At 43.9% G+C, this 55,479-nt stretch carries 67 protein-coding genes, 4 tRNA genes and 1 pseudogene (1 of these 72 only partly in view); 18 read left to right on the forward strand and 54 right to left on the reverse strand.

Annotated elements, in window-relative coordinates:
- Positions 1-132: 132 nt before the first annotated feature.
- From VXQ92_RS06215 to VXQ92_RS06225, 3 genes are read right to left on the reverse strand one after another with little or no spacing between them, the layout of a single operon-like run.
- The gene (locus tag VXQ92_RS06215; protein WP_064094481.1) at positions 133-1,212 is read right to left on the reverse strand and encodes a DUF6670 family protein; all 1,080 of its coding nucleotides are present in this window, start codon (positions 1,210-1,212) and stop codon (positions 133-135) included.
- A gap of 23 nt (positions 1,213-1,235) precedes the next feature.
- Positions 1,236-2,057: a CDP-diacylglycerol--serine O-phosphatidyltransferase gene (pssA, locus tag VXQ92_RS06220; RefSeq protein ID WP_064094482.1), complete on the reverse strand. Its 822-nt coding sequence runs from the start codon at positions 2,055-2,057 to the stop codon at positions 1,236-1,238.
- A gap of 37 nt (positions 2,058-2,094) precedes the next feature.
- Positions 2,095-2,952, reverse strand: coding sequence for a 23S rRNA (adenine(2030)-N(6))-methyltransferase RlmJ (locus VXQ92_RS06225; protein ID WP_416680863.1), 858 nt, complete (start codon positions 2,950-2,952; stop codon positions 2,095-2,097).
- A gap of 116 nt (positions 2,953-3,068) precedes the next feature.
- Here VXQ92_RS06225 and VXQ92_RS06230 point away from each other — a divergent pair, with 116 nt between their 5' ends.
- Together VXQ92_RS06230 and VXQ92_RS06235 are read left to right on the forward strand one after the other, a co-directional pair.
- Positions 3,069-3,671, forward strand: a complete 603-nt coding sequence (locus tag VXQ92_RS06230) for a 2OG-Fe(II) oxygenase (RefSeq protein ID WP_416680864.1) — start codon at positions 3,069-3,071, stop codon at positions 3,669-3,671.
- 70 nt (positions 3,672-3,741) lie between these two features.
- The gene (locus VXQ92_RS06235) at positions 3,742-4,269 is read left to right on the forward strand and encodes a hypothetical protein (RefSeq protein WP_416680866.1); all 528 of its coding nucleotides are present in this window, start codon (positions 3,742-3,744) and stop codon (positions 4,267-4,269) included.
- Between the two features lie 91 nt (positions 4,270-4,360).
- Here the strand turns inward: VXQ92_RS06235 and VXQ92_RS06240 are convergent, their stop codons facing one another.
- The 6 genes from VXQ92_RS06240 to VXQ92_RS06265 form a co-directional block, all read right to left on the reverse strand.
- Positions 4,361-4,618 carry a DUF2789 family protein gene (locus VXQ92_RS06240; RefSeq protein WP_416680868.1) on the reverse strand — a complete coding sequence of 86 codons (258 nt, stop codon included), beginning with the start codon at positions 4,616-4,618 and terminating at the stop codon, positions 4,361-4,363.
- Between the two features lie 115 nt (positions 4,619-4,733).
- A complete protein-coding gene (locus tag VXQ92_RS06245; RefSeq protein WP_064094487.1) occupies positions 4,734-4,988 on the reverse strand; it encodes a DUF2789 family protein in 255 nt (84 codons plus the stop codon).
- A 48-nt stretch (positions 4,989-5,036) separates the two neighbouring features.
- Positions 5,037-5,315, reverse strand: a complete 279-nt coding sequence (locus VXQ92_RS06250; protein WP_416680869.1) for a DUF2789 family protein — start codon at positions 5,313-5,315, stop codon at positions 5,037-5,039.
- Positions 5,316-5,487: 172 nt separating this feature from the next.
- The gene (locus VXQ92_RS06255; RefSeq protein ID WP_064094489.1) at positions 5,488-6,474 is read right to left on the reverse strand and encodes a malate dehydrogenase; all 987 of its coding nucleotides are present in this window, start codon (positions 6,472-6,474) and stop codon (positions 5,488-5,490) included.
- A gap of 173 nt (positions 6,475-6,647) precedes the next feature.
- Positions 6,648-7,286, reverse strand: coding sequence for a ribonuclease I (locus VXQ92_RS06260; protein ID WP_416680870.1), 639 nt, complete (start codon positions 7,284-7,286; stop codon positions 6,648-6,650).
- 32 nt (positions 7,287-7,318) lie between these two features.
- The gene (locus VXQ92_RS06265; protein ID WP_171255299.1) at positions 7,319-9,253 is read right to left on the reverse strand and encodes a lytic transglycosylase domain-containing protein; all 1,935 of its coding nucleotides are present in this window, start codon (positions 9,251-9,253) and stop codon (positions 7,319-7,321) included.
- A gap of 338 nt (positions 9,254-9,591) precedes the next feature.
- On the opposite strand from VXQ92_RS06265, the gene miaB reads away from it, so the two are divergent.
- From miaB to VXQ92_RS06285, 4 genes are all read left to right on the forward strand, one after another.
- Positions 9,592-11,049 (forward strand): tRNA (N6-isopentenyl adenosine(37)-C2)-methylthiotransferase MiaB, encoded by a 1,458-nt coding sequence (miaB, locus tag VXQ92_RS06270; RefSeq protein ID WP_416680871.1) that lies wholly within the window; start codon positions 9,592-9,594, stop codon positions 11,047-11,049.
- A 37-nt stretch (positions 11,050-11,086) separates the two neighbouring features.
- Positions 11,087-12,163, forward strand: a complete 1,077-nt coding sequence (locus tag VXQ92_RS06275) for a PhoH family protein (RefSeq protein WP_064094493.1) — start codon at positions 11,087-11,089, stop codon at positions 12,161-12,163.
- A 22-nt stretch (positions 12,164-12,185) separates the two neighbouring features.
- Positions 12,186-12,668: an rRNA maturation RNase YbeY gene (gene ybeY / locus VXQ92_RS06280; RefSeq protein ID WP_416680873.1), complete on the forward strand. Its 483-nt coding sequence runs from the start codon at positions 12,186-12,188 to the stop codon at positions 12,666-12,668.
- A 144-nt stretch (positions 12,669-12,812) separates the two neighbouring features.
- Entirely contained in the window at positions 12,813-13,430 is a 618-nt protein-coding gene (locus tag VXQ92_RS06285; RefSeq protein ID WP_416680875.1) for a DUF3841 domain-containing protein, read from the forward strand.
- 4 nt (positions 13,431-13,434) lie between these two features.
- Here the strand turns inward: VXQ92_RS06285 and VXQ92_RS06290 are convergent, their stop codons facing one another.
- A complete protein-coding gene (locus VXQ92_RS06290; protein ID WP_416680877.1) occupies positions 13,435-14,292 on the reverse strand; it encodes an energy transducer TonB in 858 nt (285 codons plus the stop codon).
- Positions 14,293-14,556: 264 nt separating this feature from the next.
- Between VXQ92_RS06290 and VXQ92_RS06295 the strand changes: the two genes are divergently transcribed.
- From VXQ92_RS06295 to VXQ92_RS06305, 3 genes are all read left to right on the forward strand, one after another.
- Positions 14,557-15,243, forward strand: coding sequence for a hypothetical protein (locus VXQ92_RS06295; RefSeq protein WP_416680878.1), 687 nt, complete (start codon positions 14,557-14,559; stop codon positions 15,241-15,243).
- A gap of 158 nt (positions 15,244-15,401) precedes the next feature.
- The gene (locus tag VXQ92_RS06300) at positions 15,402-16,115 is read left to right on the forward strand and encodes a DUF3108 domain-containing protein (protein WP_064094496.1); all 714 of its coding nucleotides are present in this window, start codon (positions 15,402-15,404) and stop codon (positions 16,113-16,115) included.
- A 90-nt stretch (positions 16,116-16,205) separates the two neighbouring features.
- Positions 16,206-16,781, forward strand: coding sequence for a xanthine phosphoribosyltransferase (locus VXQ92_RS06305; protein ID WP_064094497.1), 576 nt, complete (start codon positions 16,206-16,208; stop codon positions 16,779-16,781).
- Positions 16,782-17,093: 312 nt separating this feature from the next.
- Here the strand turns inward: VXQ92_RS06305 and VXQ92_RS06310 are convergent, their stop codons facing one another.
- The 3 genes from VXQ92_RS06310 to VXQ92_RS06320 all read right to left on the reverse strand — a co-directional run bounded on the left by VXQ92_RS06310 (position 17,094) and on the right by VXQ92_RS06320 (position 19,440).
- Positions 17,094-17,762 carry a hypothetical protein gene (locus tag VXQ92_RS06310; RefSeq protein WP_416680879.1) on the reverse strand — a complete coding sequence of 223 codons (669 nt, stop codon included), beginning with the start codon at positions 17,760-17,762 and terminating at the stop codon, positions 17,094-17,096.
- Between the two features lie 86 nt (positions 17,763-17,848).
- Positions 17,849-19,027, reverse strand: coding sequence for a CsgG/HfaB family protein (locus VXQ92_RS06315; protein WP_416680950.1), 1,179 nt, complete (start codon positions 19,025-19,027; stop codon positions 17,849-17,851).
- Between the two features lie 20 nt (positions 19,028-19,047).
- Entirely contained in the window at positions 19,048-19,440 is a 393-nt protein-coding gene (locus VXQ92_RS06320; protein WP_416680951.1) for a hypothetical protein, read from the reverse strand.
- Between the two features lie 866 nt (positions 19,441-20,306).
- Here VXQ92_RS06320 and VXQ92_RS06325 point away from each other — a divergent pair.
- Positions 20,307-20,756: a hypothetical protein gene (locus VXQ92_RS06325; RefSeq protein ID WP_416680880.1), complete on the forward strand. Its 450-nt coding sequence runs from the start codon at positions 20,307-20,309 to the stop codon at positions 20,754-20,756.
- A 48-nt stretch (positions 20,757-20,804) separates the two neighbouring features.
- Here VXQ92_RS06325 and wrbA read toward each other — a convergent pair whose 3' ends face one another.
- Positions 20,805-21,404 carry an NAD(P)H:quinone oxidoreductase gene (wrbA, locus tag VXQ92_RS06330; protein ID WP_416680881.1) on the reverse strand — a complete coding sequence of 200 codons (600 nt, stop codon included), beginning with the start codon at positions 21,402-21,404 and terminating at the stop codon, positions 20,805-20,807.
- Between the two features lie 110 nt (positions 21,405-21,514).
- Here wrbA and VXQ92_RS06335 point away from each other — a divergent pair, with 110 nt between their 5' ends.
- Entirely contained in the window at positions 21,515-22,762 is a 1,248-nt protein-coding gene (locus VXQ92_RS06335) for a YihY family inner membrane protein (RefSeq protein WP_064095160.1), read from the forward strand.
- A gap of 160 nt (positions 22,763-22,922) precedes the next feature.
- On the opposite strand, the gene VXQ92_RS06340 is transcribed toward VXQ92_RS06335, so the two are convergent.
- The gene (locus tag VXQ92_RS06340; protein ID WP_064094501.1) at positions 22,923-23,564 is read right to left on the reverse strand and encodes a fumarylacetoacetate hydrolase family protein; all 642 of its coding nucleotides are present in this window, start codon (positions 23,562-23,564) and stop codon (positions 22,923-22,925) included.
- A gap of 31 nt (positions 23,565-23,595) precedes the next feature.
- On the reverse strand, positions 23,596-24,093 hold the full coding sequence (locus VXQ92_RS06345; protein ID WP_064094502.1) for a YcxB family protein: 498 nt from the start codon (positions 24,091-24,093) through the stop codon (positions 23,596-23,598).
- Between the two features lie 159 nt (positions 24,094-24,252).
- Here VXQ92_RS06345 and VXQ92_RS06350 point away from each other — a divergent pair, with 159 nt between their 5' ends.
- Positions 24,253-25,551 (forward strand): SRPBCC family protein, encoded by a 1,299-nt coding sequence (locus VXQ92_RS06350; protein ID WP_416680882.1) that lies wholly within the window; start codon positions 24,253-24,255, stop codon positions 25,549-25,551.
- Positions 25,552-25,655: 104 nt separating this feature from the next.
- On the opposite strand, the gene VXQ92_RS06355 is transcribed toward VXQ92_RS06350, so the two are convergent.
- The 5 genes from VXQ92_RS06355 to VXQ92_RS06375 form a co-directional block, all read right to left on the reverse strand.
- A tRNA-Arg gene (locus tag VXQ92_RS06355) sits at positions 25,656-25,732 on the reverse strand.
- Positions 25,733-26,018: 286 nt separating this feature from the next.
- Positions 26,019-26,624: a dihydrofolate reductase family protein gene (locus VXQ92_RS06360; protein WP_416680883.1), complete on the reverse strand. Its 606-nt coding sequence runs from the start codon at positions 26,622-26,624 to the stop codon at positions 26,019-26,021.
- Positions 26,625-26,742: 118 nt separating this feature from the next.
- Positions 26,743-26,819: transfer RNA gene (locus tag VXQ92_RS06365), tRNA-Arg, on the reverse strand.
- Between the two features lie 48 nt (positions 26,820-26,867).
- Positions 26,868-26,944: transfer RNA gene (locus tag VXQ92_RS06370), tRNA-Arg, on the reverse strand.
- A 16-nt stretch (positions 26,945-26,960) separates the two neighbouring features.
- Positions 26,961-27,050, reverse strand: a tRNA-Ser gene (locus VXQ92_RS06375).
- A gap of 263 nt (positions 27,051-27,313) precedes the next feature.
- Between VXQ92_RS06375 and rnr the strand changes: the two genes are divergently transcribed.
- The 5 genes from rnr to VXQ92_RS06400 all read left to right on the forward strand — a co-directional run bounded on the left by rnr (position 27,314) and on the right by VXQ92_RS06400 (position 33,853).
- Positions 27,314-29,761, forward strand: coding sequence for a ribonuclease R (gene rnr, locus VXQ92_RS06380; protein WP_064094505.1), 2,448 nt, complete (start codon positions 27,314-27,316; stop codon positions 29,759-29,761).
- Between the two features lie 410 nt (positions 29,762-30,171).
- Entirely contained in the window at positions 30,172-32,211 is a 2,040-nt protein-coding gene (locus VXQ92_RS06385; RefSeq protein WP_416680884.1) for a M3 family metallopeptidase, read from the forward strand.
- 31 nt (positions 32,212-32,242) lie between these two features.
- A complete protein-coding gene (locus VXQ92_RS06390) occupies positions 32,243-32,464 on the forward strand; it encodes a YheV family putative zinc ribbon protein (protein WP_064094507.1) in 222 nt (73 codons plus the stop codon).
- Between the two features lie 14 nt (positions 32,465-32,478).
- Positions 32,479-32,910, forward strand: coding sequence for a hypothetical protein (locus VXQ92_RS06395; RefSeq protein ID WP_064102411.1), 432 nt, complete (start codon positions 32,479-32,481; stop codon positions 32,908-32,910).
- A 61-nt stretch (positions 32,911-32,971) separates the two neighbouring features.
- Complete coding sequence (locus VXQ92_RS06400) at positions 32,972-33,853, forward strand: DMT family transporter (protein ID WP_144723656.1); 882 nt, start codon at positions 32,972-32,974, stop codon at positions 33,851-33,853.
- Positions 33,854-33,915: 62 nt separating this feature from the next.
- On the opposite strand, the gene VXQ92_RS06405 is transcribed toward VXQ92_RS06400, so the two are convergent.
- The 5 genes from VXQ92_RS06405 to VXQ92_RS06425 all read right to left on the reverse strand — a co-directional run bounded on the left by VXQ92_RS06405 (position 33,916) and on the right by VXQ92_RS06425 (position 39,245).
- A complete protein-coding gene (locus VXQ92_RS06405; protein WP_416680886.1) occupies positions 33,916-36,198 on the reverse strand; it encodes a TRAP transporter large permease subunit in 2,283 nt (760 codons plus the stop codon).
- Positions 36,199-36,395: 197 nt separating this feature from the next.
- A complete protein-coding gene (rrtA, locus tag VXQ92_RS06410; protein ID WP_064094511.1) occupies positions 36,396-36,968 on the reverse strand; it encodes a rhombosortase in 573 nt (190 codons plus the stop codon).
- A 63-nt stretch (positions 36,969-37,031) separates the two neighbouring features.
- Positions 37,032-38,072 (reverse strand): hypothetical protein, encoded by a 1,041-nt coding sequence (locus VXQ92_RS06415; protein ID WP_416680887.1) that lies wholly within the window; start codon positions 38,070-38,072, stop codon positions 37,032-37,034.
- A gap of 536 nt (positions 38,073-38,608) precedes the next feature.
- On the reverse strand, positions 38,609-38,995 hold the full coding sequence (locus tag VXQ92_RS06420) for a hypothetical protein (protein WP_416680888.1): 387 nt from the start codon (positions 38,993-38,995) through the stop codon (positions 38,609-38,611).
- Entirely contained in the window at positions 38,988-39,245 is a 258-nt protein-coding gene (locus tag VXQ92_RS06425) for a succinate dehydrogenase assembly factor 2 (protein ID WP_004645065.1), read from the reverse strand. Before VXQ92_RS06425 ends, VXQ92_RS06420 begins: the two co-directional genes overlap by 8 nt.
- A gap of 183 nt (positions 39,246-39,428) precedes the next feature.
- Here VXQ92_RS06425 and VXQ92_RS06430 point away from each other — a divergent pair, with 183 nt between their 5' ends.
- Entirely contained in the window at positions 39,429-40,601 is a 1,173-nt protein-coding gene (locus VXQ92_RS06430; protein ID WP_416680889.1) for an acyl-CoA dehydrogenase family protein, read from the forward strand.
- Between the two features lie 61 nt (positions 40,602-40,662).
- Here VXQ92_RS06430 and VXQ92_RS06435 read toward each other — a convergent pair whose 3' ends face one another.
- The 28 genes and pseudogenes from VXQ92_RS06435 to rplC all read right to left on the reverse strand — a co-directional run.
- Positions 40,663-42,153, reverse strand: a complete 1,491-nt coding sequence (locus tag VXQ92_RS06435; protein ID WP_416680890.1) for a flavin-containing monooxygenase — start codon at positions 42,151-42,153, stop codon at positions 40,663-40,665.
- Between the two features lie 235 nt (positions 42,154-42,388).
- Complete coding sequence (rplQ, locus tag VXQ92_RS06440; RefSeq protein WP_004281488.1) at positions 42,389-42,754, reverse strand: 50S ribosomal protein L17; 366 nt, start codon at positions 42,752-42,754, stop codon at positions 42,389-42,391.
- A gap of 18 nt (positions 42,755-42,772) precedes the next feature.
- Positions 42,773-43,780 (reverse strand): DNA-directed RNA polymerase subunit alpha, encoded by a 1,008-nt coding sequence (locus VXQ92_RS06445; RefSeq protein WP_004281489.1) that lies wholly within the window; start codon positions 43,778-43,780, stop codon positions 42,773-42,775.
- A 16-nt stretch (positions 43,781-43,796) separates the two neighbouring features.
- Positions 43,797-44,423, reverse strand: a complete 627-nt coding sequence (rpsD, locus tag VXQ92_RS06450) for a 30S ribosomal protein S4 (protein WP_064094516.1) — start codon at positions 44,421-44,423, stop codon at positions 43,797-43,799.
- A 12-nt stretch (positions 44,424-44,435) separates the two neighbouring features.
- Positions 44,436-44,822, reverse strand: coding sequence for a 30S ribosomal protein S11 (rpsK, locus tag VXQ92_RS06455; protein WP_004281491.1), 387 nt, complete (start codon positions 44,820-44,822; stop codon positions 44,436-44,438).
- 19 nt (positions 44,823-44,841) lie between these two features.
- On the reverse strand, positions 44,842-45,198 hold the full coding sequence (gene rpsM / locus VXQ92_RS06460) for a 30S ribosomal protein S13 (protein WP_004281492.1): 357 nt from the start codon (positions 45,196-45,198) through the stop codon (positions 44,842-44,844).
- A gap of 105 nt (positions 45,199-45,303) precedes the next feature.
- Positions 45,304-45,420, reverse strand: coding sequence for a 50S ribosomal protein L36 (rpmJ, locus tag VXQ92_RS06465; protein WP_000867907.1), 117 nt, complete (start codon positions 45,418-45,420; stop codon positions 45,304-45,306).
- Between the two features lie 19 nt (positions 45,421-45,439).
- Positions 45,440-46,759, reverse strand: a complete 1,320-nt coding sequence (gene secY / locus VXQ92_RS06470) for a preprotein translocase subunit SecY (RefSeq protein ID WP_416680952.1) — start codon at positions 46,757-46,759, stop codon at positions 45,440-45,442.
- Between the two features lie 45 nt (positions 46,760-46,804).
- Positions 46,805-47,245: a 50S ribosomal protein L15 gene (gene rplO / locus VXQ92_RS06475; protein WP_064094518.1), complete on the reverse strand. Its 441-nt coding sequence runs from the start codon at positions 47,243-47,245 to the stop codon at positions 46,805-46,807.
- A gap of 3 nt (positions 47,246-47,248) precedes the next feature.
- A complete protein-coding gene (rpmD, locus tag VXQ92_RS06480) occupies positions 47,249-47,425 on the reverse strand; it encodes a 50S ribosomal protein L30 (RefSeq protein ID WP_004281495.1) in 177 nt (58 codons plus the stop codon).
- A 6-nt stretch (positions 47,426-47,431) separates the two neighbouring features.
- A complete protein-coding gene (gene rpsE, locus VXQ92_RS06485) occupies positions 47,432-47,929 on the reverse strand; it encodes a 30S ribosomal protein S5 (protein WP_004281496.1) in 498 nt (165 codons plus the stop codon).
- A gap of 2 nt (positions 47,930-47,931) precedes the next feature.
- The gene (gene rplR, locus VXQ92_RS06490; RefSeq protein ID WP_004281497.1) at positions 47,932-48,282 is read right to left on the reverse strand and encodes a 50S ribosomal protein L18; all 351 of its coding nucleotides are present in this window, start codon (positions 48,280-48,282) and stop codon (positions 47,932-47,934) included.
- A 14-nt stretch (positions 48,283-48,296) separates the two neighbouring features.
- On the reverse strand, positions 48,297-48,830 hold the full coding sequence (rplF, locus tag VXQ92_RS06495) for a 50S ribosomal protein L6 (protein WP_064094519.1): 534 nt from the start codon (positions 48,828-48,830) through the stop codon (positions 48,297-48,299).
- 13 nt (positions 48,831-48,843) lie between these two features.
- On the reverse strand, positions 48,844-49,239 hold the full coding sequence (rpsH, locus tag VXQ92_RS06500; RefSeq protein WP_064094520.1) for a 30S ribosomal protein S8: 396 nt from the start codon (positions 49,237-49,239) through the stop codon (positions 48,844-48,846).
- A gap of 12 nt (positions 49,240-49,251) precedes the next feature.
- The gene (rpsN, locus tag VXQ92_RS06505) at positions 49,252-49,557 is read right to left on the reverse strand and encodes a 30S ribosomal protein S14 (protein ID WP_004732275.1); all 306 of its coding nucleotides are present in this window, start codon (positions 49,555-49,557) and stop codon (positions 49,252-49,254) included.
- Positions 49,558-49,566: 9 nt separating this feature from the next.
- Positions 49,567-50,103: a 50S ribosomal protein L5 gene (gene rplE, locus VXQ92_RS06510; RefSeq protein ID WP_004645057.1), complete on the reverse strand. Its 537-nt coding sequence runs from the start codon at positions 50,101-50,103 to the stop codon at positions 49,567-49,569.
- A gap of 16 nt (positions 50,104-50,119) precedes the next feature.
- Positions 50,120-50,437, reverse strand: coding sequence for a 50S ribosomal protein L24 (gene rplX, locus VXQ92_RS06515; RefSeq protein ID WP_004281502.1), 318 nt, complete (start codon positions 50,435-50,437; stop codon positions 50,120-50,122).
- A gap of 9 nt (positions 50,438-50,446) precedes the next feature.
- Entirely contained in the window at positions 50,447-50,815 is a 369-nt protein-coding gene (gene rplN, locus VXQ92_RS06520; protein ID WP_004281503.1) for a 50S ribosomal protein L14, read from the reverse strand.
- Between the two features lie 91 nt (positions 50,816-50,906).
- The gene (gene rpsQ / locus VXQ92_RS06525) at positions 50,907-51,164 is read right to left on the reverse strand and encodes a 30S ribosomal protein S17 (protein WP_004281504.1); all 258 of its coding nucleotides are present in this window, start codon (positions 51,162-51,164) and stop codon (positions 50,907-50,909) included.
- Positions 51,161-51,358: a 50S ribosomal protein L29 gene (gene rpmC / locus VXQ92_RS06530; protein WP_004281505.1), complete on the reverse strand. Its 198-nt coding sequence runs from the start codon at positions 51,356-51,358 to the stop codon at positions 51,161-51,163. The genes rpsQ and rpmC overlap by 4 nt, the downstream gene beginning before the upstream one ends.
- Complete coding sequence (gene rplP / locus VXQ92_RS06535) at positions 51,358-51,771, reverse strand: 50S ribosomal protein L16 (protein ID WP_004281506.1); 414 nt, start codon at positions 51,769-51,771, stop codon at positions 51,358-51,360. Before rplP ends, rpmC begins: the two co-directional genes overlap by 1 nt.
- Positions 51,711-52,527, reverse strand: a pseudogene (gene rpsC, locus VXQ92_RS06540) (30S ribosomal protein S3). The gene rplP and the pseudogene rpsC overlap by 61 nt, the downstream one beginning before the upstream one ends.
- Position 52,528: 1 nt before the next feature.
- Positions 52,529-52,858 carry a 50S ribosomal protein L22 gene (rplV, locus tag VXQ92_RS06545; protein ID WP_001982638.1) on the reverse strand — a complete coding sequence of 110 codons (330 nt, stop codon included), beginning with the start codon at positions 52,856-52,858 and terminating at the stop codon, positions 52,529-52,531.
- A gap of 11 nt (positions 52,859-52,869) precedes the next feature.
- Positions 52,870-53,145, reverse strand: a complete 276-nt coding sequence (rpsS, locus tag VXQ92_RS06550; protein ID WP_004673001.1) for a 30S ribosomal protein S19 — start codon at positions 53,143-53,145, stop codon at positions 52,870-52,872.
- A gap of 19 nt (positions 53,146-53,164) precedes the next feature.
- Positions 53,165-53,989 (reverse strand): 50S ribosomal protein L2, encoded by an 825-nt coding sequence (gene rplB, locus VXQ92_RS06555; protein ID WP_064094522.1) that lies wholly within the window; start codon positions 53,987-53,989, stop codon positions 53,165-53,167.
- 11 nt (positions 53,990-54,000) lie between these two features.
- Entirely contained in the window at positions 54,001-54,321 is a 321-nt protein-coding gene (rplW, locus tag VXQ92_RS06560) for a 50S ribosomal protein L23 (protein WP_004281510.1), read from the reverse strand.
- Positions 54,318-54,920 carry a 50S ribosomal protein L4 gene (rplD, locus tag VXQ92_RS06565; protein ID WP_035265093.1) on the reverse strand — a complete coding sequence of 201 codons (603 nt, stop codon included), beginning with the start codon at positions 54,918-54,920 and terminating at the stop codon, positions 54,318-54,320. The genes rplW and rplD overlap by 4 nt, the downstream gene beginning before the upstream one ends.
- 11 nt (positions 54,921-54,931) lie before the next feature.
- Positions 54,932-55,479 carry the 3' portion of a 50S ribosomal protein L3 gene (gene rplC, locus VXQ92_RS06570; RefSeq protein WP_416680891.1) on the reverse strand. Its footprint extends 91 nt past the window's final position, so only the last 548 of its 639 coding nucleotides appear in the window; its start codon lies off the right edge, out of view; its stop codon occupies positions 54,932-54,934.

The raw sequence follows: 55,479 nt of genomic DNA on the forward strand, positions 1-55,479 counted from the left end.
GAAGTTTTAATCTTCATCACCGCCGATGGATGTGCATTCTACAGCATTTCACATCCCTTGCAACCCCATTTTTTAAATAATTCAATAAAAACCTAACGACTGTTTATTATTTCCGCAAAAACCACGCTTTTTTCATTTTTTTAGCATTATGGGGACAGAATTGGACAAATTACCTAGCAGTTTTTCAGTTTTATTCTGTTCTTGAAAACGTAAAGACCGGCAATCTATATATTCACAGTAGCCCCCTTCCCCATGCTCAGTTTCTCCATTAATGCTGACTTGGTAATTAAAGCTTCCTACATAACCAGCAGCGAGACCAAACTTGAAGTCTCCCCGACTTTGTCCTTGTAGCCAAATTTTCATGCCCTTGTCATCTTCATAACACCATTCAAATTCACGTGGCAGATACATTTTTTGCCCATTTGGTGTCATGACACTTGGATAAACCCGATGCACCTTAAAGTAGACTTTCTGGTCGAGCATCTGGTTGGTCATTTTTTTCAGGTCACGCAGATATATCCTGGATTGAATAATACTGTTTAGACCATCCCGAATTTGGACCAGCAATAATTGCCGCCCCTCTTTCAGATTAATAATTTGATAAGTTAAAAAAGCTAAAGGTAGATAGGGAAAATTGAAACTGCGCGCAAACTCAAAGCTCCCCAAACTTTCGATGAGATATTTCTGATCTTTATAATGTAAAGTGCCCTGACAATAACAAAGCAAAGACCAATGATCGGCCAAAGCAAAGCGCATTTGGGTAAAGTGCGAAATCAGATTGGTCGTATGAATACTGAGATCAAAGCTCAATTCCGAGTCAAAACGCTGTAAGCGAAAATGCGGAAAATCACCAGTCAGTTTTTCACGGTCTAAAAACTGAAAAAGACTATATTGAAATTTGCAATCCTTTTTGACTGAATAACGGTTCAAGTGCCCCGCCATATGCGGACTGGTACTACAGATTACCGTCACTGTGTCTAGTGCATTGGTTTGAATAGCACTCGGATTCGCCAGCATTGGTGCATTAGGTTGTCCGATAATACTCAGAAAATTCAGATAATGGAGCGGTGCCGGCAGATCCGGAAGTATCAGACCCTGATGAATAATTTTATATTTCTGGTTTGGCCCATGATAGGCAAGATTGTGCTGTGAAACAGCAGGAGTCTGATTTAGCTGTTTCGAACGATCTAAAAAATCTTGAAGAAACCGCATCTCAAACTCCTTATTTTATATTTTTATAAGGCGCTCTGTCTTTTTGCCATAAAGGTGGTGATAAACCCAGACAGGGCATAGATGATGGAAATCACTAAAATCCCCACAGGAATATTATAAGTGATCGCTGCAAAGATAAACACCGCAATCGGTAACACAAAAAATGGTACCCGTTTACGCTCTACAGTTTTAAATGAATAGTATTTGATATTGGAAATCATCAACAGCCCCACCGCAATAATGACCACGGCATTGATAACCTGAAGAGAGGGTTCACGAATATCAAAAATTTCTGGAAAATCCAGACCAACCCAGACCAGTGACACAATCATGAGGGCAGCCAGAGGACTTGCGACACCAATAAAATAACGTTTATCAACCACACCAATCTGCACATTAAAACGTGCCAGACGGAACGCAGCACAGGCAGTATAAACAAAACAGGCTGCCAGACCGATCCGGCCCAAATCGCTTAAGCCCCAGCTGTACATCAAGATGGCAGGCGCTACACCAAAAGCCAACATATCTGAAAGCGAGTCAAACTGCTCACCGAATGGACTTTGTGCACCAATAGCACGTGCTACGCGTCCATCTAGACCATCCAGTAATGCTGCAATAAAGATTGCATAAATAGCTTGCTGAAAATTACCATTCATACTGGCAATAATCGAGTAAAAACCTGCCAACAACGCGGCGGTTGTAATCAGGTTCGGCCATAGATAGATGCCTCGACGCTTAATTTTTTGCCCTTCCTGAGTATGTTCCTCTTCTTCCACCTCAAAGGTAATGCCATCAAAAGGCGCTTCAGTTGAAGAATCACGTTCCGGTTTGCTTATATTTGTCATTCTTGTCGATCCTAGCTATGACCTGATCTTTAAAAAATTATTCGCCTACTAACCAGCGAACTGCAGCATGACCGCCATTTTCACTCATGCGCAGATGCGGGAATAACCATTGTAGTGCTTCATCAGCATCTTCAGAAAATTTCCAAGGTGGGTTAATCACCAGTAAACCACAACCATTCAAGCCTACAGGCGTATCATCCGGCCATACACAGACTTCACAAATCAATTGACGACGGATACCGGTCTTGAACATTTTTTTCTCGAAACGTTCAATCATGGCACGGTCTTTAATTGGATACCAAACCGCGAATACACCTGTCGGCCATTTCTTATAAGCAGCAACCAGCAATTCCACCAACTGTGGAAAATCTTTACGCTCCAGCTCATACGGCGGATCGATCATCACCAAGCCACGTTTTTCTTTCGGTGGAATGACCGCTAACAGGCCTTCGTATGCATCACGTTCATGTAAACCTGCGCGCTTGTCAAAAATATTATGACGAAGCTGCTGAAACACATCACGCTGCATTTCGAAAATCGTTGCCTTATCTATCTCACGCATGCCTTCCAAGGCAAACCACGGCGAACCAGGATAAGCACCCTTACCAAAGTTTTCACGCATGTTTTCAACAATCTTCAAGTATTGTTGTACACCTTCAGGCGCATTACGCTTGATCGAATCATCGAGTTTAACCAGACGATGAATACCGTTCAAAAACTCACCTGATTTTTGCGCTTCGGCAGTCGATAAATCATATTTACCTGCACCACCATGTGTATCTACATAGCGATAAGGTTTGTCTTTTGCATTCAGTCGAGTCAACAACTGAAGCAATAAAACGTGCTTCATGACATCGGCAAAGTTGCCTGCGTGGTAAGAGTGACGGTAATTCATGTTTCATTAATTCCTAATATCAACATCTATTTTAACATGAAAAATAGTTTCGTTCAGGCACGATTCTTACCCTAAAATAACGAACCTTTTTTTACCCTATTGTCGAGAATTGAAAAATGGAAGCTGTTATTATCCCAGGGGATTGGAATGTTGATCAAATCTTAGATGATTTAGATCAACATGGCTTTAGTATTGTTGACGATGCTTACTCTAGCGAATATCAACATGCAGTGAGTCAAGAATGCTTAAGCCACTTAAACGAATTTCGTAATGCAGCCATTCAAAATGGCGTCGTTAACAATATCCGTAGTGATCATATTCTTTGGTTACAACCTGAATTTCAAATTTCCCACCTGCACATCCAGACTCTTCAACAATTTTCTCAAGTTTTAAACCGCGCGTTTTATTTAGGCATCAAAGATGTCGAAGCACATTTCGCTTGCTATAACGCGGGTGAGTTCTATGCCCTGCATCGTGACAATCCGCAAGGAAAAAATGGCCGGATGATTTCCAGTGTGTATTATCTGCATGAACATTGGCAGGCCGACTGGGGAGGTGAACTGCGCCTGCAGGATAAAAACAGCCAGTGGCATGTTATCCAGCCCCAGCCGAACCGGATGGCGTTGTTCCAGAGCGACCTATTACATGAAGTCTTGATCTCTAAACAGCAACGTCTGTCAATTACCGCCTGGCTCAGAAGTGATATGGCATTGCTCTAATACGGCCTGACGCTTTAAATTTTAATTTTGAGCCTCATATAGCCATTATTGAGAAATGAGGATTGCGTTGATGGGATTAACGACCAAACAGATTATTCAACGTCTGGGTGAAACTGACCAATTGTATTTAAAAGGCAATACGCCAGAATTAACGCTTGAACGTGCTGATCTTCGTTTACAACTGGTGACTTTGAGTGAATTGCGTCAGGAACAGCGACATTTCCTGCAAGAAGCCGTAGTGTTGCTGGAACAGGGCCGGATCGAATTTGAAGAAATGCCGCTGAGCATGTATATCAATCTATCTTTACATCTGGCCAAGGCTTATATGATGTTCTTTGAATTGACCAAAGAGCCGCATTTTGCCCTGATTACCCAGCAAATTCTAAAACCGATGGCTCGTTATGAACATGGCGATATTTATTTCTTTCTGGCCTATGCCAGCGCCAGTAAAAATGAGCCGGCCCTGACCCGCCACTGGTTAGGTAAGTACACCACCACTGCCGAGTTTGAACTGGAATTATTACAGCAGCATCCTGCTTTTAACGATTATCGTCAGCATGAATGGTTTAGCAAAATATTAAAAAGCAAAATGCATTAAGTAGTATTGCAAAAAACGCCTCTCATGAGGCGTTTTTTTATGGAAACAATATGATCTGATTGTAAAAAACAAGAAATCAAGAGAATAGTCATCATGCAGGCTGACGTCTATAAGCGTCCATGTGTAATTGCTGATTCAGCTCATCTACCCAGATTGCCCAGTCATCATCTTGTATCAGATGGCTAATCAATAAGGAGCGTTGGGCTTTGTTCCAAAACGGCGCATCGTGTAAAGAGAGACTCGCCGGCAGTTGATGAGTGCGTATATACAATTCAATAGCAGCAGGACTATTGGCAAGACCAAGCTGAGAAAACAGAAGTTCTAAGGATGGTGGGTTCTTTGTGAGCATCGCGCCCTCCTTATATCAGATAAATTGTAATTATTTATAGATCTAACTTATAAGATAGGGCAAAAAAAACCTAGTCATTTGACTAGGTTTGTTGTGTCTTTTTGTATAACAATGCTCAAGCACTCTGCTTGTCACTTTCCACGTGTAATAACTGATTTAGTTTATCAATAACAACAATCCACTCATCATCTTGATGCCAATGTTCACGCAGGAAGGCACTTTGCCCTTCACTCCAAAACTCTGCATCTGGTAATGCGACCTCAGAAGGCAATTGGTGAGTTTGGGTAAATTCGGTAATTGAGGCATCATCAGAAGGCAGGCCCAACTGTTCAAATAGCAATTCCAAAGTTAATTGTTGTTCCATAAGCATGAGTTGACTCCATTGTGGTGTTAAATTATGATCGCGTTCAAATTAGAATCAGGTTGATTTATGAGCAGGAATATCACAGGATCCTGAACCTTCTGCTTCGACGTGTAATTGTTCATTCAACACATCCACAAAAATGGCCCAGTCATCATCTTTCTTCCAGTGACCGATCAAGAAGTCATGCTGTGATTTACTCCAGAAAGGAGCTTTATGCAGTGGTACATCCATGCCAATTTGATGCGTACGAATGAATTCATCCATAGCCTCCGGGCTTGAATCCAGTCCTAGCTGCTCAAAAAAAAGTTCGAAGGTGGGGCGTTGCTCTAACATCGGACTAACCTCCGTTTTCTCTTTAATTTTGAATCTTGTTTCTACATTAGATTGCCTATGGCGAAAACTCAGTTGTCTCTCTTTCACAGCTTGTTATTTTTTGTTCATTAACGTAAGAGCAAAAAAAGCACCCCGGATGGAGTGCTTTTTTCTAACTTAGTTAAAAACTAAATTATTTAACCATGTCAGCAATTGCTGCACGTTCTTCTTCAAGCTCATTTAGCGTGAAGTTGATACGCTCACGGCTGAACTCGTCGATTTCAAGACCCTGAACGATCTTGTACTCGCCATTTTCACAAGTTACAGGGAAACCGAACATTACGCCTTCAGGGATACCATAAGAACCGTCAGAAGGAATACCCATAGTTACCCATTCGCCGTTTGTGCCAAGAGCCCAATCGCGCATATGATCGATTGCAGCGTTTGCAGCAGAAGCAGCAGAAGACAGACCACGTGCTTCGATGATCGCAGCACCACGTTTACCAACGGTTGGAAGGAATACATCTTTGTTCCATTCCGCATCGTTGATTTTGTCTTTCAAGCTTTCGCCGTTTACGTTAGCAAAACGGTAGTCAGCATACATAGTTGGAGAATGGTTACCCCAAACAGTCATGTTTTGGATGTCAGAAACTGCAACACCAGCTTTCTGAGCAAGTTGAGTCAACGCACGGTTGTGGTCAAGACGTAACATTGCTGTAAAGTTTTTCGCTGGAAGATCTGGAGCAGATTTCATTGCGATGTAAGCATTCGTGTTTGCAGGGTTACCTACAACAAGAACCTTAACGTCACGGCTAGCAACTTCATTCAGTGCCTGGCCTTGACCGATGAAGATTTCACCGTTTACTTTAAGAAGATCAGCACGTTCCATGCCTGGACCACGTGGACGTGAACCCACTAGAAGCGCGTAATCAGCATCTTTGAATGCAACTTTAGGATCATCAGTACCGATCATGCCTGCCAATAGCGGGAAAGCACAGTCGTCAAGTTCCATCATTACGCCTTTAAGCGCTTGTTGAGCTTTCTCAACAGGAATTTCTAATAATTGAAGAATAACTGGTTGGTCTTTACCAAGCATTTCACCGCTAGCGATACGGAATAATAGGCTGTAACCAATTTGACCAGCAGCGCCAGTAACGGCAACGCGAACAGGTTGCTTCATGTAATTATCTCCAATTGAGAGGATCGTCATAATAGATTAAATAGCTGTTCTATCTAATCTTAATAATCATAAACGGCAAAGATTGTACTCCAATCCTTTAGCAGATGCATATAAAAGAGGGAGGATTTCATCTAAAGTCTGATAGGAAATATAAATCAAATCGGCAAAAAAGCTCAGTATGTTCCTTTTATTGTGACAATTTTTGGACATGTATTAATAATGTTCGCTGGACAGGACTTGTAATTGCTGTTGGAACGGTAACAGACCTTGAGCGAAGTGAGTACGCTGGCTGACTGTACCTGCTGGCAGTTAAATCTCAAAGCATTGCTTGGTAATTGCGGGTTAATTTTCAGGAATTTAGCACGCAACGTATCCACAGAAATCGTAATATTTTCCTGTTCAGTCAGTTCCTCTGGCACTTTTAGCCGGTCTGCATAATTAATGATTGTCCGGAAATACTGACTGGCATTCATCGGCACACAGCCACCGACATTGCGCCATAAAATGGCACGGGTATTGTCATCCGGCATAATTCTGGCTACCACTTTGGCCTGAAGTGGTGAAAGTTTCGCAGAACTGTGGGTTGTGCAGTTTTGCGAGGTGGTCTGAGGATACAAGCCGGAGATACTCAGCGAATAACCTTCCAGACATTTTCGTTTCTTAGCATATTCCGGATACAGACCACAGAAAGCCGGAACCATTTGTACATCCATGACATATTCTGTCGGTGCAGCAAATGCTGCCGAGCTGCCAGCCAAAACCACAAGCGCAGCCGATCCCGTCCAGACTTGACGATCCTTCATTATTTTCATGAATAAATCACTATCCCCCAATAATTTTAATCTTATTGTGTGTTGCGCAATGGAATCAGCTGCATGCGCTTGCTCACCGACTGCGCTCCTTGTCCTAACAAAATACCGTAATGCGTGGCATTGGTCATAACATGTTTCACATAATCTCGGGTTTCGAGTAAAGGAATACTTTCCGTATATTGATCTGCGGGCATTCCCTGAAACTCGGGCTGCCAACGGCGAGCACGGTTTGGACCGGCATTATAGCCTGCGGTTGCCAGAACCGGATTATCACTGAGCTGACGCTGGATCGTAGATAAATAGAAAGTACCGTAACGAACATTGGTATTCATATCGGTGAGTGCTGCCGGATTATAGGCTTCACCCATTTGACGCGCTACGAGCTTGGCTGTATCTGGCATAATCTGCATCAGACCACCCGCGCCCACATGCGAACGTGCCGTCGTATTAAAACGGCTTTCCTGACGCATCAAGCCATAGGCCCAAGCCGGATCTATACCGGCATTGCGGCTATGACTGACCACGTAGTTCTGATGCGGCATTGGATAACGATAATTGTAGTTATGTTTGCTCAGGGTGCGGTCGGCAGCATAAATGGCCCGATCATACCAGCCCATATCCATGGCACGTTTTGCGGCGGCCAGCAATAGATCATCGTCTTTTTTCAGATAAGCCTGGCGCACTGCCCAGTTCCATTCACGGTTAATGTAGTTATCCGGTGCACTGATATTACGTAAGGTGAAAGCACGGCGGAAATGAATATCCTGATTCAAGCGCTGCATAGCCTGATTGGAAGGCTGTACCGGATTTGGTGTACTTGCAGTCACCTGCCCCAGCCTGTCGCGTGCCAGAAGGTTATGATAGTCATCCCCCGTTGCCAATTTGCGATAAATACTTTCTGCTGCCTGTTTTGATGCACGATCCGAGCGCTGTTCGCTGGCACGTGCCAGCCAGTATTGCCAGCGGTCCTCCTCCTTCTGGTTGACGCTCATATTGTCTATGGCACGAATCAGGCTTTCCCAGGCACCAAAACGAATTGCCTGACGTGCATAAATTTCGGCCTCTTCCGGACTAAATGGCAGACCATAGCTGGCATCAAAGGCATTCAACACTTCACGATTGAAGTTGTTTTTCATGACTGTGGTGCCACCGATGTAACCTACAGTTCGGTATAAGGCACGTTGTACCTGTATGGGGGTACCTTCCGCAGTCCGCTTTACAATCGACAAGGCCGAGTCCAAATCACTGTCTGCCAGACGTCCCAGCGCATAAATCAGATAGGCATGCTCTGCTGCAGTACTTTTAGGCGCAGACCATAAATAATTGGTGGGATTGGCCTGAATCGAATTCAGTTGAGCCAGTGACAGATTCAAACCAATGCCTTGTGCAGTTGCAATCGCCTGCCCTGACTGTCCGGCACGCAGTTGAACCCATAGTCGCTGCTGGCGGTCCTCTGTGGTCATCAGTGGGCTGAAAAGCATCATCCGGCCCAAACCGGTACAAGACTCTGGCTGACTGTTGGTGGTTAGCCAGACATCTTTAAACTCGGCATAAACCAGCTGATCGCCACTTTTGGCACGTACTTGTGCCACTGCACAGGCTTCGGCAGGGTCCGCATTGGTCACATAAGGCAATACCGGCTGAGCATTGCCAAAGTCTGCCATTTTTACTTTTTCTTCGACATAATCCGCTGCCAGCTTTTCGGCCATGGCAGATTGAGGATAACGTTGTACAAAACTGATGATCTGGCTAACAGGCTGCATGGCAAGATTCTGGTTTAAAATCCAGTATTCCGGATAATAGCCCAAGACGTCATTCTGCATGGATAGACGGTATTGCTGTAACAGTTCAGTATTGCCTGCATTGGCTGCACGCAAAGCATCATTAAATTGTTCTTCTGCTGCCTGTGTACTTGCTGAACAGATACACGCCACACTTAAAGTAATTAATTTATAGTATTTATTCATAGTTTTAGTGTGTTTCAACATCCCTTTGCCTTCTATCTATCATCGATTTTGTGCCTAGCCTGTGTTGCATATCATAAGAGGTAGTTGGAATATTATAACCAACTCTATTGTTCAGTTATGTAACCTTATGATTCAGCAATATTAATGTACAGACAATTTTTGTCCATAAATCAATATTTTTCCCCAGTTAATTTAGTCTATAAGTTTAAGCGACTTTCCTGCTAAAATATGCGCCTTTCCAAGATTTTAGTCCGTGAATTGAATTTTTATTCACCTGTTTGATGCTTCACTCAGGCTGTTCGTTCACTCTTTCAACGTATTACCTTGTAGGAGCCTACATGACGGTTCAAACCTTCATTCCGAATGGTGCCCAAGCTGCCTCAGAAAACACTGTTACCCAGCCAGCGCACACCCCAGCCAATGATGCTTCAGTCAAGAAACTGTACATCGAAACGCAAGGGTGTCAGATGAATGAGTACGACAGTCACCGTATGGCAGACCTGTTAGGCGATTCTCATGGCTATGTGCTGACCACTGATCCTAAAGAAGCAGATATTCTGCTGATGAATACCTGCTCGATTCGTGAGAAGGCACAGGAAAAAGTCTTCTCCGAGCTGGGCCGCTGGCGCAAACTAAAGGATAAAAATCCTGACCTGATTATTGGTGTCGGTGGCTGTGTGGCATCTCAGGAAGGCGACAACATCCAGAAACGTGCCAATTATGTAGATATGATTTTTGGTCCACAAACGCTGCACCGTTTACCACAAATGCTGGACCAGCATTTTGAGCAGATTGAAAAGCCTAAAAAAGAAAAAATCAAACTGGTGGATATTTCCTTCCCCGATATCGAGAAATTCGACTTTCTGCCAGAACCGCGTGTTGAAGGCTATAAAGCTTTTGTCTCGATCATGGAAGGCTGTTCCAAATACTGTTCTTTCTGCGTGGTGCCGTATACCCGTGGTGAGGAGGTTTCTCGCCCACTGGATGATGTCCTGGCTGAAATTGCAGGTCTGGCAGAAAAAGGCGTGCGTGAAATTTCGCTTTTGGGTCAGAACGTAAATGGCTACCGGGGTGAAACCTTCGAAGGCAATATCTGTACTTTTGCCGATTTGCTGCGTTTGGTTGCAGACATTCCGGGTATTGGCCGGATCCGTTATACCACCTCGCATCCCCTCGAATTTAATGACGACCTGATCCAGTGCTATCGTGACCTGCCACAAATGGTTTCACACCTGCATTTGCCGGTACAAAGCGGTTCCAATGATGTCCTTAAGGCGATGAAGCGCAACCATACGATTGATGTCTATATCGAGAAGATTAAAAAGTTACGTGCAGTTCGCCCAGATATGCATTTATCTTCAGACTTTATCATTGGTTTTCCGGGTGAAACTGATGAAAACTTTGAAGAGACTTATCAGTTTATTCAGGATCTGGATTTCGACCATTCTTATAGTTTTATCTATTCAAAACGTCCAGGCACACCGGCTGCAGAACTGGAAGATACAATACCTGAAAATGTCAAAAAAGAACGTCTGGCCAAGGTTCAGCAATGGATTAAGCGTTCAAGCATTGACAAGACGGATGCCATGCTCGGGACCATTCAGCGGGTCCTCATCGAAAAAGTTTCTGATAAAGATCCGAATATTCTGGTCGGTACGGCAGACAATACCCGTTATGTTAACTTTATTGGTGATGCTACGTGGGTCGGCCGCTTTGCCGAGATCGAAATTACCGAAATTAAAACTTTGAATTTAGTTTATGGTGAACTCTTGAATCTTGAGCCTGACGTGGCGTAATGTAGAGCATATAACGCACACTTCATAAGGAACACTCTTGACTGCAGCGATCCGACGTACAGTAGCTTTTCCGGGTATTTCAATGGACCGTATACAAGCCATGTTAGGCGCCTATAACGGTCACTTGAAGCAAATTGAACAACGTTTAGACGTTAAAATCTCCCATCGTGGAGAGAGTTTTATTGTTGATGGTGAAATCGATGCCGTTGAGAGAGCCGAAATGCTCTTGCAGCGTCTTCATGAGGAATCTGAACATATTCAGCCAATTAGTGCAGATACTTTACATTTGATGATTCAGGGCAGTCAGACTGATCGCGAGCTTCAGCAAGATCTGGATGACCAGGAACATACGGGACTGGACAATGTCTGGCTGCAAACCCGTAAAGGCCGGATCAATCCGCGTGGTGCCAACCAGAAACGTTATGTACAACGCATTCTGCAAAGTGATATTTCTTTTGGTATTGGTCCTGCCGGTACAGGTAAAACCTATCTCGCCGTTGCGGCTGCCGTGGACATGCTGGAGCGCAATGAAATCCAGCGTATCTTGTTGGTTCGTCCTGCAGTTGAAGCTGGTGAAAAACTTGGTTTCTTGCCGGGAGATTTAACCCAGAAAATCGATCCTTATTTACGTCCATTGTATGACGCGCTGTATGAAATGCTCGGCTTTGAAAAAGTGGCCAAGCTGATCGAACGTCAGGTGATTGAAGTCGCTCCGCTTGCTTATATGCGTGGCCGTACCCTGAATCATTCTTTCGTGATTCTGGATGAAGCGCAGAACACCACCCCAGAACAGATGAAGATGTTCTTGACCCGTTTAGGTTTTGGCTCACGTGCCGTGATTACCGGCGACGTAACTCAGGTGGATTTACCGCGGGGTCAACAATCTGGTCTGTCACATGCCTTACGTGTGATTGATAAAATTCCTGAAATTCATATCACCCGCTTCCATTCGCGTGATGTGGTACGTCATCAGCTGGTACAGAAAATTGTCGAAGCCTACGAAGGCTGGGACAGTGAACAGCAGCGCTTAAGTGCTGAAGCACGTGCCGAACGAAAAGCACGTCAGGATGCCTTGATCGCTGAAAATGATGCTGCGGCAGACGCACAGCATTAAGCTTTAAAATTAAGGATTTGTGTTGAAACTTAGTCTTTCCTTGCAACAGGACTTTCAGTCGCCTGAACTGGTACTGAAGCGGGCCTATATTAAAAAAGTTGTAGAAACCACTTTACGTCATATCGGCACTCAGAGTAATTGCGAAATCGGAATTGCCTGTGTTGATAATGACGAAAGTCATAAACTAAATCTGGAATATCGAGGCAAGGACAAACCGACCAATGTCCTGTCTTTCCCGAGTGAACTTCCAGATGAAATGGCGCAGTTTCTGGATGCATTTCCAATCGGCGATCTGGTGATCTGTATTCCTGTAGTACTGGCGGAAGCGCTGGAACAGCAAAAAGTACCCTTGACGCATTTCACCCATATGCTGGTTCATGGCACTTTGCACCTGATGGGCTATGACCATGAGACCTCGGATGAAGATGCCGAAGAAATGGAAAGCATTGAAATTGAGATTTTAGCCAAGCTGGGTTTTGAAAACCCTTATCTGGAACAAAACTAAAATATCTAAATAAAAAAGCGGGCTGAGGCTCGCTTTTTTATTTTCTGTTATGCCAATACTGGGCTTGAACTGTCTTATATTTCCTTATAATAAAGATGATATAAAGCACCTGCATCTTAAACAGTTAAAATTAGAAGATTTTTTATGACCACTTCTCATAAAGTGACTTTATGGACAATACAACATATAAATTTTTATAGAAAACTTCTTAAAGAAAAAATGATTTATGCCTCTTTTAGACCTGAAATTGAATCAGAGTTCATACCAGGCTATAACTGGCTGATGACACAAATGGAAATAAAAATTGGTCAAAAACCCTCTCATACCCACTATCCAATCTGGGCCTGGTATCAATGGAATGGAATTAAACAGGCCAGACCCGATTTAAGATATTCCTCTCATCTATATAAAGGAACTCATGGGGTTCGCCTTACCATCCAGAAAGATATACGCGATATTCTGCTATCAGATTTCGAACTATGGCATTCCCCTTTTTATTATAAAGATTATATTGCTAGCAATCATTTACAAGAGGAGCTATTCGAACAAAAATTAAAAAAACAGAATTTGGAGAATATTCGCTTTGAGCAACTTCCTCCTCATTTGAAAAAAGAAATTGAACAAAGCTGGCAACTCATTTTTGATATAAATAAAAGTGCTCCGAACTACCTGAATGATATAAATACTAAAAGTATTCAAGCGACCTTTTGGTCTTTAAATTTAGATGAAGTCATGAAAGTTGAAGAATTCATTGCCAGATGACTCGTCAACGCACTTCAAACTCTGCTTCAGCCGGATCAAATCGCCAGGTACGAATCACCCGCAGTTCGGAAATTTCTTTCATTTTACTGTCGAAAGTACCAAATGGTGCTGCCTTACGCACGGAAGCTTTGGCTGCTTCATCCAGCATGGCATGTCCTGAACTGTCAATCAGCCGAATGGCACGAATTCCGCCATTCTGGTTCAAGATCACCATCAGCCGCACTTCCCCTGCCAGATTCTGTTGTTTGGCGGCTTCCGGATAATAACGGTTCCCATAGAACTCCACTTTCTCGCGAAACTTTTCCAGATAAGCGGCCGAAACATCCTGCTTGGCCTGAATCCCATCTACAGTTTTAATTTTTTGCTGACGACTGAAATTTTGTTGACGCTGTAAATATTGCGCTTCCAGACTGGCGACCATGGTCGCTTTGGCCTGAAACTGGCTTTGTAATTGCTCCTGCATTTTTTTACGCTGATTTTCCTCCGCCTGCTTTTGCCAGCTCAAAGTAGTCATCAGGACTTTTTCTTCAAAACTGAGCTGTTGTTGCTGTTGCAGCATATCCAGACTTTTTTGCAGCTCTTCCCCGGCCTGCTGTTCCATTAATGGCGATGGCATATCACTCGACATGCGATGCGCCTCTCTAAACTGACCGGAACCCTGCTGATCTGCCTGGGCCAGAAAATCGGCATGTTCAATTTTTTGATCAGTCTGGCGCAAGCTGACCGCGATTTCCTTGGTGCTGGTATCCAGATCTTGCGGCATACCAAATTCCAGTGTCAGCACGATCAAATGCAGCATGGCTGCGGCGAGTACCGCACTGCTAAACACTCGATCTTTCCACCAAGTTCTGACCAGAGGCATGAGTATCATCGTTTTTTCACATTTACCCAAACTCAGTGCTGAGTTCAGTTCCCCAAAAAAAGTATTTTAAAGACCAAAAAGAAACAGATTGGACATTTATCTTTTTAAAATGCCAAATCCATCAAATCTTCAACGTTACATAACTAAAACTATAAAAATGGTGCTATTTATTTTGCTAAACTTCAAGCATGAATACTTGTATTTTTCATACAATTCGACAAGATACATTCCGTGTTAAAAATAAAGTTGCCAGGACGCTTCAATATGCAAACGCTAATTGCGAATATTTCCAACCGAATCCGCCAAGTGTACCAGAGGGCGGAAGGATTTATTGAAGATGAGCGTGAATTTCCCTTATCTCAAGTCTTCCTGAATGCAACTTTTCAGCGTTTTGTGACAGATAATGTCGATGCCTTGAAAGACTTACATGCGGATTTGCATGATGACTGGCTACGTTTGTATGCAACACTGGATTATAAAGGCCTGATTGTTACTTTATCGGTTGATTTGAAACTGGTACAGATGGAGCTGAATAAAACCACGCAGTTAATCGTGTTCGAGCAGATTAGTGATACCCAGCTGATCGAAGCTAAATATCCAAATGTACTGTATAAACTGGGCGTGCGTTTTGGCCTGTTCTTTTATCAACGTGTCCTAAATAAAGACCCCTTAGGCATGATCCTAGAAAAACTGGGCGTGATCAAAGTTATCGATGACCTGCTTTATCTAGATTTGAATCGCTGGTTAGGCAAAAGCCGCTCTGTCATTGATACCTTGGGCAAAGTCCACGTCAATCACGCTGTGCTTCGCGAAGCTGAACTGGTGGTGATTGGCAATGTCAATCTTGCAGCCCTGTTTAGAAAACTCTCTCAAGACCAGCAAGAGCAATGGGATGAAAATGAAATGGACGACAACCGGATCACACCCATCAAACAGAAAGATTCCTCTTAAATCGTGCCATCTCTAGTTTTTGAACAAAAGTTCCATAAAACTACATGAAATATACATTTTTGGCAGATACATCCATCCAATTTCCATCTTTTACCGAAATAATAAGGATGCAAGAAGTAATATGTTTTGCCCGTTGAACCAATATAGGAAAATAACTGATGGCGAAGACTGTATTCAAAACTTTAGTGATGACCACGGGTCTGGGCAGTGCAATACTGTTCACTGGTATTTCTAGCCAGGCTTTTGCCATGACTCCTTTCCAGGCCAGTTATCAATTCAGCTATAACGGCAAGAATATGGGTTCTGCAACACGGACTTTAAGTAAATCTGGCAATAACTGGACTTATGTTTTTGCAGCAAAAGCAGGTGGTGTAGCCTCGGCAACCGAAACCAGCCGTTTTACCTTCAATAATGGCAAGATCGGTTCTAGCAGTTTCAGTCGCAGCAGTAAGATTCTGGTGCATAACAACACCATGAGTATTAATTTTAATCCTTCCAGCAAAACTATCAGTACCAGAAAAGATGACGAAAAGCGCTCTTTTGCCTGGAGACCAGATGTTCTGGATGAACTGAATGCAGAACTGCAGATTCGTGAAGATCTGAAAAACTCAGGCCTGAAAGCCAATTACTATATTGCCGATGCCAAAGAAGTTGAAGGCCGTAAGTTCGTAAAACAGGGTTCAGAGACGGTGAATACCAAATATGGTTCTTTCAATACCATTAAAGTGGTGATGAAACATAGCAAACCAGGTCGTGAAACCATTTTCTGGCTGGCACCAAAGCTTGATTATCTTCCAGTCAAAGTTTCGCATGTAGACAAGAAAACCTCTTATGGTTTGCTGTTAACTGATTATAAAGGTGCAAGCAACTAAGATTTTTTGGTGAATTTCGCTTGATTTTTTCCGGGTGCTTTTTACAATACGCTTTTGCTTTAAAAAGCACCTGCTCTTGAGGATTCTCCCGTGCATGCACTAGAACAGAAAATCTTGGCCGAAGGCATCGTTCTTTCTGAAGAAGTTTTGAAAGTAGATTCTTTCTTAAACCATCAGATCGACCCAGTCATGATGCAGCAGATTGGTCAGGAATTTGCCCGTCTGTTTAAGGATGCTGGTATCACCAAAATTATTACGATTGAAGCATCAGGTATTGCACCTGCAGTAATGGCAGGTTTAGAACTTGGTGTACCTGTAATCTTTGCACGTAAATACCAGTCTCTTACCCTGAAAGATGATTTATACCGCTCGAAAGTCTTTTCATTTACCAAACAGACTGAAAGTACCATTGCGATTTCAAATAAACACATCAGCTCTACTGATAAAGTTTTAGTAATCGATGACTTCTTGGCCAATGGCCAGGCAGCACTTGGGTTGGCTGATCTGATTCATCAGGCAAATGCAGAAGTGGTCGGTATTGGTATCGTGATTGAAAAATCATTCCAGCCAGGTCGTGAGCTGCTGCTTGAAAAAGGCTACCGTGTCGAATCACTCGCACGCGTGAAATCTTTAGCCAATGGTACAGTTGAATTTGTTCGTGACTAAGTTTTGCCAGTAAATTTCTGAAAGGGCGCTGAGGCGCTCTTTTTTTATATACGGTCTTTGCACGTGTTTGCTACTTTATAAATTTGGGTCATCATTTTCACTATATCCAGCTTGAACAAGCCAGCTCCAGTTTTCTGATCCAAGAACCGGATCATGCTTAACTTAGCCTAGTGATTAAGCTGTCCTGGAACAGATTAATTTTCCCATCCGACGAATAAACAACAATTTATTTTAGTGTTATTATAGAATAAGAATAAAGAGGCCTAACTATCTGCCAATAGTTAGACCCCCGTGTTCTAGGTGAAATTAGAATTATTTCACGGTCACAGTGATACTGCCGGTGTTCACAGCACCCATAGCAGTCGTTTTGATGCTATTGTTGATAGAAGATTCTGTCCCGCCTGTAAGCACATCTACAGAGGCGTTAACAGCGCCTGCATTATAGGCAATGTTCGCTACACTATAATTGCTTAAAGTCTGGTTAATTTCTTCACTATAGTTAGTGCTTAGTGAAGAACTTACAGTTTCTGAGACGTCTGAACTATCCGCAACTTCAGTTAGCTCCTCTAGAGTTTCAGAATTATTCATTGCACTGGTTGCTTCGCTAAAGTCATAGTTAGACGTTTCGTCTGATACGTTTGATACAACCTTGTTGAAGTTACCCTGTTCGATACTGATACTACCAGTATTGGCAGCACCCATCGCAGTAGTTTCAATACTACCCTCAATTGAACCAACCGCGTCTGCAACCTCTCTTGTAGCAGTCGCTGTTGCATCTAAAGTGACACTTGCATCAACATCAGCAGTATTCACTGCCAGGTTCAGCGCAGAGCCATTTTCTACTTGTTGGGAAATAGAGTCCAAAGTAGCCTGTAAACCACTATTTATCTCTACATTTGTATCACCGTCAGCTGCATAGGCCATACCTGCGCCAGATAGTAACGTGACGGATAAAGCTAGTGTTTTGATCGTGTTATTCATCGTTATTCTTCCTACTTTTGTTTTAAAGTACCTCTCGCCCGGTACTTTTTTTTAATCAAGGGAGCGAGCCCGTCGTTACTGACCAGTTAATCCCGTTGAGAGCTGGACCAGTAATTTTCTACAACTTCTGGATTGACATCCCATAAGCTGGATGACTTCTCCTCGTCTTTTTCTTTGTCAGCTTTTTCTTGACTATCTTTTTTGTCATTCACTTTACCTGTTGAAGATGACCGCTTGCTCTTGCCGATATATTTAATCAGCTCCTCTTTGCTCATTTCCGGCTCCGCTTCAGGATTCTGAATCACTTCAGACTCTTTGTTTTTGGGTGCCTTGGTATCTTTACTCGGTGTATTGGTGGATTTATTTTTTTGATTTGAGGATTCCGTTTGAGACGGAACTGATGTTTGAGCCGTACTATTCAAATCCGGATTTTTTTGTTGCTGGTTTTTCTTGTATTTATGCAAAGCGACAGAACTGCGGGTTAAGTTCAACTGGCCGAATTCAGGCGGTATCTGTGCACGACAGCTTTCAAATACTGCTGGTGGTACCACCTGGCTAAGCAGCTCAAAAGTTGCCAGATTCAGCATTTGGCGCAAGGCAAAATTGGTAGCCTCCCGCTCTCCCTTTCCGATCTGAATATTTAATAGCGTACGTCCGGCAAATCTACCTGCACCGATTCCATAATCCTGTGCAGCAATCTGTTTCTGTAGCGAGACATTGCCCACGACCCTACTGCTGCGTGTATCGGTAAGAGATAAATCCAGACCAACCATAATCCGGGTTTGACTATAGTTCGGGCCAACGCCTGCGATCTGCATGTCAAAACCACCTCCTGGAATAAAATCCAGACTGTTAATACTGCCGGTAACATAATAATCAGATGCCTGAATCTGCTTGGGGTCACGAATCCCCCATTTGGCCTCACTTTCAATAATCCGGGGATCTCGCCGGTTCATCAAACTGACGCCCGCCTGAAACAGAGCGGACTGCACCATGTCTCCCGCGCCCTGGGTCACCATTTTTCCGCTACCGCCATTGGTAACTACATCTTTACCGGTCTGGTCGAGAATTGCGCCCACAGAAAAACTGACATCACTACGTAATTGCCCTTTCAGGCAGGACAAGGCCATATCAAAAGGGGTGAAAATATCGGTGATCGGTGGACCTTGTACCAGTTTGACAGGCTTTTTATTGGAAGGCGCCAAGCCCGTACAGCCTGTAAGCAAAGAGCTGAAAAGAACTGTAACACTCACCCCGCATATCATTTTCCTGCTTAAGGGAGAACTTAGCATGATGACTCCCCCTTCTGATTACTTAAATTAGGACATTTCGGCTGATTTTGACTGGGCTGATTTTGACTGGTATTTGAACTGACCGGGGCTTCATTCAACAGTTCACTTTTGATGTCTACGGTGTTGCCGGAACCATCGACATTAATGTTGTTGGTTGGGGTATTGACCGTACCGATAGAACTTGTAGAGGTGCTGTAGATCGTGGTTTTGCCTAATCCGGAATAATAATCTGACTCCTTAAGCTCAATCAGGTTTGCTTGGACCAGGTTTTCAGCGGAACGGTTACTTGAGGGTTTCCAACGCTGACTCCACTCATCAGAGGTTGCATATGCATTGTTTATAAAACATAAACAAATTAAACCCATATTGATCAATAGTATTCGCACCATATTAATATCCTCTGACCCAAGATGCTTATTCATTTTTTAATTTAGTAATATCTAATTTATCTGACAAAATATTAAATCACATAAAAATTTAAAATATACCCTTTATCTATCTCTATCTTTTTTTTACTTATTATTACGATTTATCTTTTTGTTTTTATTTAATAAATATAGCTTTGTATCCAGTTTGTGATTTGTAAGAAAACATTATAAAAACAATTTTCACATATCGAATTTATTTAAAAAACTTTATTTAAATAATATTTTTTTAATCTTAAAAATAATAAAAAAATCCTCTTATAAATTCCGAAATTAATATTTTAAAATTACTTTAAATACCATAAATTTTGATTTTATTAGAGATTCTAAACAATTGTGACATATTTCATCTATTATTTAATATACGATTAATAGATCACACTTTGGATTATTTATAAGGAAAGCTCTCAATAACTGCACCTTTTAGAGGCAATCCCTTAAACCGAAGATCTCTGCTTTCTTCTCTCGAATTTCCTTCCCCTCAACAGGCTTCAAAGCCACCCGTCTTTGGCAATAACTCAGCTAATCTTGTCTATAGAATAGAAAGTAATAAAGAGCAGCTGATCCGACCATCTGGTAGTTTTTATAGCTTCAAATAAACATAGCGTGTGTGTCCAAAAAGGATTAGACCGAAATTATTTACAGCTGAAATACAATGTTTTAGCTTTAATTCAACTAGAATCAGTCAGGTAGAAGCTTTTCCCATAATAGATGTCAAAAAACCATACTAAACATCGTATGACCCGAATAACTGTTTGGGAGAAGACAATCTCAGATCATCTATGAGCTTAAGCAAAGCAAATATCAATTGTTGATGGAACAAACCTATGCAATGTCCTAAATGTGGCTCAACAAACATTGAACAACGCAATCATGAACAGAATTTAAAGAAAATTGGCGGCATTCTCATGAGTTCAGCCGGCGCAACTGCGGGAACAGTAGGTGGCGCTGCTTCGGGTGCTTCCATTGGTGCTGCAATTGGTACTGTAGCCGGACCTTTAGGCGTGATTGTGGGTGGAACAGTGGGTACTTTCGTAGGTGCGATCAGTGTGGGCATTACCGGAGGAGTGGTGGGTAATTTTCTGGGGAAAAAAGCCGGGATTTCCGTTGACCGCAATGTGTTTCAGGATTATCAATGTCTGAAATGCAAATACAGATTTAGCCAAAAAGATCAAAAAGATCAAAAAGATCAAAAAGATCAAAAAGATCAAAAAGATCAAAAAGATCAAAAAGATAAAAAAGATCAAAAAGATCAAAAAGATCAAAAAGAAGCTTAATATAATTGAGGAAATGAAGTGAGTACTTCATTTCCTGCGAGAGCTTGATCAGCCTTGATTGAGCTTCAGTACAACCTCACCCAGACCCTTGCCCTGTACTTCACACAGAATTTTTTCATCCTGACTTAAGCCCTGATCATGCCTGGGGCCGCTGACATGACTGGCACCATAAGGTGTACCGCCAGTTTTGGTATTCGATAGTGCCGATGTTGCATTGCTAAGCCCCATGATCATCATGCCATGATGAAACAACGGCGGCAGCATGCTTAGCAAAGTACTTTCCTGTCCGCCATGCATGGAACCTGACGCCGTAAACACGCAAGCAGGCTTACCATGCAAAGCGCCATTCAGCCATAGACTTGTGGTCTGATCCCAAAAATACTTCATTTCAGAAGCCATGTTGCCAAAACGAGTCGGTGAACCCAGTGCCAGACCGGCACATTGCGCAAGATCATCCAGAGTGCAGTAAATGTCTCCTTCTTCCGGAATGCTTGGTTCCGCGACTTTTACCATGCTGGATATATTGGGAACCGTCCTGATTTTTACTTCCACGCCTGCCGCTTCAATTCCATTGGCAATCAAATGCGCCATTTCTTTGGTTGAGCCATATTTGCTGTAATATAAAACAAGGACATAAGGTTGCATCATGGTTCTTATTCATTACTAAAAAAAATAAAACTATACGATACTTTGCAAGTTTTTTGGTTAAGCTGATGATGAAAATTCATGATGATTAAAAAAATTGAGATTGGATGCAGATGATTGATAAGTATTTAAAGAAATTACCTTTCTATGAAAAACACTGGTTTCAATTTGTTTTATTTGTATTACGACGTTTTGAAGCAGACCGCTGTCGCGAACAGGCAGGTTCATTGACTTATACCACCCTGTTTGCGGTGGTGCCGATGCTGACAGTTTTTCTGGTAATTATTTCTTCAATTAAAGCACTAGAACCTGCGCGGCAGCAATTGCAACAGCTGATTTACAGTAACTTTTTACCTAAAACCACCATTGCATTTGATAAAGCCCTAAATGCCTTTACCGACAAATCCAGCAATCTCACCATCATTGGTATTCTGTTCCTGTTTGTGACGACAGTATTGATGCTGAGCAGTATCGAAACGGCATTTAACCGGATTTGGCGTGTGACTGAAACGCGAGGCGGGATTATAGGATTTATGCGTTACTGGACCATCATTTCGCTGGGACCAATTTTACTGGGCAGTGCATTTGTGATTTCCTCGACTGTAGCGTCCCTGAGCATTCTCAGCAACAATTTTTCCGGTTATGAACTAGATGGCGCTTTTGTTCTCTGGGCAATTTCCTTTTCGTTGACAGTACTCGGTTTTTTCATTCTGAACTGGACCATTCCGAATCGCAGCGTACCGATTAAATCTGCCTTTATTGCAGGCCTGTTTAGTGCAGTAGTATTTGAACTGCTGAAAAACCTGTTTGGCTGGATCATGACAAACTTTACCAGTTATGAAATTGTCTATGGTGCCTTCGCCGCTGTGCCAATTTTCCTGCTCTGGATTTATCTGTCATGGATTATTGTATTATTGGGAGTTGAGATCAGTTATGCCCTGACCGCTTTTGAATCTGGTCAGGACAACAAACGCCATCCGATCGTCATGCTGCTGGATTTATTAGAGCTCTTTTATAAAAAGCAAAAAACGGGTGAAAGTATCAGTGAAGCGCAAGCGCTGGAAGTGCTGGGCCGAGATGAAATTGGTCGCTGGCCGAGCTATGTCGAAATGTTCGAAAAGCAGAATCTGATCAAACGTACCGATGAGAATGAATATGTGCTGGTCCGCGACCTGGATCAGGTGAGCTTCTGGAATTTTTATTCGCAACTGCCCTATCCACTGCCACGCAAAAACCATCTTATCAATACCCAGCCTGATGATATCTGGATGCAAAATTTCTCGCCCAAGTTACAGGAAGCAGATCAGTATCTGGAAGAAAAACTCAGTTTCCCGCTATCCGAATTGTTCCGACGTAAATAGAAAAAATCCTCTCGCTCGAGAGGATTTTTTAATGACATCGATGGATTTACAAGCAGGCTTCCCCGCAACCACCGTAATTCTCAGCCACCGCCTGAATGACGAGGCGATAAAAAGGACTGCATTTGCAGTCCTTTAGCTTGAACAATATAAAATACCGGGATTATTTAACAAAAGTCGTCCAGATATAATCCTGAGACTTACCTTTAAGAGTCATTTTGAGCTGATCACCCGAATGTAATGCCGCAACGCCTGCCGGTGTACCGGTCATTACCACATCGCCCTCTTCTAAAGTAAAGACCTGACTAATCTCAGCCAGCAGAGTCGCAATATCAAAAATCAGTAAAGCGGTATCGCCTTTTTGACGCAGCTCATTATTAATTTCAAGTGTGTAGTGCACATCTTTCCAGTCAGTAACCACATCCGCTACAGGCACCCAGTCCGACAACAGGCAGGAACCATCAAAGGCTTTGGCACGTTCCCAAGGCTGACCCTTTTTCTTATGATCATCTTGTAAATCACGCAGCGTTAAGTCCAGACCCAAAGTCACAGCACCTACTGCCTGCAGGGCTTTTTCAGGATCATTTTCCTTGCTTAAAGTCCGGTCAATACGCAAACTCAACTCGCATTCATAATGGCAGTTACCCCATTCCGGATTCCATTCAATGCCTGCTTCGAGCGAAGTTAAGGCACTCGGTGGTTTGATGAATAATACCGGCCGATCAGGGATCGCATTGCCGAGTTCTTTGGCATGATCGGCATAACTGCGACCCACACAAACGATTTTGGACGGACGTGTGCTCATGATCAAAACTTCCCTTTGGTAGATATCTGAATTATTTTTTAAATGTATGCTCGAACATGCTCTGTTCAGTGCCGTCCTTAAATGCTCGCTTCGGCACAATAACCACGGTACGGTTTTTTAATTCCAGCATATAAGTGAGTTTACCGACAGCAAAATTCTGCACTTCGCTATATGGCACCAGCTTGCTACGATCATTGGTAAAAATTTCCGCATAGTCCTGATACAGATCAATACCCTGTTCGCTTTTACCAAACTGATATTTAATAAACTGGCGCTTAAACATCATCGGCAGGAACCAGTAACGCATGATGCCTTGCAGGATCAGGAAGAATGCTCCCAAAGCCACGTAATAACGTCCGACGCCATCAAAGCCCATCGAAAAACCCCAGATGATAATCCCGATACTGACCAGAGGTGTCAGAAAACGTGAAATCTGTTTTTTACCAAACGTTGCCAGGGCAAAACCATCCTGAGATTCTTCTAAAGTCAGAAAATAACGGGTCGATAAAGTCGGTGCTGACTCAGTCATAGCATCACATCAAAAAATAAAATCTTGCCCAATACTATACCAAAATATACACAGCGCTTATGGCCTGTCACATCAATTACATAACTTTGCTTTGGAATTTCGTGCTTTTGGTTTTAAATAAATAGCAATTAAAACAAAAAATATGTAACAGGTTGCTGAATGAACGGATTAAAGCAATGCATAGTCATCAGTGTTCTTTTAGGAACCTCTGCCACAGCACTGGCCAAGATTATTCCCTGGAATGCCGAACTGCCGAGCAGTCTGAGTGCCTATCAGGGAAATGCTCACCAGCTGGCAGAGTTAACCGGCGAGCGGATTCTGATTTATGCGCATCCCTCATCTAAAACCCAGTTTCCGACCTTAAACAGCAATGCACCCAGCAAGGCACAGTTTTATAGTGCGGCTGTGGTATTGCCGGTAGCTGAAGCTCAGGTCGAAAAATTGCTGCAACATTATCCGAATTATGTGGGTCTGTTTCCGACATTAAAGTCAGCCAAAGTGCTGGAGCAGCAGGGTTCGATTCAGCAGGTTAAATATCAGGTTCATATCCCAACCCCGATTCCGGTGTTAAACTTTAAAGAAACTGTAGTAATGCAGCATCATCTGGGTGATAACAGCATCAGCACCTTAATTATCGATGCGCCAATTCCCTATGGTGCAGGAAAACTGGAATGGTTTGCACTGGGTTCGCATAGAACGCTGGTGACTGTCACCCAATGGGGCGACCTGAACCAGCCCAAAGGCTTTTTATTCAGTAAAATCCTGAATGCGCTGCCTGAAGCCAAACTCGGCATTCCGCCGAGTACCAATGCATTTCTGCTGGAAGCACTACAACAACGCTTTAAAACCGAGCATACAGCAGCACTAGCAACTCCGATTCCGCAACTGAGATTCAACCCTCAACAGCTACAAAAAATTGCCCAGATCAGCCAGAAGTCTGGGCAACCGGTCAGTTTCATTTTGCCGAACTATCTGGTCAAAGAAGGAAAAGTCTCAGAAAATTTAAGATTTAGTAGCACCTATCAATATTTTGCGCATCCGGTCGAAAAATTGCGGCCGTGGTTAGCAGCTGAAGCAACCCAGCAGCTTTTTCCCCGGCAGATCAAGAAGGTCGAACTTAAGCCGGTCAATCCTCAGAATATAGATGCCAACTATAAGGTGTCGGTCGGTTTAGGAGTGATTCAGATTCCATTTAACTTCAAAATGCGTTTTTACCAGCCTGATTCCCTGCAAAACCAGTTCAATGCCAATGGCGGCGATTTGAAGTTTGTGAAAGGTGGCATGCGCTTATTACCGCAGTCACAAGGTACCTTATTTCAAATTACCAGCAGTATGAAGATTCACGATCAGGCACCGTTCTTATTAAGAGCCATGCGCAGTATGCCCTATCATGATGTTTTACCTGCAGTGGGTGGCAATACCGTTTATGCACTGAAAGTGCAGCAGAAATTAAGATAAGAAGGAGGCAGAGAGTTATTGGTTTTTTATATGAAAAATTAAAAAACTACAGATGTAAAAAAACCGCATCACTGTGCGGTTTTTTCAGAATTCTTTATCAAGATTGGTGCGCTCAGAGAGATTCGAACTCCCGACCCCTTAGTTCGTAGCCAAGTGCTCTATCCAGCTGAGCTATGAGCGCGACGTCTTGATGGGGTGCATTATACGAGTTTTTTCAGTCTTGTTAAGTGTTTTTTAATAAAATCTCAACCGAACGTACAGTAATTAAACGATGCAGCAATATTCACAACTTTCTGCCGAAAACTTCTGCAAATTTAGAGCTAAAAGCACTTAATTAATTCGACCAGAAAGCTGGATTTCCAAAAAATTTCAGCAGCACACAATAGGTCAGCTCTCAGTATTCTCAACCAGGTATCCAACCAGAATAGAATTCAAATATCAGATAACCATCATCCTTGTACGCTTTATCACTCGCCTATTGTTCCGGTCTTTACTGCGCCTGCCCTTTGATAATACGCAAACACAACACCATTTGAGCTAGCCAAGTGGTCTATCAACTGAAAAGCGGCGGGTATTGATTCATGATTAAACAGGCGTTTGCCAACACCCAGTATAATTGGAAAAGTCAGCAGACGAAGTTCGTCCACAAGCTCATATTTGAAAAGCGCCTGTACCACTGCAGCACTACCATATACACGAATATTCCCCTCCCCTGAAGCCTTCAGGTTAATGATCTCATCAATACTTTTTAGAAAGATCGTATTTTGCCAGTCCGAGTGCTCCAGACTGGTAGAAAGAACATATTTATTGACATCATTAATTCCCGGCCAGTCTTCAGCATGTGTGGGCCAGTAAGATTCAAAAATCTGAAAAGTATTTTTTCCTAAAAGAATATCGGAGGGCTGCATCCAGTTTTGCATGATGGCATCAAATGCCGGATCAGGTTCCGCATTAAAATACGGCGCCACCCAGCCACCATATTGAAAACCACCAGATAGATCTTCTTTCGGGCCTCCGGGCCCCTGCATCACGCCATCTAGGGTCAAAAATTCCTGGACAATGATTTTTCTCATCACGACTGCCTTTATTTTTATTAAATCGCCTGAGACTTATTTTTAGCACGTGATGTCTGGTGTTTCTGTAAATTTTAGGCACAAAAAAACCGCAACATGTGCGGTTGATTGTTCAAGTTGGTGCGCTCAGAGAGATTCGAACTCCCGACCCCTTAGTTCGTAGCCAAGTGCTCTATCCAGCTGAGCTATGAGCGCGTAACTTGTGTGCCTAGGTTGGCGATACATTTTTCTGCTTAACTTACTTGGTGCGCTCAGAGAGATTCGAACTCCCGACCCCTTAGTTCGTAGCCAAGTGCTCTATCCAGCTGAGCTATGAGCGCGCGATGTAAGTAAGCGTGGCGGTGAGAGAGGGATTCGAACCCTCGATACAGTTACCCGTATGCGTCCTTAGCAGGGACGTGGTTTCAGCCACTCACCCATCTCACCGTAACGTGCGGCCATAATACAAATTTCGGCATGGCACTGCAAGCGCAGCATCAAAAAAAAGTGCATATTTTTGCTCGTTTAAATACTTTTTAAGCAATTCCTCGATTTTTCGTGCATTTTGATAGCGAAAAAACTGCATAAATTTCCAGTTATCGAAAATTAACAGAAAATTGAAAACTTAAATGGATTATTGCAATCATTTACGTGCAGTCTGCGCATACATGTTTTATGCTAAACCAATCTCCTAAGATAAATTTAAAGACATGATGAAAAACTGGGTCGATCCTGAAGCAAAAGCTGAAGCCGAACGTTATGACAACCCTATCCCTAGCCGCACGCTGATTTTAGAAACTATCGAAAAGAACAATGCCCAGTCCCATGCAGACCTGGTCGAACATTTTGAAATTGCTGATCAAAAAAGTATTGATGCCCTGAGCCATCGTCTGATTGCGATGGTACGTGACGGCCAACTGATGAAAGACGGTTATAAGTTCCAGATTGCGGCAGAACAGCCTGAGCATGAAGCAACGGTCTATATCAACTCAAAGGGAAGCGGTACCGCCAATATTTCAGGTGAAGATGATTTGCTGCTCCCTGAGCGTGAACTGCGTCAGGTCTTTAATGGTGACCGGGTTAAAGTACGTCAGACTTCAGTGGATCGTAAAGGTAAGTCTTGGGGCTTTATTACCGAAGTTTTGCAGCATCGTGTCAAAGAGATCATTGGTAAAGTATCAGAGTATGAAGGTGAATACTTTGTTCAGCCGGCTGCTCCAAATGCACATCAGCCGATTACCCTGGAAAAAGAGCTGATTGAACATGCCAAGGTTAAAGTCGGTGATTCTATTCGCGTTGCGATTGATCGCTACCCGACCAAAGAAGAATTTGCAACCGGCCATATTGTGCAGTCCATGGCAGACAAGGCCGATACCGAGATCATCATTCCACAAACCATTCTGGAATATGGCCTGCCTTATGAATTTCCGGAAGAAGTCGTTAAAGAAGCTGAAAGCTTCAAGGAACCGACAGAGAAAGATCGCGAAGGCCGTGTGGATCTTCGAGATTTGGCACTAGTGACCATTGATGGTGAAGATGCGCGTGACTTTGATGATGCCGTTTATGCCGAAAAACGTCCAGGTGGTGGTTATCGTGTAGTCGTGGCGATTGCCGATGTCAGCCATTATGTACGTCCTGGCAAGCCGCTGGATGATGAAGCCCAGGAACGCGGTACATCTGTCTACTTCCCGCACTTCGTTTTACCGATGTTACCTGAAGCTCTATCCAATGGCTTGTGTTCTTTAAATCCGAACGTTGACCGTTTATGTATGGTCTGTGATTTAAAACTGTCACGTGCTGGCCGTGTGACCGGTTTTGAGTTCTATCCGTCAGTAATGCACTCCAAGGCACGTTTGACCTATGATCAGGTCGCACAGTATCTGGAAGGCGACAGCCAGGCCATTACCGAAGACCGTGAAGTTCGCAAGTCGATCAATACCCTGTTCCAGCTTTATCAGGTTCTCAAAGGCTTACGTTCTGAACGGCATGCCATGGAATTTGAAACTGTAGAAACTTACATGACCTTCGACGAAATGGGTGGAATTAAAGAAATTCTTCCACGCACCCGTAATGATGCACATAAGCTGATTGAAGAATGTATGTTGCTGGCCAACGTGGCAGCCGCAGAATATGCATTAAAAAATGAAATGCCAATGTTGTACCGCGTGCATGAGCCACCTGAGTTTTCGCGTATCCAGAAAGTCCGTGATTTCGTCAAGCTGTTGGGTCTGCAATTCCCGGAACAGCCAACGCAAGCCGATTATCAGGCCGTGATTGAGGCGACTAAAGACCGGATCGATGCACCAAGTATTCATTCCGTGTTACTGCGTTCCATGATGCAGGCTTATTATGGTGCCAACAATGCAGGCCATTACGGTCTGGCATATGAAGCTTATACACATTTCACCTCGCCAATTCGCCGTTATCCGGATCTGCTATTGCATCGTGCCATCAAGGCACATTTAAATCACAAGCCATCTCCACTTTCAGGTGGGGCTTTAGAGGCTGCCGGTGAACATTTCTCTGCAACAGAACGCCGTGCTGATGAAGCTTCCCGCTCTGTAACCACCTGGCTCAAATGTCACTATATGCAGCAGCATCTGGGTGAAGAGTTTGTGGGCATTGTCAGTGCGACGGCAGAATTCGGCCTGTTTGTCACGCTAAAAGACCTTTATGTCGATGGTATGGTACATGTCAGCCAGTTGGGTGATGACTTCTTTGTCTATGACCAAAGCAGTCAGAATCTGGTCGGCCAGAACCGCGGTCAGATCTTTGGATTAGGGGATGAAGTCAAGATCAAGGTTGCCGGTGTAAATCTAGAAGAGCGCAAGATTGATTTCGAACTGATCCAACAGCTCAGTCATGCCGGCCGTGCAGTCCGTGCCCGTGCACCGCGAGTAAGCGAGAAAAAACCTCTACCACGTCCTACTGCGACAGAAGAAGTGTTTGGCAGCAATGAGCGTGAGTCTAAATCCAACCTGAACGCTGATGGAGAACAACCCAGACGACGCAAAAAAGGCAAAGGAAAACCCAGCTCTTACAGCAACAAGCCTGCTAAATCATCTGCAGGAAAGTCTGAAGCAAAGGATAAAGGTAAAGTAAAGAAAAAGGCCAAGGTTAAAAAGAAAAAGTCCAATGCAAAAGCCAAGACTGAATAATCTGTGACAGTTTAAAAAGAGCGCTACGGCGCTCTTTTTTATTTATAATCAAAATATTACGAAATGAAAATTATAAAAATGGATACCATCACTACTTTTACTCTGAACATTTCTTTAATGGCTTTGCTTATGACTGAGGCCTTAAAGAGGCTTTAAATAATAATCCTATCACCATGAGAGTCACCTACTGGTATCAACACCCTTTAAACCTATGGAAAACTAAAATCACCAATATTTCCATCATCGATATAAATGAACTAGAAGGCTTACCCTCATCTGATAGTGAATTTATTGAATAACTTCAAAATATTAAATACAAAGCTAGAGAAAAAACTTTAACTGCCTTGATTTCTCTCACTAGAAGCCCTACATCTAAATTTAATACTGAAAATTAATTTGGCAGAAACGACATGATTTTAGAAAAGGCAACTTTGCCTGTTCCGCAATTTGATCAGATTACCCTAGAAGAACTTAAACAAAAGATTGAAAGCTGTATTGCTGAAGGTCAAAAATTCCTGAATGAACTTACCGAAACACCTGAATCAGCTCAGGAACAGCTTGCCATTTTGGAACATGTCGACACACTCGAAAATAATATGAGTGAGGCTTGGGGCATTCTTTCACATCTCAACGCCGTGAAAAACAATGCGGAAACACGTGATGTCTATCAGGCCTTATTACCCGGTCTAAGCGAATACTATACGCAACTCGGTCAACATACAGCGCTGTATCAGACTTATCAGCATATTCATGATGCACCCATCTTTAATGAACTCCCGGCCGCACAGCAAAGTGCCATCAAACTGGCCTTACGTGATTTCAAACTGTCTGGTGTGGCATTGGAAGGAGAAGCGAAAAAGCGCTTTGCGGAAATTTCTGCGCGCCTGTCCCAATTGTCTTCAGATTTTTCGAATCATGTATTGGATGCCACTCAAGCCTACTTCAGACCATTAAATGAAGATGAACTAGCGGGCTTATCGGCAAACAATATTGAACTGCTCAAACAGTATGGCAAGCAGCATGAACTGGATCAGCCGGTGGCTACCCTGGATTTTCCATCTTATCTGGCCATCATGACCCATGCAGAAAATCGTCCGCTGCGTGAAGAGCTCTATAAGGCGTATGTGACGCGCGCATCAGATCAGTCTGGGCAGACCGAATTTGATAATACTGCCTTGATCGAAGAAATTCTCAGTTTACGTCTGGAAATGGCGAAGCTGCTTGGTTTTAATAATTATGCGAAATTGTCCTTAGCCAGCAAAATGGCACCGAGTGTAGAGGCGGTAGATGAATTCCTGCGTGATCTGGCAGAACATGCCCGTGTACCGGCAGAGAAAGAAGTTAGTGAACTGAAAGCAATTGCTGCTGAAGATGGCATTAGTGACCTGCAACCCTGGGACAGCAGCTATTATTCTGAAAAGCTGAAAATGCAGCAATTTAACCTGTCACAGGAAGCACTTAAACCTTATTTCCCTGCGCCAAAAATCCTGCAAGGCCTGTTCAGTATTGTCAATCGCCTGTATGGGATACAGGTAATTGAACGTGATGCACCGGTTTGGCATCCGGATGCACATTATTTTGAACTGGAAGATCAAGGTCAGGTGATTGGCGGCTTCTATCTCGATCTGTATGCACGCCAGGGCAAACGTGGCGGTGCCTGGATGAGTGGCTTCCGTTCCCGTATGCAGACCAGTGACGGCCTGCAAAAGCCGATTTGCTATATGGTGGGTAACTTCACCCCTCCTGTCGGTAGTCGTCCTGCACTACTGAGCCATGATGAAGTGATTACCCTGTTCCATGAATTTGGTCATGGCCTGCATCATATGCTGACAGAGGTGGACAATATTGCGGTAGCTGGTACCCATGGCGTGGCCTGGGATGCGGTTGAGCTGCCAAGCCAGTTTATGGAGTTCTGGGCCTGGGATCAGGAAAGTCTGGATGTGCTCAGCGAGCATATAGAAACCCAGGAATCCCTACCGGCTGAATTGCTCAAAGCCCTACTCGATGCACGTTTCTTCCAGTCTGGCATGCAAACCCTGCGTCAGCTTGAATTTGCCCTGTTTGACCTGAGTATCCACCGTGCCAATCCAGCCTTAAATGCAGCGCAGGTTCAGGATACTTTGAATGAAATTCGCGAAAAGTATGCAGTTTTGCCGACCACTGACTATAACCGTTTCCAAAACAGCTTCAGTCATATTTTCGCCGGCGGTTATGCAGCGGGATATTATTCCTATAAATGGGCTGAAGTTTTGGCCAGTGATGCCTTCGACCGCTTTGAAGAAGAAGGGATTTTTAATACTGAAACTGGAAAGCAGTTTAGACAAAAAATTCTAGCAGTTGGCGGAAAAGATACAGCACTTGACGCATTTATCAATTTCCGTGGACGCGAGCCAAAAATAGATGCATTACTGCGTCATCAAGGTTGGACGAACGGCTCTAAAAACGCTTAAACTACGTTTTTAAGTTAATCACAGGGTAAGCATGATGACTCTCAAACGCCGTTTCATTGCAGGCGCAAAATGTCCTAAATGTCAGGCATTGGATCGGATCGTCATGCTGACCAATGGTGAAGCTGAATGGATTGAATGTATCGAATGTGGGTATGAAGAAAATCGTCCTACTCATATCGATGAACCTGAGTCACCTGAAGTTCCAGATGAAATTGGTGTGATTCAGTTTAAACCCCGTCAGCCAAAAAAATAATTTCGGGAACCTAAATGACTCCAGATCATCGACAAAATCCTAAACTTTTATGGGGAATAGTGAGCGGATTAATTGTTGTGATTATTGCTGTTTGGATAATTATACAATTCTTTCTCACACAAAATGAAACGTTGCCAACACATCAGGGTGACCTGATCAATGCACCGGCACCGCAGACCATTTCTGAAAATTCTGAAAAGGCTACCAAGCCAGAAGTAACAGATGCGCTTAGTTCTGACAATGTGCTAGTAGATGCTTCTATTATGACAGAAGAAGTTACCAGCAATGCCACCTTGGCCAAAGAGGAAATTGCCCGACTGGAAGATATTCAGCTGCAGCTTGATGAACAGGAAAAAAGCCTGAAGCAACAGCACAGTACTGCTGATGATCTGATTAAACTTAAAGAAGAACAAATCAAGTTACTCGAAGCACAACTGGCACAATAATCAGAATAGGTTGGGGTTTTTCAGCTAGAATATCGTCAGATCTTCTAGCTCAGTTGTTTGCATGTCCGCCCCAGCCACTCCGCATCTGCTCAAAGCCGTTCTGTTACTGACCTGCTCTGCCTTCCTGTTTTCAGTCATGGGCGTGTGCATCCGTTATGCCTCGGCAACGGTTGATAATGCCACCGTGGTTTTCTTTCGAAACTTTGTCGGGCTGTTTATTTTCTTGCCTTTCATTTTTAACAAGGGAATTGATTTTTTTAAGACTGAAAAACTGTGGATGCACACCTGGCGTGCAGTGGTCGGTCTGACTGCCATGTACGGCTTTTTTTATGCCATCGCGCACTTAAAACTCTCCAATGCCATGGTCTTCACCTACTCTTCCCCGATTTTTATTCCACTGATTGCCTGGCTATTTCTCAAGGAAAAAATTACCTTAAGCATGTTAGCCGCAGCTCTGATTGGTTTTATCGGGGTACTCTGTGTCGCCAAACCGGATTCTGGTTTATTCAACCTGATGTCAGCCATTGGTTTGGGTGCCAGCTTTCTGGCCGCGATGGCGTTTGTCACGGTTCGGGCACTGACCAAAACCGAGTCACCAGAAAAAATCGTGTTTTATTTCTGTTTTATTGGCACATTGATTTCCGTGATTCCGATGTTCTGGCTGTGGCGACCTTATACCCTGAAAGAACTCAGCTTTCTTGTCGCTGCCGGCCTTTTGGCCAATTTCAGTCAGCTCTTCATGTCCAATGCTTATAAACTGGCTCCGGCAGGACAGATTGGACCAGTCAACTATGTGGCAATTTTCTTTGCTGGCATGTGGGGCTTTCTGTTCTGGCATGAAGTTCCGGACCTATATAGTCTGATCGGGCTAGGTCTGATTTTCTGTGCCATTTTGCTGTGTAGTTCGATCCTGCAAAAGCGCCTGAATTCATCCAAAGTTTGATTAAAGAATTTAAATCAAATAAATAAAAAAGCACCCGTAGGTGCTTTTTTATTGCTTTTCTTTTATTGATACCAGCCGAATAACTTGAAGATATAAGGTACATAAGCAATGATCAACATCGCAGGCAGCAATACAATCACCGGCAAAATCCAGCGTTCATAACGGTAATAGAAAGACAGGTGTCGTACTTCTGCATCGGCTTCAGCCACTTCGGCATCGCCAATCGACTGCCTGGCCAGTAAATGATTCAGTGCCACTGGCGGCGTCACATAACCCAGCTCGAAACCAATCAGGGTAATCATCCAGAAATGAACCGGGTGAATGCCGTATTGATAAGCCACTGGAGCAACCGTTGCAGAGATCAGAATGACCGCTCCGAATGGATCCATGATCATCCCGACAAAAATCATCAAGCCGACAATCAGTGAAATCACCAGAATGGTACTGCTGATATCGGTCGGGAAGGCTTCCATAATTTCCATACGTTCCAGCAAGCCACCGACACTCACTGAAAGTGCCATCAGGATCACCAGCGCACCAATATGTCCTACAGTTTCACTGGTAGAAATATGCATAGATTTCCAGAAACCGACATGACGTAAAATTTCAGTCGCTTTTGAACGCTGCACACCATGATCAACCACCAGTTCTTTGCCTGCTTGTTCGCTATGTTCAGCTTCACGATATTCTGCATTGGTCACCGCACCGGCTGTTGCAAGCTCAGGAGCCGATCTGGAATTTAAAGTTGCGGTCAAGGTGTCATCCCAGTGCCCCACTGCCGGTAGTGGCGCAGGTTCGTGGCGCAGCTTGTCAAACAGGACAATCATCAGCAGAATCACAGGCATCATCACAGGCGCAGTAAATTCATTCAGATCAGTCGACAAGGCATATTTATAGAATAACCAGATCAGAATGAAAATCACGATATAAGGAATAACTGCAACGAAGGCACGCCCGGATTGAGGTGCAGCTACAGTAGGTGCAGCAATCCGGAATTTATTTTCTGCAACAAACAGGGAAATGACCAGAAACAAAGTCGAGCTGAGCAGGAAGACATAAATCCCATAGTGATACAGCAAATCGGTGGTGACTTCTTTATTCAGTGAGGCCACGACGACGATCAGCAAACACGGACGTAAGACTACGCCCAGTGAACCGGACATAGCAGTGGCCGCCAGTGCAAACTGACGGCGTCCACCCGCATTCCAGACTTCCTTGTAAATAATCGCACCTGCGGCAATGACGAAAATCCCCGATGCTCCGGTATAGGCGGTTGGTAATGCAGCGGCCAGCAAGATTAACCAGGTCAGGGTTTCAGGGGCCAGATTCCATGGACGCAGAATATTCAGGAACATGTCTACAACACGGGTCTGTTTCAGCAACATACCGGCCCAGATAAACAAGGCCAGATTCAGGAAGATACTAGAAAACTCCACCAATTGACCCAGATAAATCCCCTGTCCCATTGGATAGTCCATCAAGAATGTGAAGTTTATTCCGGTGATAATAGCCATATAGGCATACAGCGGTACACTCAGAAAGGCCAGACCAAAACTGCCGCCCTCACGCGTCGGTTTCGGTGGTTTGATGACCTGATAAAGGCTAATTAGAGTGAGTGTGCTAAACAGAATCATCCACAGCCAGTAGATGTATTTCATTTCGCCCATCGGCACGCCTGAATTCAACACAGATTGGTACTGGCTATAAGAAGAAAATGCCAGAAAAGCATTACCGGCCAGCATGGCCACCGAATAGACTCTAAAGTCGATTCGCGTGCTCGGACTGCGCAAGCCAATATGATGGGTTTTCAAAGTGGCACTGATTGCAGCGAAAACCACCATGATGACCAGAAGCAAAGCCCGGTTTTCAGTACCAAACTTGAATATGCCAAAGAAAGAAGTTTCAAATGTCCGATAAGCCCGAATACTTGGATGCGCTTCTACATGCTGAATGGCTTTGTCATAAAACAGGTAGGATTCTTCACAGACCTGCTGTGCCTGTAACACCGCAGCACGGACATCCACTTCCGAGCGCACACCAAAGAAATCGGCATATTCATCGGCCGCATCGGCTTTCATCTGCTGCTGAACGCGCTGATCGACATTGATATTGCGTTCACATTGGGGGCGTGTCGGTTCAGCACGTAAAAATGAATATTGCATTCCGGTTGCCGGATCACCGTAGAGACGTTCTCCCATACGCAGCAACTGGCCGTGAATCATTTCCCCGGTGCCGATAATCAAAGTGAGCAAAAGTAAAACCAGCACGACAAAGGTCGAGATCCACTCTGTCCATATATAACGCAACAGACCTAATCCTGATCTGTTTTGATCATCATTTTGCATATGTTTTCCTATTATTGTTTTAGCGGCCTGTCGCTTGATCCAGATCGCTGATCTTGCCTTCTGCTCCCGAAAATTCCTTTTCAAAAGTCAGGATATTTATTCTATGTTTTGAATCTGCATGAAAACCGGCATAATAAAAATGACAATTTATATTTTCTTTTAGTTTTTTCTGCCAAGTAGCTGTCTATTCCTACACTTTAGCTATCCCTAAAATAATTGGTCACAATATAAATGACTGCCAGAATCACCCCCCAGATCACCCCCAGTAAATGTGCTTCTACCAGCACTGGACTACCAATGAGTTGGGCTGTTCCGGAATTACCAATGGTATTTTCCCAGACCAGTTTGGCCAAGATGAGAAACAGCACCAGCGCCGCAAATCCACGTTCCCGCTTATACTGCAAATGCACACAGGCTACTGCTACATAAGCCCCGTGTAATACTCCTGACAACCCTGCATATGCTTCAATATTCGGCAAGAAAAAATAAAAACTCAGACTGATCAAAGGTGACAAGATCAGTAAAATGGCGGAAAAATGCCAGATATTAACGCGTGGAAAAATAAAAGGAAGACAGATAAAGGCAAGAATATTAAGGAAATAATGGGTCCAACCTACATGAACCCAGTGTGCCGTCCAGAGTCGCCAGAATTCACCAAGCAGACTCTCTCGCCAATAAATGAAATCGTCCTTGAAAATTTGCAGACAAGCACAAAGAGAGACAAAAGCCGCTAGAAAAATAATTTTTTGTCGAAAATGTTGCTCTAGCATCGGCCTATTGCCCTCCTTGCTTCTCTAGTTTTGACTTCACTCCTGAAGCTTATATGGTGCTGCTTACAAATCCGCGCTGAACAGCTCATCGAGTTCGGAAGAGCTGTCTGACTCATCCCAGAAACGTTGCATGCCATCATCGCCACTGCGTACACCGGTATGTTCTGTCCAATAGCGATCAGATATACCGCTGACCATAATTGCAGCCATACTGTCAATCAGCTTGAATTGTGGATTGACCGGCTTGTCTTCAGTACGGGCCTGAGCAAAAGTTTTAAGGGCATCGCGGACTTTGGCATCATCACCACTGGCCTGTGCGGCTACGGCATACAAGGCATGAGATAAACGTACACCTTTTTGCTCACCAATTTGTGTAGATTGTTTTAAGGTTTGGTAAGGGTCAGGTTTACCGTCCCCGGCGCCTGGCAACAAGGTCCAGATCACAGCGCGAGTGGCATTCGGTGCACCCCAGAATTTCGCGTTATCCAAACAAACCATGCCTCGCTCGACCACGGCAGCAATATCTTTCGGTACATGCACTGCACCACCCGAGTTAATATCATTGGTCATGGCCTGCAAGCCACTGAGCATGCCCAGCAGATAAACAGTTTGCTCGATGTCACTGTTCATGCGCGGGCATTCTTCGCCCAAGGCTTTTTGATATTTCTTTTCATAACGGCTTTGAAACAGCTGATAACCGGTATACTGACGCTGTGCTGCCAGTGCCGCCCAGCGCTTCTGCTCGATCCGGGCATCCTGGGCTTCTGCTACCTGATTGGTTTTTGAAGCACGTAAATAGCGCAACTCGGCTTCAAGTGCTTTTTGTTCAGCACAAATACCGGCAGCTGAATACATCAGTACAGCCACCCGGGTTGGATCTGCTCCCATTTCTTTGGTTGCCATAATGGCCGGCGTTAAAGAATTTCCTGAATTGCACACCATTTCAGCATCATCCATCGCTAAAATCGGTGGGACGATATGATTTTCGGTGAAACCCAGTGCCACATTGGCACCAGTTTTAATAACCTGAGAACATCCCGTCAAAACTGTTGTTGTTATTGCAATAGTCGCCATACCTTGGCATATTTTACGGACGCCTGACATTTTCCTGTCCTCTATAATTGTGATTATGTCCATCTTTCTGCTAAAGATATCAGAAGCATTTTGTGAATAAAAGAGTATTTACTCTAATTTAGACCAGACACTTTGCCATTAAATGACCACACTGCAATTGACTGTATTTAGGAGAATCCCAAATTTTGGGCAAAAAAAAGTAGCATTGCGACGGTTCAGCACATGCTACTTATTAACTGTACAAACAGAGAAGTGGTTTAAACCCTGCTTGATTAAGATGAAAATTTATCCTTCAGCACTGTCCCGATTCGTCCAATTACCAGGGCCAAAACAATCGCTACAATCAGAAACATCCACACTGGAAATTCCATCAGGGTCTCCCGTATTTGCTGTTGGTAGGCTCAATGTACAGGCTAAAAATAAAACACAGGGGATAAATTGTCAGACAATTCATCTAAGTCATGAATTAACCTTGATTTTTGTCTGACAACAAAAAGACCATAACAATCTAAGTATTTGTTTATTTTAAATTTTAATAAAATAATTAAAAAACATTTGTCTTACAATTAAATTAATTTAGTCAATACTTTTAAAGCTTTCCATTGCTTGAGTGGCAATTGATCACACCAGATCAGTAAAGGCCGAGCCTTGGCATGCTGGAAATACACCACAATATATGCCTGGTGATCAATGACATGACTAATAGATACCCGATGGGTTGGCATTGCTTTAGCAGTCAATGACCATTCACGGCCATCCAGATATTCAAACTGCTCAATTTGTGGCGTCTTCCGGTAAAACAGATGGTACACCAGCAGTCCTGTGAGTGCAGACAGCAACCAGAGTGCAAATGGTAGTAACTGATAGAGCAAATACATTAACAGTGCAAAAATAAAAAGCTGAAACGCCAATGCACACAGACTGCGTTTCAGCTTGAAGCAGCGATTATCCATGAACGTAAAATTTAAGCTTCTTGATAAAATCTTTCAGTTCAGGACGCGGCGGCTCGGATACTTCCATAAACCAGTCCAGCAAATCTGGGTCTTCCTGCTCCACCAGCTCTGCAAACATCTGCTTTTCAAAAGGTTCAGCATTCAGATAGTAATTTTTGACGTAGGGATCAAAATAGACATCCAGTTCTTTTAAACCACGACGCGCACGGTAAATCACTTTGCGCTCTTCCAAGCTAATGTCATCAGTCATCGAATTTCCCCAATTCGTTATAAACCCGAATAGTTTACCTGAAGCATCAACTGAATTTCGAGGGATTTCATAGAAATGACCAAAAGCATCAGCAGATTTAGCTGATTTGAACATTCCGCTCATTGCCGCTGTTCCCGGCTTGACCTAAGTTAAAGTAAACCGATCAAAATAAGGAATAACAAGATGCAATCTGCAGCCATTCGCCCGCTTACTCCCATGCTGCCCCGCCAACTTTTTACTGCCGAGCATGAAGCTTTTCGCGAAACGGTACGCAAGTTTTATGAAAAGGAAGTTATTCCACATACCGAACGTTTTGAAGACCAGCAACATGTAGATCGAGAGCTATGGAATAAAGCTGGTGAGCTTGGTTTACTCTGTGCGACCATGCCTGAACAATATGGCGGCTCTGGCGTAGATCGGCTGTATAGCATGATCTTAATTGAAGAACAGGCCTATGCCGGAGACTCAGCTACCGGGTTTTCCCTGCATTCGGATATCGTCGCCAATTATCTGCTGAACTTTGGCAATGAAGCTCAAAAACAGCAATGGCTACCCCAAATGGCTTCCGGGGAAGTCGTCACCGCAATTGCCATGACCGAACCAGGCACTGGCTCTGACCTGCAAGCAGTGCGAACCTCGGCAGTACTCGATGACGACTACTATATCATTAATGGTTCCAAGATCTTTATTACCAATGGCTATCTTTGCGATATGGTCATTGTGGTCTGTAAAACAGGTAATAGTGACAAAGGCTCGGCCAATCTCTCCTTGATTATGGTCGAAGCCGATCGAGCTGGTTTTAGTAAAGGCAAGCCCTTAAATAAAATCGGCATGAAAGGCCAGGATACCTGCGAACTGTTTTTTGACAATGTTCGGGTACCCAAAGAAAACCTGCTCGGTCTGGAAGGCATGGGCTTTATGATGCTGATGAAAGAGCTGGCCTGGGAACGCCTGATTGTAGCGATTATCTGTCAGGCAGGTGCTGAAGCCGCTTTTGCCCACACAGTAAAATATACCAAGGAACGTCAGGCATTCGGCAAGAGCATCAGCCATTTTCAAAATACCCGCTTTAAACTGGCAGAACTGCGTACCGAGATCGATGTCTGCCGCGCTTATCTGGATCGCTGTATGCAACAACAGTTACAACAAGAGTTAGGCGTGGATGCAGCGGCTGCAGCAAAATATAAAATTTCAGAAATGTTCAGTAAAGTCGTAGATGAATGTCTGCAATTGCATGGCGGCTATGGTTATATGCTGGAATATCCAATTGCCCGGGCTTATATCGATAACCGTGCCAACCGGATTTATGCGGGTACCAATGAAATTATGAAAGAACTCATCGCGCGCTCACTGTAAAACCGACGCATAAAAAAGGAGTCTCTCAGGACTCCTTTTTCTGTACGCTAAAAATTCAAATTCAAGAAACTAGACGCGGCTTATGATTAAGTGCATTGCTCTTTTTCCTGAATTTCAGCACGCCATCTTCAAACGAAGCCTGTTTCAATTCCTTACGGTCTGCAAGATAATTATTGCTGACTTTCCACGGAGCATGTTTACCCTGCTTTGGCATCACATTTGCTGCACGGGCAATATATCCCGATGTCAGACTGCCCATCACTGTATCATCCATCAGTTCTGTGGCATCGCCTGTTGCAATGACTTCATCAAAATGTTGTTGGTCCATATGGTTAAGCAAACGGCAAATATATTCTGCTGCAATGTCCACTTTAAGCGTCCAGGAAGCATTAATATAGCCAATAATCAGCGCCATATTCGGAAGGTCACTCACCATAACGCCTCTATACAGCATATGCTGCGAGGTATCGACAGGCTGACCATCCATCGTCGCCTGAATCCCACCAAGAATTTGTATGTTCAGGCCAGTGGCAGAGACAATAATATCAGCATCCAGATGTTGACCCGATTTCAGCTGAATCCCGGTTTCGGTAAAAGTTTCTATCTGATCGGTTGTAACTGATGCCTGCCCTTCACGTAAGATTTTAAACAGATCACCATCTGGCACCACACACAGACGCTGATCCCAAGGCTCATAATTCGGGGTAAAGTGTTTCATGTCCACTTTACCTTTCAGTTGAAATTTTACTGATTTAAGCAACAGCGTTTTTAACAATTTGGGTTGCTTTTGTGCCAGCGCATAAATTCCACGCTGCATACCAATGTTACGCGCCCGCGTCAGCTTATAAGCCAGATCTTCAGGCAGATATTTACGCATTTTTGAATATATAAAATCGACAGAAGGCACAGAGGCAATATAAGTCGGTGAACGCTGCAACATGGTCACATGGCCTGCTCCACCTTTAGCCATGGCAGGCACCAAAGTAATCGCAGTGGCACCACTGCCAATGATAACCACTTTTTTGCCCTTATAGTTTAAATTTTCCGGCCAGTGCTGCGGATGAATGAATTCCCCCTTGAATGCCTGCTGATTTAGAAACTCCGGCTGGAAACCTTGGTCATAATTATAATAACCAGTACAACCCAGTACAAAATTAGCACTCCACGTCTGCTTCTTGCCCTGTGCGTCCACAATCTCTACTGACCATTTGCAGGTGGCAGAATCATAATTGGCACTTAAGACACGATGCTGAAAATGGATTTTCGGCTGAAGCTTGAATTCCTCTACCACTTCAGAGAGATAGCCTTTTATGGATGCTCCATCGGCAAGCACACTTTCCTTCTGCCAAGGCTTGAAATTAAAACCAAAAGTTGACATATCAGAATCAGAACGGATACCCGGATATTTAAACAGATCCCAGGTTCCGCCAATACTTTCACGACGTTCAATAATATCAAAAGAGCGTTGTGGACAATGTTTAGAAAGATGCGCTGCCAGACCAATCCCCGAGATCCCCGCACCCACAATTAAAATATCTACCTGCTTTTCCATATTGTTCTTTTACCTAAGCGATGCTATCAGTTTTAATTAAATCACAAAACTGACAATACACAATGTCAAGTTGATTAAAAAAGCCACTATTTTTTTATCTTTTGAGGCCAAATCAATTATGCAGGATGTATAGGTAAACCAAATTCAGATTTATTCAAATAAAGTTTTCAGGCATTAAAAAAGGCCGGTTTATTCAACCGACCTTTTTGAACAACTTACGTTATTCTTCACGAAATTAGTTAACTTCGCGATCTACTAGCTCAACGTAAGCCATCGGTGCAGCATCACCTGCACGGAAGCCCGCTTTAAGAACACGTAGATAACCGCCGTTACGCTCTTTGTAACGAGGGCCAAGAACGGTAAATAATTTACCAACAGTTGCTGCTGAACGAGTACGAGCAAACGCCAAACGACGGTTTGCTACTGTATCGTTTTTAGCTAAAGTGATTAAAGGCTCAGCTACACGACGTAACTCTTTTGCTTTAGGCACAGTTGTTTTGATCAACTCGTGCTCGAACAAAGAGTTAGCCATATTTTGGAACATCGCTTTACGATGACTGCTTGTACGGCCTAATTTCACACCACTATTACGATGACGCATGGTGATAGTCCTACTTAATTAACGGCTACGATAGGCGAAACGATCGTCCATACGGAGACTAGCCGGTGGCCAGTTCTCTAAACGCATGCCGAGTTGTAAGCCTTTAGAAGCCAGAACATCTTTGATCTCAGTAAGCGATTTTTTACCCAAGTTAGGAGTTTTAAGCAACTCAACTTCGGTACGCTGTACAAGATCACCAATGTAGTAAATGTTTTCTGCTTTCAAACAGTTAGCAGAACGAACAGTTAGCTCTAGATCATCTACTGGGCGAAGCAAGATTGGGTCAACTTCTTCACGAGGTTCTTGAGCCACAGGTGCTTGATCTTTCTGAAGGTCAACAAAGATTGCAATTTGTTGTTGCAAGATTGTTGCCGCTTTGCGGATTGCTTCTTCAGGATCAACAGTACCATTGGTTTCAAGATCAATGATCAGTTTATCAAGGTCAGTACGTTGTTCCACACGCGCGTTTTCCACGGTATATGAAACACGTTTGATTGGGCTGTAAGAAGCATCTAACTGCAAGCGACCCACTGGGCGAGTTTCGCCTTCTGGGAAGCGTGAATCAGAAGTTTCGTAGCCACGGCCTTGAGCCACTTTCAGGCGCATTTTTAATGAGCCTGAGGCACTTAAAGTACCGATCAAATGTTCAGGGTTAACCACTTCAACATTATGAGGTAAACGAAGGTCAGCCGCAGTTACGTCGCCTGCACCTTGTTTCTCTAATGTTAAATAAGCTTCATTTTGATCGAACAGCTTAATCGACAATCCTTTTAGGTTCAGCAAGAGCTCGACGATGTCCTGCTGCAAGCCTTCCAAAGTACTGTACTCGTGCTCGACCCCTTCAATCTCAACTTCTACCACAGCTGCGCCAGGTAGAGAAGAAAGAAGAATGCGACGTAAAGCATTACCAAGAGTATGACCAAAGCCACGCTCTAATGGTTCTAGAATAACTTTTGCCGAGGTCCCGCTTGCCGCTTCGACCTTGATCGCTTGCGGAGTTAGAAACTCATTTGCAGTACGCGTCATATTGCTTCCTCAAGGATTATTTAGAATACAATTCTACAATCAAGCTTTCGTTGATTTCAGCAGGTAAATCAGAACGATCCGGTGCAGATTTGAACGTACCTTCTAATTTAGAATGGTCAATTTCCATCCAAGAAGGCAAGCCACGTTGAGTCGCCAATTCAATTGCGTTTTTAATACGTAATTGTTGTTTAGCGCCTTCGTGAACTGCGATCACATCACCCGCTTTAACTTGGATAGACGCAATGTTAACACGACGGCCATTCAAAGTGATGCTACGGTGAGATACTAACTGACGAGCTTCTGCACGAGTAGAACCGAAACCCATACGATAAACGACGTTATCAAGACGGCTTTCAAGTAGCTTCAACAGGTTTTCACCAGTTGCGCCTTTAACACGAGCAGCTTCTTTATAGTAGTTACTAAATTGACGCTCTAAAACACCGTACATGCGACGTACTTTTTGTTTTTCGCGTAATTGTAGTGAGTACTCAGATTGTTTACCACCACGAGCCCCGCCGTGCTGGCCAGGAGCTTTCGCATGTTTTTTAGTCTTAACATCAAACGGTTTAACGCCTGATTTAAGTTGCAGGTCTGTCCCTTCGCGACGAGAGAGTTTGCATTTTGGACCAATATAACGAGCCATGAATGTTTCTCCTTACACGCGACGTTTTTTAGGTGGACGGCAACCGTTGTGAGGAATTGGAGTCACATCGGTAATGCTATTAATTTTATAACCCACTGCACCTAAAGCACGAACCGCAGATTCACGACCAGGACCAGGACCTTTTACAAGGACGTCCAAGTTTTTCAAACCGTAATCTAAAGCAGCTTTACCAGCAACTTCAGCAGCTACCTGAGCAGCAAACGGAGTTGATTTACGTGATCCACGGAAGCCTTGTCCACCTGAAGTGGCCCAAGCCAGTGCATTACCTTGACGATCGGTAATAGTCACAATGGTGTTATTAAAAGAAGCGTGAATGTGTGCGACACCTTCAGAGACGGTACGAGTGACCTTCTTGCGTGCGCGAGTATCTTTAGCCATCTTTTAGCTTCCAGAAATCTTATTTCTTAATAGGTTTGCGCGGACCTTTACGGGTACGTGCGTTAGTTTTGGTGCGTTGACCGCGGACAGGCAAGCTGCGACGATGACGAAGACCGCGGTAGCAGCCTAAATCCATTAAACGTTTAATGTTCATGGAAATTTCGCGACGTAAATCACCTTCGGTCGGAACCTTAGCAACTTCTGCACGAATCGCATCAAGCTGAGCGTCATCTAATTCACGGATCTTAGTAGTTGGAGCAATACCAGCAGCAGCTAAGATAGCTTTTGAAGTATGGCGGCCAATACCAAAGATATACGTTAGAGAGATAACAGCATGCTTGTTATCCGGAATGTTTACACCGGCAATACGAGCCATTCAATTTTCTCCAAAAAGGCAGTAGATAATCAACCGCCCCACAAAAATCTTGAGGGGCGGATAATAACCTAATTCGCCTACAGAAATCAACAGGTCTTAATCAGATTAACCTTGACGCTGCTTATGACGAGGTTCTGCGCTACAAATTACGCGGATAACCCCATTACGACGGATAACTTTACAGCTACCACAAATTTTTTTAACAGAAGCTTGTACTTTCATGATGAAACCTCAAGTGCGCTTATCCCTTAGGATGAGCAGTCGTTTTTCTCATTAACGTTTGATTATCGTATTGGTGCGAAGTGAGATGTGATTGCAGCTGAGCCATAAAGTCCATCACCACTACCACAACAATCAGCAAAGAAGTACCACCCAAATAGAATGGAATACCAAATGAACTTTGCAATATCATCGGCATCAAACAAATGACAGTGATATAAATCGCGCCAATAAACGTCAAACGATTGAGAATATGATCTAAGTAACGAGCAGTTTGCTCACCTGGACGTATACCAGGCACGTAAGCTCCGCTGCGTTTCAAGTTCTCTGACACTTCTTTAGGACTAAATACCAGTGCTGTATAGAAGTAACAGAAAAAGATAATTAACGCACCAAAGAGCACCAAATACAACGGCTGACCAGGCGACAACACCAATGCCAAATCTTGCAGGCTACGTTTAATAAATCCAGCATTTGGATCTGCACTGCCCACCCATTGACCTAAGCTCGCAGGGAACAAAAGCAATGAACTGGCAAAAATTGCCGGAATCACACCCGCCATATTAATTTTTAATGGCAAATGTGTCTGCTGTGCAGTAAATACACGACGACCCTGTTGTTTTTGAGCATAGTTCACCGGAATGCGACGCTGCGCTTTCTCGATAAACACGATCGCTGCCAAGACACCTAAAGACAGTAAACCAAAAATTACCAAGCCGATTAGGCTGGTCTGGCCATTATCTACAGATGACAATGATTGCATAATCAGATTAGGCAATCCGGCAACAATACCCGCAAAGATGATCATGGAAATACCATTTCCCACCCCACGTTCGGTAATCTGCTCACCCAACCACATCAAGAACATGGTCCCGGCAACCAGTGAGGTTACTGCAGGAACATAAAAAGCCAAACCAGTATTCAGGGTAATTCCCTGACTGATGAGGCCCGCACACATACCTATCGCCTGTACCAGCGCCAAGAATAAGGTGCCTTGTCGTGTGTATTGATTAATTTTACGTTTGCCTTGCTCGCCTTCTTTCTTTAAAGCTTCCAGCGAAGGAACCACCGTTGACATCAGCTGCACAATAATCGATGCAGAAATGTAAGGCATGATCCCCAGAGCAAGAATCGACATTCGTTCTAATGCCCCTCCAGAAAACATGTTAAACAAACCCAGGATCGTACCTGAGTTTGCATTAAACAAGTTTTCCAACGCAGCATTATTGATGCCTGGTACTGGAATATGCGCTCCTAGTCGAAACACCAACAACGCACCAATGAGAAACATCATTCGACGAATAATTTCACGGTATTTCACATGAAATGGTTGGCCTTTCATCATGTTGACATGACCTGAAGAACTAGGAGTCATAGACACTGGGGATTACTCCTCGACTTTGCCGCCAGCAGCTTCAACAGCAGCTTTAGCGCCTTTAGTCAATGCAACACCTTGAATAGTGAATGCACGAGTAATTTCACCAGAAAGTACGATACGAGCACGAGTCATGTCTTTACGTACAACGTTCGCAGCTTTTAAAGTTTCTAGAGACACGATGTCGCCTTCAACTTTAGCAAGCTCAGATAAACGTACTTCAGCAGTTTTCAAAGCCAATTGGCTAGTGAAGCCGAATTTAGGCAAACGACGATAAAGTGCTGTTTGACCGCCTTCGAAACCTGGACGAGTACCACCGCTCTTACGTGAGTTTTGACCCTTGACACCACGGCCACCGGTCTTACCAACGCCAGAACCGATACCACGGCCTAGACGAAGGTTATCACGTTTAGCACCTTCTGCAGGTGCAATTGTATTTAAACGCAGAGTCATGGCTTATTCCTCTACACTAACCATATAGTAGACTTGGTTGATCATACCACGGTTAGAAGGTGTGTCTAACACTTCTACAGTATGACCAATACGACGCAGACCTAAACCTTGCAGGCTAAGCTTGTGATTTTTCAAGCGGTGCGATGCAGATTTAGTCTGGGTAACTTTAATCGTTTTCATGATTGATTACCCTTGAATTTGTTCTACTGAAAGACCACGTTTCGCAGCAACCTTTTCAGGAGTAGTCATATCACGCAAACCATTGAAAGTTGCGTTTACTACGTTAGCAGCGTTAGTAGAACCACGGCATTTAGTCAACACGTTACGTACGCCTACAGCTTCTAGAACTGCACGCATAGCGCCACCAGCAATTACACCTGTACCTTCAGAGGCAGGTTGCATGAATACGCGGCTAGCGCCGTGACGTGCATGAATTGGGTGCTGTAACGTACCATCAACAAGGTCAACAGTAATCATATTGCGACGAGCAGCTTCAAGTGCTTTAGAGATAGCAGCTGGAACTTCACGTGCTTTACCACGACCAAAACCTACGCGACCATTACCATCACCCACAACAGTTAATGCTGTGAAAGAGAAGATACGACCACCCTTAACAACTTTGGCTACACGATCAACGGCAACCAGCTTTTCAACAAGACCTTCGTTTTGTTCAACTTTAGCCATGATTAGAACTCCAAGCCGTTTTCACGAGCAGCATCAGCCAAGGCTTTGATACGACCATGATATTTAAAACCAGAACGGTCAAATGCAACTTTAGTAACACCAGCTGCTTTAGCGCGTTCTGCGATTAAAGCACCTACTTTTTGAGCTGCTTCAACGTTACCAGTTGTACCCGCACGTAGAGTAGCGTCTAAAGTAGAAGCTTGCGCTAATACTTTGCCACCATCTGCAGAGATAACTTGAGCATAGATGTGACGCGGAGTGCGGTTTACACACAAACGAGTCGCACCCAATGCACGGATGTGCAAGCGTGTGCTTTTCGCACGACGCAAACGGGATTGTTTCTTTTCGTTCATAAGAACCTCGCGCCTTATTTCTTCTTAGCTTCTTTACGAAGTACAACTTCGTCAGAATAACGAACACCTTTGCCTTTATACGGCTCTGGTGGACGGTAACCACGGATATCTGCAGCAACCTGTCCTAAAGCTGCTTTATCAGCAGATTTAAGAATGATTTCAGTTGCAGTTGGAGTTTCAGCAGTTACACCTGCAGGAAGTGCATAATCGATCGGGTGAGAGAAACCAAGGTTAAGATGAACAACGTCACCTTTAACCGCAGCTTTATAACCAACACCGATAAGCTGTAACTTACGTTCGAAACCTTCGCTCACACCTTTTACAAGGTTGTTAAGCACAGCGCGAGCAGTACCAGCTTGCATCCAAGCGTCTTTCGACTCTTCTACTGGAGCAATAGCTAATGTACCGTCTTCCTGTTTAAGCTCGACCAGCGCATGCAGGTTGAAAGACAATGTACCTTTAGTGCCTTTCACTTCGACCTGCCGGCCGTTCTGAGTAACTGTTACACCGTTAGGTACAGTTACTGGGGCTTTAGCCACACGAGACATGAGGAATCACCTATTAAGAAACAAAAGCAATAACTTCACCACCAACGCCTGCAGCACGTGCAGCGCGATCAGTCATGATGCCTTTGCTTGTAGAAACAATTGCAATACCTAAACCTTGCTTAACGCTTGGAAGTGCATCTTTACCGCGATACTGACGTAGACCTGGACGGCTTACGCGTTTCACAGTTTCAATAACTGGTTTGCCTTCGAAATACTTTAAAGTCAAAGTAAGAGTTGGTTTGCCTTCAGCATCCGCAACTTCTACGTTTGAAATATAACCTTCTTGTTGAAGTAAGTTAGCAATTGCTACTTTCAACTTAGAGTTAGGCATAGAAACAGATTGTTTCTTTGCCATTTGTGCGTTACGAACACGTGTTAGCATGTCGGCAACGGTATCTTGCATACTCATCTATAGTGCTCCTTACCAGCTTGCCTTAACAACGCCAGGTACATCACCTTGCATTACAGTTTCACGTAATTTGTTACGGCTTAAACCGAACTTACGGAAGTAACCATGAGGACGACCAGTTAAACCACAACGGTTACGTAGACGTACTGGAGATGCATTACGTGGTAATGCTTGTAATTTCATCATCGCTTCGAAACGTTCTTCGTCTGATGCATTTACGTTTGCAATAACAGCTTTTAATTCAGCACGTTTTGCAGCGTATTTAGCAACAGTAGCTTCGCGTTTCAATTCGCGATTAATCATACCTTTCTTAGCCATATCGACCTCTTATTTGAACGGGAAGCCGAATGCACGCATAAGCGCACGGCCTTCGTCATCGGTGCGAGCAGTCGTAGTAATGGTAATATCCATACCACGAATACGATCAATCTTGTCAAAATCGATTTCAGGGAACATGATTTGTTCCTTAAGACCCATTGAGTAGTTTCCACGACCATCGAATGATTTCGCAGAGAAACCACGGAAGTCACGAATACGAGGGATCGCAATCGAGATCAAACGGTCTAAGAATTCGTACATACGTTCGCCGCGTAAAGTAACTTTACAACCGATCGGCCAACCATCACGGATTTTAAAACCAGCGATTGATTTACGAGCTAACGTAAGTACTGGTTTTTGACCAGCGATAGCTTGCATATCTGAAAGAGCACCATCAAGGAGTTTTTTGTCAGCAGCAGCTGCGCCAACACCCATGTTGATCGTGATTTTAGTGATGCGAGGAATCTCCATCACATTCTTAACGCCCAATACTTCTTGTAACTGAGCTTTAAGTTCGTCATTGTAACGTGTTTTAAGTCTGGCCATGGCCTATATCAACCTATTACTTCGCTACCGCCACTGATTCACCATTTGATTTGAATACGCGAGTTTTCACGCCATCAATCACTTGGTAACCAACACGGTCAGCCTTTTGGGTTGTAGCATTAAAAACTGCCACGTTTGAAATATGAAGCGAAGCTTCCTGAGTTACAACGCTACCTTCAGCGCCTGTAGCACGGTTCGGCTTCTGATGCTTCTTCACCAAGTTAAGGCCTTCAACCTTAACACGGTCATTAGAAACAGACAGAACAGTACCCTGTTTGCCTTTTTCTTTACCTGCGATCACAATTACTTGATCGCCTTTTTTAATCTTAGCCATGATCGCCTCTTATAGAACTTCAGGAGCCAATGAAATAATTTTCATGAACTGTTCAGTACGAAGTTCACGAGTCACTGGTCCGAAAATACGAGTTGCAATCGGCGCTTTGTTGTTGTTCAAAATAACAGCAGCGTTATCGTCGAAACGAATCACTGAACCGTCTGCACGACGGATACCGAATTTTGTACGAACCACAACCGCATTCATCACGTCACCTTTTTTAACACGTGCGCGTGGAATTGCTTCTTTTACAGTAACTTTAATAATGTCGCCAACAGAAGCATAACGACGATGCGAGCCACCAAGTACTTTAATACATTGTACGCGGCGTGCACCACTGTTGTCTGCTACGTCGAGCATAGTTTCGGTCTGAATCATTGCCCTACTCCAAAACCGAGCAACACCGGTCGAAATTTCGAAAGGCTCAAAGAGTACTCGAAATTGACCGATGATGCAACAAGAACGTTAATTACTCAGCAGCTGCTTCAACAACTTCAACTAGAGTCCAAGACTTAGTTTTAGAAATTGGGCGGCTTTCTTTAATGGTTACAACATCACCAGCTTTCGCTGTATTGTTCTCATCATGAGCATGTAATTTTGTTGAACGGCGGATTAATTTGCCATACAACGGGTGTTGAACTTGGCGTTCAATAAGCACAACGATAGATTTATCCATCTTGTCGCTTACAACTTTGCCAGTTAACGTGCGGACTGTTTTATCACTCATTGTCCGTTCCCCTGTTTTTCGGTAAGGAGGGTCTTAATACGAGCAATAGTCTGACGAGTAAGTGCAACTTCATGCGATTTACCCAATTGACCAGTTGCTTTCGCCATACGAAGACGGAATTGGTTAAGCTGTTGCTCATCAAGCAAAGCTGTCAACTCTTCTACCGACTTTTCACGTAGATCTTTAGTTTTCATTACATTACCGTCCGAGTCACGATAGCGGTTTTAAACGGAAGCTTAGCTGCTGCAAGCGTAAACGCTTCGCGAGCCAGTTCTTCGTTAACACCATCAATTTCGTACAAGACTTTACCTGGTTTGATTTGGCAAACCCAATATTCCACAGAACCTTTACCTTTACCCATACGCACTTCAAGAGGCTTAGAAGTAATCGGTTTGTCCGGGAATACACGGATAAAGATCTTACCACCACGCTTAATACGACGGCTAATTGTACGACGCGCTGCTTCAATTTGACGCGCAGTCATTTGACCACGTTCAACTGATTTAAGTGCAATAGTACCGAAAGATACTGTGCTACCGCGGTGTGCTAGACCAGTGTTACGGCCTTTCTGCACTTTACGGAATTTAGTACGCTTAGGTTGCAACATGGATTATTCTCCTTTTTCAGCAGAACGATCATTGCGACGACCACGACGCTCTTGACCTTCACCACGACCACGACCGCGTTTAGCTGGACGTTCTTCTGCTGGAGCTGGGTTCATGACTTGTTTCATGCCGCCCAAGATCTCACCACGGAAGATCCAAACTTTAACACCGATCGTACCGTAAGTAGTCTCAGCACGCATAGTCGCATAGTCGATATCTGCACGAAGCGTATGTAGAGGTACACGACCTTCACGATACCACTCAGTACGAGCAATCTCAGCACCACCTAAACGGCCTGAAACTTCTACTTTGATACCTTTAGCACCAGCACGCATGGTGTTTTGTACCGCACGCTTCATAGCACGACGGAACATTACACGTTTTTCTAATTGAGAAGCGATAGCTTCAGCAACTAGACGCGCGTCTAAGTCTGGACGATCAATTTCATTGATACTTACTTGCGCAGGGACACCCATGATAGCTGTCAATTCGCGTTGTAGTTTCTCAATATCTTCGCCTTTTTTACCGATCACGATACCAGGACGCGCAGTGCTAATAGTTACTTTAGCAGCGCCTGTCGGGCGTTCGATAAGAATATTGCTGATCATCGCGTTTTTAAGTTTTTTAGTTAAAAACTCACGAACTTGAAGATCTTTAAGCAAGTATTCAGCGTATTGTTTCGGATTCGCATACCAGTTAGCGTTATGACGTTTCACAACACCTAGGCGGATACCGATTGGATGAACCTTCTGACCCATATCAAACCCCTACCTTAACGGTGATGTGACAAGTACGCTTAGTAATACGATCTGCACGGCCTTTAGCACGTGGCATAATACGTTTCAGGCTCATGCCTTCATCAACGTAGATCGTAGAAACTTTAAGATCGTCTACATCTAAACTGTTATTGTGTTCAGCGTTTGCAATTGCAGATTCCAACGCTTTCTTAACTAGAACTGCAGCTTTTTTGTTGCTGAAGTTAAGAATGTTAAGAGCGTGCGCAACAGATTTGCCGCGGATAAGATCTGCAACCAAACGAGCTTTTTGTGCCGAGATAGCGGCACCGCGTAATTTAGCAGTTACTTCCATCATAGCACCCATTAACGTTTAGATTTCTTGTCAACACCGTGACCGCGATAGGTACGAGTTGGTGCAAATTCACCAAGCTTGTGACCAACCATGTGTTCAGAAATGATCACAGGAACGTGGTTACGGCCATTGTGTACAGAAATTGTTAAACCAACAAAATCCGGTAGGATCATCGAACGACGCGACCAAGTTTTGATCGGCTTACGGTTATTAGCCGCGATAGCCGCTTCAACCTTAGCGAACAAGTGCGCATCGACGAATGGGCCTTTTTTCAGAGAACGAGGCATTGTCAGATTCCTTTACTTGTTACTTAACGCGACGGTCGCGAATAATCATCTTAGTCGTACGCTTATTGGTACGTGTTTTGTACCCTTTAGCTTTTTGACCCCATGGGCTTACAGGTTGAATACCTTTATTACGCCCTTCACCACCACCATGTGGATGGTCAACTGGGTTCATCGCCATACCACGAACGGTAGGACGAACACCACGCCAGCGTGATGCACCAGCTTTACCTAGTGAACGAAGGTTGCTTTCTGAGTTAGATACTTCACCTAACACAGCACGGCATTCAACGTGAATTTTACGCATCTCGCCTGAACGTAGACGAACGATAGCGTAAGAACCGTCACGACCCAACAGCTGAACTGAAGTACCAGCTGAACGAGCTAACTGCGCGCCTTTACCGATTTTAAGTTCGATGTTGTGAAGAGTAGAACCGATTGGCATGTTGCGAAGCGGCAAGCAGTTACCTGGACGAATTGGAGCATCGTTACCAGACTGTACTTTATCGCCAGCGCGAAGGCCTTTAGGAGCGATGATATAGCGACGCTCACCGTCAGCATACAATACAAGTGCAATGTGTGCAGTACGGTTAGGATCGTATTCGATACGCTCTACAGTTGCAGGAATACCATCTTTGTTACGTTTAAAGTCAACTAGACGGTAGTGCTGCTTGTGACCGCCACCAACGTGACGAGTCGTGATGTGACCGTTGTTGTTACGGCCGCCAGTACGTTTTTTAGCTTCTACCAACGGAGCGTATGGTGCGCCTTTGTGAAGGTGATTATGAACCACTTTCTCTACAAAGCGACGTCCTGGAGACGTTGGCTTACATTTTTGAATAGGCATAATTCTCGTCCTTATTCCGCTGTGCTTTCAGCGGTATCGCCCAAGTCAGCCATTTCTACATCTTGGCCAGCTTTCAGGGTGACGTATGCTTTTTTAACATCAGAACGACGTCCTAATGTTTTACCAAAGCGTTTAGACTTACCTTTAGTGATAGTCGTGTTAACTTTAACAACTTCCACACCAAAGAGTTGTTCCACTGCTTTTTTGATTTCAAGCTTGTTTGCATTTAATGCAACTTTAAACACTTGAACACCAGCAGTTTCACCTAAAACTTGTGCTTTTTCTGAGAATACAGGTCCTTGCAGGACTTGATAGATACGTTCGTTGTTCATCCGAGTTCTACCTCAATTTTCTTAGCAGCAGCTACAGACATAACAACTTTGTCGAACGCAATCAAGCTAACCGGATCGATTGCAGCAGCATCAACCACATCAACGTGTGGAAGGTTACGTGCAGCAAGATACAGGTTCTCATCAACAGCATCAGTAACGATCAATGCGCGAGTCGCATTCAAGTCGTTAAGTTTTGCAAGCAATTCTTTAGTTTTTGGAGCTGCAACAGCAAACTCTTCAACTAAAACTAGGCGATCTTGACGAACAAGCTCAGCCAGGATGCATTGCATAGCACCGCGGTACATTTTACGGTTTACTTTTTGAGACCAGTCTTGTGGACGAGCAGCAAAAGTTTTACCACCGCCAACCCAGATTGGGCTACGAATAGAACCAGCACGAGCGCGGCCAGTACCTTTTTGACGGAATGGTTTTTTACCACCGCCAGAAACGTCTGCACGTGATTTTTGAGCTTTAGAACCTTGACGACCACCAGCTAAGTAAGCTGTAACAACTTGGTGTACAAGAGCTTCATTAAATTCACGACCGAACGCAACTTCTGATAATTCAACAGCAGAGCCGGAAACAGTATTTAAATTCACGTTATTTCCCCTCAGGCCTTGATAGTAGGACGAACAGTTACGTCGCCACCAGTAGCACCAGGAACCGCGCCTTTAACAACAAGAACTGAACGCTCATTGTCGATAGCAACGATTTCAAGACCCTGTGTAGTTACGCGTTCAGCACCTAAATGGCCAGCCATTTTTTTGCCTTTGAACACGCGACCAGGAGTCTGGTTTTGACCAGTAGAACCTAGAACACGGTGAGAAAGTGAGTTACCGTGAGTAGCGTCTTGAGTACGGAAGTTCCAACGCTTAACACCACCTTGGAAACCCTTACCTTTAGAAGTACCAGTTACGTCAACAACTTGACCAACCTGGAACATTTCAACGGTAAGCGTACCACCAACTTCACGACCTTCAAGCTCAGCTTCTGAAACACGGAATTCTTGAACCAGACGACCAGCAGCAACACCCGCTTTCGCGAAGTGACCTTTCTGAGCGTTAGTTACGCGAGATTCGCGACGTTCACCAGTAGTGATTTGAATCGCTTGATAACCATCAGTTTCAAGCGTTTTGATTTGAGTGATGCGGTTAGGAT

The organism is Acinetobacter sp. 228, from assembly GCF_048147885.1.

Coding starts and splice junctions, on each gene's coding strand:
- rpsK (WP_004281491.1), bottom strand. CDS start 44,822: ATGGCTAAAGATACTCGCGCACGCAAGAAGGTCACTCGTACCGTCTCT.
- VXQ92_RS06335 (WP_064095160.1), top strand. CDS start 21,515: ATGATTGATAAGTATTTAAAGAAATTACCTTTCTATGAAAAACACTGG.
- rplO (WP_064094518.1), bottom strand. CDS start 47,245: ATGACTCTGCGTTTAAATACAATTGCACCTGCAGAAGGTGCTAAACGT.
- VXQ92_RS06415 (WP_416680887.1), bottom strand. CDS start 38,072: ATGTCAGGCGTCCGTAAAATATGCCAAGGTATGGCGACTATTGCAATA.
- rplQ (WP_004281488.1), bottom strand. CDS start 42,754: ATGCGTCATCGTAATAGTGGTGTGAAATTAGGCCGTACAAGCAGTCAT.
- VXQ92_RS06400 (WP_144723656.1), top strand. CDS start 32,972: ATGTCCGCCCCAGCCACTCCGCATCTGCTCAAAGCCGTTCTGTTACTG.
- VXQ92_RS06325 (WP_416680880.1), top strand. CDS start 20,307: ATGCAATGTCCTAAATGTGGCTCAACAAACATTGAACAACGCAATCAT.
- rnr (WP_064094505.1), top strand. CDS start 27,314: ATGATGAAAAACTGGGTCGATCCTGAAGCAAAAGCTGAAGCCGAACGT.
- rplV (WP_001982638.1), bottom strand. CDS start 52,858: ATGGAAGTAACTGCTAAATTACGCGGTGCCGCTATCTCGGCACAAAAA.
- rpsM (WP_004281492.1), bottom strand. CDS start 45,198: ATGGCTCGTATTGCCGGTGTAAACATTCCGGATAACAAGCATGCTGTT.
- VXQ92_RS06245 (WP_064094487.1), bottom strand. CDS start 4,988: ATGCTTATGGAACAACAATTAACTTTGGAATTGCTATTTGAACAGTTG.
- secY (WP_416680952.1), bottom strand. CDS start 46,759: ATGAAAGGCCAACCATTTCATGTGAAATACCGTGAAATTATTCGTCGA.
- VXQ92_RS06420 (WP_416680888.1), bottom strand. CDS start 38,995: ATGGATAATCGCTGCTTCAAGCTGAAACGCAGTCTGTGTGCATTGGCG.
- VXQ92_RS06315 (WP_416680950.1), bottom strand. CDS start 19,027: ATGATATGCGGGGTGAGTGTTACAGTTCTTTTCAGCTCTTTGCTTACA.
- rpsQ (WP_004281504.1), bottom strand. CDS start 51,164: ATGAGTGATAAAACAGTCCGCACGTTAACTGGCAAAGTTGTAAGCGAC.
- rplE (WP_004645057.1), bottom strand. CDS start 50,103: ATGGCCAGACTTAAAACACGTTACAATGACGAACTTAAAGCTCAGTTA.
- VXQ92_RS06290 (WP_416680877.1), bottom strand. CDS start 14,292: ATGCCTCTGGTCAGAACTTGGTGGAAAGATCGAGTGTTTAGCAGTGCG.
- rplX (WP_004281502.1), bottom strand. CDS start 50,437: ATGGCTAAGATTAAAAAAGGCGATCAAGTAATTGTGATCGCAGGTAAA.
- rplB (WP_064094522.1), bottom strand. CDS start 53,989: ATGCCTATTCAAAAATGTAAGCCAACGTCTCCAGGACGTCGCTTTGTA.
- rpmJ (WP_000867907.1), bottom strand. CDS start 45,420: ATGAAAGTACAAGCTTCTGTTAAAAAAATTTGTGGTAGCTGTAAAGTT.
- pssA (WP_064094482.1), bottom strand. CDS start 2,057: ATGACAAATATAAGCAAACCGGAACGTGATTCTTCAACTGAAGCGCCT.
- VXQ92_RS06395 (WP_064102411.1), top strand. CDS start 32,479: ATGACTCCAGATCATCGACAAAATCCTAAACTTTTATGGGGAATAGTG.
- VXQ92_RS06310 (WP_416680879.1), bottom strand. CDS start 17,762: ATGAATAACACGATCAAAACACTAGCTTTATCCGTCACGTTACTATCT.
- VXQ92_RS06265 (WP_171255299.1), bottom strand. CDS start 9,253: ATGAATAAATACTATAAATTAATTACTTTAAGTGTGGCGTGTATCTGT.
- VXQ92_RS06425 (WP_004645065.1), bottom strand. CDS start 39,245: ATGACTGATGACATTAGCTTGGAAGAGCGCAAAGTGATTTACCGTGCG.
- wrbA (WP_416680881.1), bottom strand. CDS start 21,404: ATGATGCAACCTTATGTCCTTGTTTTATATTACAGCAAATATGGCTCA.
- VXQ92_RS06250 (WP_416680869.1), bottom strand. CDS start 5,315: ATGTTAGAGCAACGCCCCACCTTCGAACTTTTTTTTGAGCAGCTAGGA.
- VXQ92_RS06235 (WP_416680866.1), top strand. CDS start 3,742: ATGGGATTAACGACCAAACAGATTATTCAACGTCTGGGTGAAACTGAC.
- rpmD (WP_004281495.1), bottom strand. CDS start 47,425: ATGAAAACGATTAAAGTTACCCAGACTAAATCTGCATCGCACCGCTTG.
- rplW (WP_004281510.1), bottom strand. CDS start 54,321: ATGAACAACGAACGTATCTATCAAGTCCTGCAAGGACCTGTATTCTCA.
- VXQ92_RS06260 (WP_416680870.1), bottom strand. CDS start 7,286: ATGAAAATAATGAAGGATCGTCAAGTCTGGACGGGATCGGCTGCGCTT.
- VXQ92_RS06445 (WP_004281489.1), bottom strand. CDS start 43,780: ATGACGCGTACTGCAAATGAGTTTCTAACTCCGCAAGCGATCAAGGTC.
- rplF (WP_064094519.1), bottom strand. CDS start 48,830: ATGTCTCGTGTGGCTAAAGCCCCAGTAACTGTACCTAACGGTGTAACA.
- VXQ92_RS06360 (WP_416680883.1), bottom strand. CDS start 26,624: ATGAGAAAAATCATTGTCCAGGAATTTTTGACCCTAGATGGCGTGATG.
- VXQ92_RS06405 (WP_416680886.1), bottom strand. CDS start 36,198: ATGCAAAATGATGATCAAAACAGATCAGGATTAGGTCTGTTGCGTTAT.
- rplR (WP_004281497.1), bottom strand. CDS start 48,282: ATGAACGAAAAGAAACAATCCCGTTTGCGTCGTGCGAAAAGCACACGC.
- miaB (WP_416680871.1), top strand. CDS start 9,592: ATGACGGTTCAAACCTTCATTCCGAATGGTGCCCAAGCTGCCTCAGAA.
- VXQ92_RS06350 (WP_416680882.1), top strand. CDS start 24,253: ATGAACGGATTAAAGCAATGCATAGTCATCAGTGTTCTTTTAGGAACC.
- rpsS (WP_004673001.1), bottom strand. CDS start 53,145: ATGCCTCGTTCTCTGAAAAAAGGCCCATTCGTCGATGCGCACTTGTTC.
- rpsN (WP_004732275.1), bottom strand. CDS start 49,557: ATGGCTAAGAAAGGTATGATTAATCGCGAATTGAAACGCGAAGCTACT.
- VXQ92_RS06230 (WP_416680864.1), top strand. CDS start 3,069: ATGGAAGCTGTTATTATCCCAGGGGATTGGAATGTTGATCAAATCTTA.
- rpsD (WP_064094516.1), bottom strand. CDS start 44,423: ATGGCTCGTTATATTGGTCCAAAATGCAAACTCTCTCGTCGCGAAGGG.
- VXQ92_RS06430 (WP_416680889.1), top strand. CDS start 39,429: ATGCAATCTGCAGCCATTCGCCCGCTTACTCCCATGCTGCCCCGCCAA.
- VXQ92_RS06390 (WP_064094507.1), top strand. CDS start 32,243: ATGATGACTCTCAAACGCCGTTTCATTGCAGGCGCAAAATGTCCTAAA.
- VXQ92_RS06435 (WP_416680890.1), bottom strand. CDS start 42,153: ATGGAAAAGCAGGTAGATATTTTAATTGTGGGTGCGGGGATCTCGGGG.
- rrtA (WP_064094511.1), bottom strand. CDS start 36,968: ATGCTAGAGCAACATTTTCGACAAAAAATTATTTTTCTAGCGGCTTTT.
- VXQ92_RS06285 (WP_416680875.1), top strand. CDS start 12,813: ATGACCACTTCTCATAAAGTGACTTTATGGACAATACAACATATAAAT.
- VXQ92_RS06215 (WP_064094481.1), bottom strand. CDS start 1,212: ATGCGGTTTCTTCAAGATTTTTTAGATCGTTCGAAACAGCTAAATCAG.
- VXQ92_RS06340 (WP_064094501.1), bottom strand. CDS start 23,564: ATGAGCACACGTCCGTCCAAAATCGTTTGTGTGGGTCGCAGTTATGCC.
- rplP (WP_004281506.1), bottom strand. CDS start 51,771: ATGTTGCAACCTAAGCGTACTAAATTCCGTAAAGTGCAGAAAGGCCGT.
- rplN (WP_004281503.1), bottom strand. CDS start 50,815: ATGATTCAGACCGAAACTATGCTCGACGTAGCAGACAACAGTGGTGCA.
- VXQ92_RS06385 (WP_416680884.1), top strand. CDS start 30,172: ATGATTTTAGAAAAGGCAACTTTGCCTGTTCCGCAATTTGATCAGATT.
- VXQ92_RS06300 (WP_064094496.1), top strand. CDS start 15,402: ATGGCGAAGACTGTATTCAAAACTTTAGTGATGACCACGGGTCTGGGC.
- VXQ92_RS06240 (WP_416680868.1), bottom strand. CDS start 4,618: ATGCTCACAAAGAACCCACCATCCTTAGAACTTCTGTTTTCTCAGCTT.
- VXQ92_RS06295 (WP_416680878.1), top strand. CDS start 14,557: ATGCAAACGCTAATTGCGAATATTTCCAACCGAATCCGCCAAGTGTAC.
- rpmC (WP_004281505.1), bottom strand. CDS start 51,358: ATGAAAACTAAAGATCTACGTGAAAAGTCGGTAGAAGAGTTGACAGCT.
- rpsE (WP_004281496.1), bottom strand. CDS start 47,929: ATGGCTAAAGTTGAACAAAACGAAGGTCTTGTTGAAAAGCTGGTTGCC.
- VXQ92_RS06345 (WP_064094502.1), bottom strand. CDS start 24,093: ATGACTGAGTCAGCACCGACTTTATCGACCCGTTATTTTCTGACTTTA.
- VXQ92_RS06225 (WP_416680863.1), bottom strand. CDS start 2,952: ATGAATTACCGTCACTCTTACCACGCAGGCAACTTTGCCGATGTCATG.
- VXQ92_RS06255 (WP_064094489.1), bottom strand. CDS start 6,474: ATGAAGCAACCTGTTCGCGTTGCCGTTACTGGCGCTGCTGGTCAAATT.
- rpsH (WP_064094520.1), bottom strand. CDS start 49,239: ATGAGTATGCAAGATACCGTTGCCGACATGCTAACACGTGTTCGTAAC.